This is a genomic window from Collinsella aerofaciens (genome assembly GCF_028209395.1).
GTDB classification, from domain to species: Bacteria; Actinomycetota; Coriobacteriia; order Coriobacteriales; family Coriobacteriaceae; genus Collinsella; species Collinsella aerofaciens_AZ.
The window spans coordinates 1-57,671 of record NZ_JAQLDQ010000006.1 but is presented as its reverse complement, the minus strand read 5'-3'; the positions used below and the strand labels follow the sequence as shown (position 1 = coordinate 57,671).

44 protein-coding genes (1 of these 44 running past the window's edge) are annotated in these 57,671 nt (G+C 60.7%); 33 read left to right on the top strand and 11 right to left on the bottom strand.

The window, feature by feature from the left end; all coding sequences use genetic code 11:
- Positions 1-218 carry the 3' end of a DUF362 domain-containing protein gene (locus tag PMW67_RS04255; protein WP_117769774.1) on the top strand. The gene continues 988 nt to the left of window position 1, outside the view, so only the last 218 of its 1,206 coding nucleotides appear in the window; the start codon falls outside the window, past its left edge; it ends in the stop codon at positions 216-218.
- 131 nt (positions 219-349) lie between these two features.
- On the opposite strand, the gene PMW67_RS04250 is transcribed toward PMW67_RS04255, so the two are convergent.
- On the bottom strand, positions 350-1,315 hold the full coding sequence (locus PMW67_RS04250) for an alpha/beta hydrolase (RefSeq protein ID WP_271738831.1): 966 nt from the start codon (positions 1,313-1,315) through the stop codon (positions 350-352).
- Positions 1,316-1,501: 186 nt separating this feature from the next.
- On the opposite strand from PMW67_RS04250, the gene trhA reads away from it, so the two are divergent.
- The 8 genes from trhA (at position 1,502) to PMW67_RS04210 (ending at position 10,731) form a co-directional block, all read left to right on the top strand.
- Entirely contained in the window at positions 1,502-2,185 is a 684-nt protein-coding gene (gene trhA, locus PMW67_RS04245; RefSeq protein WP_197032173.1) for a PAQR family membrane homeostasis protein TrhA, read from the top strand.
- A 110-nt stretch (positions 2,186-2,295) separates the two neighbouring features.
- A complete protein-coding gene (locus tag PMW67_RS04240; protein WP_117778705.1) occupies positions 2,296-3,669 on the top strand; it encodes a hemolysin family protein in 1,374 nt (457 codons plus the stop codon).
- Positions 3,670-3,693: 24 nt separating this feature from the next.
- Positions 3,694-4,527: a cyanophycin synthetase family protein gene (locus PMW67_RS04235; protein WP_233502634.1), complete on the top strand. Its 834-nt coding sequence runs from the start codon at positions 3,694-3,696 to the stop codon at positions 4,525-4,527.
- 136 nt (positions 4,528-4,663) lie between these two features.
- The gene (locus PMW67_RS04230; protein WP_035136593.1) at positions 4,664-5,053 is read left to right on the top strand and encodes a YtxH domain-containing protein; all 390 of its coding nucleotides are present in this window, start codon (positions 4,664-4,666) and stop codon (positions 5,051-5,053) included.
- Positions 5,053-5,808, top strand: a complete 756-nt coding sequence (locus PMW67_RS04225) for a PRC-barrel domain-containing protein (protein WP_055252569.1) — start codon at positions 5,053-5,055, stop codon at positions 5,806-5,808. Before PMW67_RS04230 ends, PMW67_RS04225 begins: the two co-directional genes overlap by 1 nt.
- A 72-nt stretch (positions 5,809-5,880) precedes the next feature.
- Positions 5,881-7,287, top strand: a complete 1,407-nt coding sequence (locus PMW67_RS04220) for a polysaccharide deacetylase family protein (RefSeq protein ID WP_233502635.1) — start codon at positions 5,881-5,883, stop codon at positions 7,285-7,287.
- Between the two features lie 328 nt (positions 7,288-7,615).
- Positions 7,616-9,460, top strand: coding sequence for a magnesium transporter (locus PMW67_RS04215; RefSeq protein ID WP_117564512.1), 1,845 nt, complete (start codon positions 7,616-7,618; stop codon positions 9,458-9,460).
- A gap of 74 nt (positions 9,461-9,534) precedes the next feature.
- A complete protein-coding gene (locus tag PMW67_RS04210) occupies positions 9,535-10,731 on the top strand; it encodes an Nramp family divalent metal transporter (protein WP_006235731.1) in 1,197 nt (398 codons plus the stop codon).
- Positions 10,732-11,273: 542 nt separating this feature from the next.
- Here PMW67_RS04210 and PMW67_RS04205 read toward each other — a convergent pair.
- Positions 11,274-13,490: an acyltransferase family protein gene (locus tag PMW67_RS04205; protein WP_055252160.1), complete on the bottom strand. Its 2,217-nt coding sequence runs from the start codon at positions 13,488-13,490 to the stop codon at positions 11,274-11,276.
- A gap of 187 nt (positions 13,491-13,677) precedes the next feature.
- Between PMW67_RS04205 and PMW67_RS04200 the strand changes: the two genes are divergently transcribed.
- The 16 genes from PMW67_RS04200 (at position 13,678) to PMW67_RS04125 (ending at position 33,033) form a co-directional block, all read left to right on the top strand.
- Complete coding sequence (locus PMW67_RS04200; RefSeq protein WP_070097149.1) at positions 13,678-14,673, top strand: ribokinase; 996 nt, start codon at positions 13,678-13,680, stop codon at positions 14,671-14,673.
- Positions 14,674-14,677: 4 nt separating this feature from the next.
- The gene (locus PMW67_RS04195; protein ID WP_117564514.1) at positions 14,678-15,652 is read left to right on the top strand and encodes a nucleoside hydrolase; all 975 of its coding nucleotides are present in this window, start codon (positions 14,678-14,680) and stop codon (positions 15,650-15,652) included.
- 227 nt (positions 15,653-15,879) lie between these two features.
- The gene (locus PMW67_RS04190; protein ID WP_055252157.1) at positions 15,880-16,890 is read left to right on the top strand and encodes a LacI family DNA-binding transcriptional regulator; all 1,011 of its coding nucleotides are present in this window, start codon (positions 15,880-15,882) and stop codon (positions 16,888-16,890) included.
- A gap of 257 nt (positions 16,891-17,147) precedes the next feature.
- Positions 17,148-18,548, top strand: a complete 1,401-nt coding sequence (locus PMW67_RS04185) for an L-fucose/L-arabinose isomerase family protein (RefSeq protein ID WP_271738830.1) — start codon at positions 17,148-17,150, stop codon at positions 18,546-18,548.
- A gap of 2 nt (positions 18,549-18,550) precedes the next feature.
- The gene (locus tag PMW67_RS04180) at positions 18,551-19,387 is read left to right on the top strand and encodes a transketolase (protein ID WP_197736868.1); all 837 of its coding nucleotides are present in this window, start codon (positions 18,551-18,553) and stop codon (positions 19,385-19,387) included.
- Entirely contained in the window at positions 19,380-20,321 is a 942-nt protein-coding gene (locus tag PMW67_RS04175; RefSeq protein WP_117769781.1) for a transketolase family protein, read from the top strand. Before PMW67_RS04180 ends, PMW67_RS04175 begins: the two co-directional genes overlap by 8 nt.
- Positions 20,322-20,463: 142 nt before the next feature.
- Positions 20,464-21,954 carry an FGGY family carbohydrate kinase gene (locus tag PMW67_RS04170; RefSeq protein WP_117839927.1) on the top strand — a complete coding sequence of 497 codons (1,491 nt, stop codon included), beginning with the start codon at positions 20,464-20,466 and terminating at the stop codon, positions 21,952-21,954.
- Positions 21,955-22,089: 135 nt separating this feature from the next.
- Positions 22,090-22,578 carry an S-ribosylhomocysteine lyase gene (locus PMW67_RS04165; RefSeq protein ID WP_117770240.1) on the top strand — a complete coding sequence of 163 codons (489 nt, stop codon included), beginning with the start codon at positions 22,090-22,092 and terminating at the stop codon, positions 22,576-22,578.
- Between the two features lie 200 nt (positions 22,579-22,778).
- On the top strand, positions 22,779-23,618 hold the full coding sequence (locus PMW67_RS04160; RefSeq protein WP_117646431.1) for a PRD domain-containing protein: 840 nt from the start codon (positions 22,779-22,781) through the stop codon (positions 23,616-23,618).
- A gap of 68 nt (positions 23,619-23,686) precedes the next feature.
- Positions 23,687-25,057: a PTS transporter subunit EIIC gene (locus tag PMW67_RS04155; RefSeq protein WP_158550168.1), complete on the top strand. Its 1,371-nt coding sequence runs from the start codon at positions 23,687-23,689 to the stop codon at positions 25,055-25,057.
- A 105-nt stretch (positions 25,058-25,162) separates the two neighbouring features.
- The gene (locus PMW67_RS04150) at positions 25,163-26,143 is read left to right on the top strand and encodes an alpha/beta hydrolase (protein ID WP_117778711.1); all 981 of its coding nucleotides are present in this window, start codon (positions 25,163-25,165) and stop codon (positions 26,141-26,143) included.
- Between the two features lie 123 nt (positions 26,144-26,266).
- Complete coding sequence (locus PMW67_RS04145) at positions 26,267-26,911, top strand: DUF4867 family protein (RefSeq protein ID WP_118934712.1); 645 nt, start codon at positions 26,267-26,269, stop codon at positions 26,909-26,911.
- A gap of 343 nt (positions 26,912-27,254) precedes the next feature.
- Positions 27,255-28,685, top strand: coding sequence for a 6-phospho-beta-glucosidase (locus PMW67_RS04140; protein WP_271738829.1), 1,431 nt, complete (start codon positions 27,255-27,257; stop codon positions 28,683-28,685).
- Between the two features lie 432 nt (positions 28,686-29,117).
- Positions 29,118-30,917, top strand: a complete 1,800-nt coding sequence (locus PMW67_RS04135; protein ID WP_271738828.1) for a histidine kinase N-terminal 7TM domain-containing protein — start codon at positions 29,118-29,120, stop codon at positions 30,915-30,917.
- On the top strand, positions 30,914-32,413 hold the full coding sequence (locus PMW67_RS04130; RefSeq protein WP_271738827.1) for a sensor histidine kinase: 1,500 nt from the start codon (positions 30,914-30,916) through the stop codon (positions 32,411-32,413). The genes PMW67_RS04135 and PMW67_RS04130 overlap by 4 nt, the downstream gene beginning before the upstream one ends.
- Positions 32,410-33,033, top strand: coding sequence for a response regulator transcription factor (locus PMW67_RS04125; RefSeq protein ID WP_271738826.1), 624 nt, complete (start codon positions 32,410-32,412; stop codon positions 33,031-33,033). The genes PMW67_RS04130 and PMW67_RS04125 overlap by 4 nt, the downstream gene beginning before the upstream one ends.
- A 193-nt stretch (positions 33,034-33,226) precedes the next feature.
- Here PMW67_RS04125 and PMW67_RS04120 read toward each other — a convergent pair whose 3' ends face one another.
- The 6 genes from PMW67_RS04120 to PMW67_RS04095 all read right to left on the bottom strand — a co-directional run bounded on the left by PMW67_RS04120 (position 33,227) and on the right by PMW67_RS04095 (position 40,983).
- Positions 33,227-34,069 carry a hypothetical protein gene (locus PMW67_RS04120; RefSeq protein ID WP_271738825.1) on the bottom strand — a complete coding sequence of 281 codons (843 nt, stop codon included), beginning with the start codon at positions 34,067-34,069 and terminating at the stop codon, positions 33,227-33,229.
- Positions 34,070-34,149: 80 nt separating this feature from the next.
- Positions 34,150-35,385 carry an SPFH domain-containing protein gene (locus PMW67_RS04115; protein WP_271738824.1) on the bottom strand — a complete coding sequence of 412 codons (1,236 nt, stop codon included), beginning with the start codon at positions 35,383-35,385 and terminating at the stop codon, positions 34,150-34,152.
- Between the two features lie 48 nt (positions 35,386-35,433).
- Positions 35,434-36,756: a hypothetical protein gene (locus PMW67_RS04110; protein ID WP_271738823.1), complete on the bottom strand. Its 1,323-nt coding sequence runs from the start codon at positions 36,754-36,756 to the stop codon at positions 35,434-35,436.
- Positions 36,757-36,780: 24 nt separating this feature from the next.
- A complete protein-coding gene (locus PMW67_RS04105) occupies positions 36,781-37,518 on the bottom strand; it encodes a DUF4428 domain-containing protein (protein WP_271738822.1) in 738 nt (245 codons plus the stop codon).
- A 348-nt stretch (positions 37,519-37,866) separates the two neighbouring features.
- Positions 37,867-39,378, bottom strand: a complete 1,512-nt coding sequence (locus PMW67_RS04100; RefSeq protein WP_271738821.1) for a nucleoside hydrolase-like domain-containing protein — start codon at positions 39,376-39,378, stop codon at positions 37,867-37,869.
- 267 nt (positions 39,379-39,645) lie between these two features.
- The gene (locus PMW67_RS04095) at positions 39,646-40,983 is read right to left on the bottom strand and encodes a prolyl oligopeptidase family serine peptidase (RefSeq protein ID WP_117637193.1); all 1,338 of its coding nucleotides are present in this window, start codon (positions 40,981-40,983) and stop codon (positions 39,646-39,648) included.
- Between the two features lie 490 nt (positions 40,984-41,473).
- On the opposite strand from PMW67_RS04095, the gene PMW67_RS04090 reads away from it, so the two are divergent.
- Complete coding sequence (locus tag PMW67_RS04090; protein ID WP_271738820.1) at positions 41,474-42,901, top strand: PTS transporter subunit EIIC; 1,428 nt, start codon at positions 41,474-41,476, stop codon at positions 42,899-42,901.
- 208 nt (positions 42,902-43,109) lie between these two features.
- Entirely contained in the window at positions 43,110-44,423 is a 1,314-nt protein-coding gene (locus tag PMW67_RS04085; RefSeq protein ID WP_117839938.1) for a glycoside hydrolase family 140 protein, read from the top strand.
- Positions 44,424-44,612: 189 nt separating this feature from the next.
- Here PMW67_RS04085 and mgtA read toward each other — a convergent pair whose 3' ends face one another.
- Complete coding sequence (gene mgtA, locus PMW67_RS04080) at positions 44,613-47,381, bottom strand: magnesium-translocating P-type ATPase (protein ID WP_271738819.1); 2,769 nt, start codon at positions 47,379-47,381, stop codon at positions 44,613-44,615.
- A gap of 435 nt (positions 47,382-47,816) precedes the next feature.
- On the opposite strand from mgtA, the gene pyrE reads away from it, so the two are divergent.
- Positions 47,817-48,497, top strand: coding sequence for an orotate phosphoribosyltransferase (pyrE, locus tag PMW67_RS04075; RefSeq protein WP_117655467.1), 681 nt, complete (start codon positions 47,817-47,819; stop codon positions 48,495-48,497).
- Positions 48,498-48,865: 368 nt separating this feature from the next.
- A complete protein-coding gene (locus tag PMW67_RS04070) occupies positions 48,866-49,486 on the top strand; it encodes a helix-turn-helix domain-containing protein (RefSeq protein WP_055250846.1) in 621 nt (206 codons plus the stop codon).
- 143 nt (positions 49,487-49,629) lie between these two features.
- Here the strand turns inward: PMW67_RS04070 and PMW67_RS04065 are convergent, their stop codons facing one another.
- The gene (locus PMW67_RS04065; protein ID WP_117634523.1) at positions 49,630-50,484 is read right to left on the bottom strand and encodes a MurR/RpiR family transcriptional regulator; all 855 of its coding nucleotides are present in this window, start codon (positions 50,482-50,484) and stop codon (positions 49,630-49,632) included.
- Between the two features lie 166 nt (positions 50,485-50,650).
- A complete protein-coding gene (locus PMW67_RS04060; RefSeq protein WP_271738818.1) occupies positions 50,651-53,242 on the bottom strand; it encodes a hypothetical protein in 2,592 nt (863 codons plus the stop codon).
- Positions 53,243-53,356: 114 nt separating this feature from the next.
- On the opposite strand from PMW67_RS04060, the gene PMW67_RS04055 reads away from it, so the two are divergent.
- The 4 genes from PMW67_RS04055 to PMW67_RS04040 all read left to right on the top strand — a co-directional run bounded on the left by PMW67_RS04055 (position 53,357) and on the right by PMW67_RS04040 (position 57,435).
- A complete protein-coding gene (locus PMW67_RS04055) occupies positions 53,357-54,349 on the top strand; it encodes a helix-turn-helix domain-containing protein (protein WP_117797326.1) in 993 nt (330 codons plus the stop codon).
- 167 nt (positions 54,350-54,516) lie between these two features.
- A complete protein-coding gene (locus PMW67_RS04050) occupies positions 54,517-55,965 on the top strand; it encodes a glycoside hydrolase family 1 protein (protein ID WP_271738817.1) in 1,449 nt (482 codons plus the stop codon).
- A gap of 140 nt (positions 55,966-56,105) precedes the next feature.
- Positions 56,106-56,642 (top strand): PTS sugar transporter subunit IIA, encoded by a 537-nt coding sequence (locus PMW67_RS04045; RefSeq protein ID WP_271738816.1) that lies wholly within the window; start codon positions 56,106-56,108, stop codon positions 56,640-56,642.
- A 235-nt stretch (positions 56,643-56,877) separates the two neighbouring features.
- Complete coding sequence (locus tag PMW67_RS04040; protein WP_117634513.1) at positions 56,878-57,435, top strand: hypothetical protein; 558 nt, start codon at positions 56,878-56,880, stop codon at positions 57,433-57,435.
- Positions 57,436-57,671 lie beyond the last annotated feature (236 nt).

The window sequence follows — 57,671 nt, the reverse complement described above, 5'->3', positions numbered from 1 at the left end:
CCTGCGCCGACGCCGTCCTGGCGTCCGAGCCGCTGCCTAACACCGAGCTTACCGACAGCGCGGCCAAGATGGAGCATAATCACGAGCATCTGGAGGGCGAGCAGGCCAAGGATCCCTTCTGCATCACGCATCCCGACACCGACTGGCGCGCGTGCATCGCGCATGCCGAGAAGATTGGCCTGGGCACGAGCGAGTACGAGCTCATCGAGGTCAAATAGCGCCTAGCTATTGGACATATCAAGCGCTTTTGTAGCGCAACGTTAGTAAAAACCGCCCGTGAGCACAGCGCCCACGGGCGGCTTTTTGGAAGTGCTAGGGGCCAGATAGACCAGTAAACCGTACTATTTGCTTAAAAAATCTTGTCGAGGAACTCGTCGACCGTATTCCAGTAGAGCTCGGGGTCAACTTGCGCGCTCTTGGCGTGGGTGGCGCCATGGATGGTGAGCTTTTGCTTGACCTTGCTGGCGCACACGTCGTAGTTTTGGTCGAGCATGTCGTACGGCACAAAGGTGTCCTGGTCGCCGTGGATGAACAACATGGGAACCGTCGCGTGTTTGAGTTGCTCCACACTGCTCGCCTTATGAAAGTCGTAGCCCGCGCGCACGTTGCACACCAAGTTTGCTACATCGAGCAAGGGAAAACTGGGCAGGCCAAATACATCCTTGAGCTGCAGGGAAAACTCGTCCCAAACGCTTGTATAGCCGCAGTCCTCGATAATGCATTTCACATTTGCGGGCAGAGATTCCCCCGCTACGTTCATGGCAGTCGCCGCGCCCATCGACTCGCCAAAGACCAGGATGCGCGCCTTGGGATCGGCCGCAACAATCCGCCCGATCCACGCGACGACATCGAGTCGCTCGGGCCAGCCCATGCCGATGTAGTCACCGCCGGAACGCTCGTGGGCGCGGGCGGCGGGTGCGAGTACGTTCATGCCGCGGTCGTGGAATCGCTTGACGTATCGGGCCATACCGATGGGCTCGTTGGTATATCCATGCAGGCAGACGGCGTAGTCGTGCGTGCTCTCCGACGCAGCAAAATACCAGGCGGCAAGCTCGGTCCCGTCATCTGCGGTGAGGCCGCTGCTCTCGCGATTCTCTTTAAACCACGCCCGCGCCTCGGTTCCCTCGGCATCCGGCTGCTCACTTTCTTTGCCGTCCTTGCCGTCCTGCATCATCTTCATGGTGTATGGCGCGCGGGGATTCAGCGCGAAGTCAAACAGAAAGTTGCCGGCAAATCCGAGCAGCGCAATGACAACCACCAGCGCAACGACGCCGGCTATCTTGAGCTTTCGATGGGAACGTGCGTTTTGAGACATAAGAAGCTTTCCTATAAGATGTTAATACATCAACATTTAATGCAAGCGCATTATGGACGTTCACCGTTGATGCGTCAACAGGCAAAGAATGGGTAAACAAAGGGTCACGTATGGTGCAAATTTCGCACGCACCCAGACGCTTTGATATAGTGTTGAGAACTCTTTACGTTGGAGGATGTAACCGGCATGTCCGATTCGAGCGACAGTTCCAAGCCGCGACCCAAGGCCGCGGCCGTTCCGCACTACACGGTGGGCGAGGAGATTATGAACTCCGTCACCCATGGTGTCGGCTGCTTGCTGGGTATTGCGGGTCTGGTGCTCCTGATCGTATTCGCTGCACTGCGCGGCGGTGGCCCGGCCCACATGGCCGCGGCAATTGTCTATGGCGTCAGCATCATCCTCGAATACCTAGCCTCCACGCTCTACCATGCGATTCAACCCGCGCGCGCCAAGCGCGTGTTTCGCATCATCGACCACAGCTGCATCTACCTGCTCATAGCCGGCAGCTATACGCCGTTTTGCCTCATCACGCTCGCAAACGACGGCGGCGCTGCGCTGTTCTTCGCCGTATGGGCCATCGCCATTATCGGCATCGCCCTCGAGTGCTTTATGCGCGAGCGCCAGCCGCACTGGGTAAGCGGCCTGGTCTACCTGCTGATGGGCTGGCTCGTTGTCTTTAAGCTGCCCGAGCTCGTGTCGCTGCTCAACCCCGTGGCACTTGCCCTGCTCGCTGTCGGCGGCGTGTGCTATACCGTGGGCGTGCCGTTCTACATCGCCAAAAACGTGCGCTATCTGCATAGTGTGTTTCACCTGTGGGTGCTCGCCGGCAGCATCTTCCAGTTCATGGCGGTGATTCTCTTCGTAATCTAGCGACCGCGCCTGCGCGCCCGCGTCCTCGTTTGGGCGCCGGTGCAATTGCCGTATCCGTCATCAACGTTTTGACCTGACGTCCCGAATCTTGGAGGTTCGAGAAACTCCCGATGGACATAACCATCTCCCTTATCACTACCCTCGTTTTGACCCTCATCAACGGCTACTTCTCTATGTCCGAGATGGCGCTCACCACGGCCAAGCGCGCCGTGCTGGAGCATGAGGCCGAGGAAGGCGACAAGCGCGCCGAGCGTGCCATTAAGCTGGCCGCCGACTCCGACCAGCTGCTCGCCACCATCCAGGTCGCCATCACGCTCGTGGGCTTCGCCTCGTCCGCCGTCGCCTCGACGAGTCTGTCCGACCCGCTTGCCACGTGGCTCATGAGCTTTGGCATCGCGCCGCTCTCCGCCATCGCGCGCGGCCTGGCGCCGGTCATCATCACCGTCGCGGTCGCCTTCGTGTCCATCGTGATCGGCGAGCTCGTCCCCAAGCGCATCGGCCTGGCCAATGCCGAGGGCGTGTCCAAGCAGGTCGTGGGCCCGCTTTCCGTGTTCCAGAAGATCGCCCGTCCGCTCGTGTGGCTGACTGGCGCTTGCTCCGATGGCCTGGCCCGCATCTTGCGTATCAAGAGTGCCGACGACCGTCAGAACGTCTCGGAAGAAGAGATCAAGTACATGGTCTCGGAGCAGGACGACCTGCTCGACGAGGAAAAGCGCATGATCCACGAGATCTTTGACCTGGGCGACACCGTTGCCCGCGAGGTCATGGTGCCGCGCGTGGACACCACCATGTGCGAGGACGACGAGACGGTCGCCAGCGTGCTATCCACCATGCGCCAGACCGGCTTCAGCCGCATCCCCGTCTATCACGAGGACCCCGACAACGTCGCGGGCATCGCGCACATCAAGGACCTGATCCAGCCCGCGCTCGACGGCAAGGGCGACCAGCCCATCGCCGGCTTTTTGCGCGACGCCACCTTTGTGCCCGACACCAAGGACATCCTGCCGCTGCTGTCCGAGATGCAGACCTCGCACGACCAGATCGTGGTCGTCGTGGATGAGTACGGCGGCACGGCCGGCATCATCACCATCGAGGACATCGTCGAGGAGATCGTGGGCGAGATCGAGGACGAGTTCGACCCCGACAACAAGTACCTCACGCGCCTTTCGCGCCGCGAGTGGCTCGTTGATGGGCGTTTTTCGTGCGATGACGCGATTGAGCTTGGTTGGCCGCTTGAGGAAAGCGATGATTATGAGACCATCGCCGGCTGGATTTTGGAGCTTTGCGACTCGGTGCCCGACATCGGAGAGGTGTTTGAGGTCGCGGGGTACAAGTTTAAAGTGCAGTCGATGCGTGGCCAGCGCATCTCGCTCATTCGCGTGATCGCTCCGGCCGAAACCGATAAGAAGGATTCCGAGTCTTCGGTAGACGAGCCGACGACGTCGGGTGCGGGTTCCGCGAATCCGCACGACGGCGACGAGTAGGACAAGGAAGAGTAGGGGAGAGTTATGGCAGGCCTGTTCAACATCCTTAAGGTCACCGTCAGCGAGGACAAGATCTGCGCGCACGTGCTGGTGAACCCCGGCATGCCGCTCATGACCTCGGAGGATATCGAGGCCACGGCGCGCGTGTACTACCTGGTGCCGGCGATTGCCAAGCACCTGTGCCTGGGCGATTCCGGCCGCGAGTTCCAGGACTGCATGGGTCAGACCGAGCTCTGCCACCTGCTGGAGCACGTGACGGTCGAGCTCATGAACGAGACCGGTCTTGCCGGTAGCATCTCGTGCGGCCGCACGCGCGTAAGCGAGCATGACGAGCGTGTCTTTGAGGTCGAGCTTTCGTGCCCCGACGACGCACTGGCCATCGGTGCGCTGTCGTCGGCCACCTTTATGATGGACTGGGCGTACCTGCACGCCGACCAGCCTGCCCCCGACGTGGAAGGCACGGTCGCGGGCCTGCGCAACCTGGTGCTGGGCATGCGCGCCGAGGCCGAGGGCAAGGATCCTCACGAGGCCGTCGCCGCTGCGAACGGCGAAGATGCTGCCGAGGACGAGGGCGCTGACGAGGGCGATGTGCCGGTCGACGCCGAGCCCGTTGCCGATGCGACCGCCGAGCCCGTTCCCACCGAGCCCCAGGGCGTCCCCAACTTTGACGACGAGCCCCAGGTGGCGATTGATACCGAGGGCGCGGTTGCCGAGAACCACGAGGCCTCCGCTGCCGTCTTTGGCGGTGCGGCGACGGTTCCGGTAGGACCTGCGCATGAGGGCGGCCTGCCGCTCGTGGACGGCGCCGGCGAGGACCCGGGTGCCACGGTGGCCATGCCGGCTATGCCCCAGGAGTAGGCCTACGCGTTTATCACCATCACGTACCTGCGCCTTTGCCGTACGCAGATGAGCGGAGCGGCAAGCGATGCGCTGCGGGTATAATGGACAGCATTCAAACGGTGGGCACCGACGTGCCCGCAGGAGAGGAATGATCATGGGTAAGACTTTCAGCTTTGTCTCCGGCGCACTTTTTGGTGCCGCTGCCGGCGCTATTGTCGGCGTTGCTCTGGCCCCGCGCTCGGGCGCCGAGACCCGCGCCATGGCTGCCGATATCGCCAATGACGCCTGGGACAATATGCGCGACACCTACGAGCACAGCGCCGAGGAGGCCCGTGCTGCGGTGAATGACTTTGGCCCGATGGTCGACGCCAAGACCGACGACCTGCGCGCCAAGGTCGACCTGGCCCGCGAGCGCATGGACCAGCTGCGCGAGCAACTCAACGACGCCATTTCGGGCGGCAACGTGACGCCTGCCGCCGACGTCGTGGTCGAGAACGCCGTCGAGGCTGATACCGAGGCTGCGGAGCCCTCGACCGAGGCATAATGCGCGCCGGGGATTTTGTCGGCGCCAAGATCTATCGCAAGCCTACCGAGGACAAGCGCACCAAAAAGGACGGCACGCCGCGCAGCCCTAAAAAGCTCGGAAAGATTCACTTTCCGGTCTTTACCCCGGGCGGTACGCGCGTGGTCGGCTTTATGGTCCGCCAGTCCGATATCGCGGGCATGATCGAGCGTCCCGATCGATTCGTAGCGCTCGACGCCATTGGTGTCTACGAGGGCGCCATTGCGGTCGATGACGTCAAGGACACGTACGATGCCGCCGCCGCCAAGCGCCTCGACATCAACCTGGACGATTGCATCATCTGGGTCGGTATGGACGTGCGCACGGAATCGGGCGACGTCGTGGGCTATTGCTCGGACGTTGAGTTCAAGCCACGTTCGGGCATCGTGCAGGCATTCTATGTGACCGCCGGTGCTGCTTCGAGTGTTTTGGTTGGTGACACGCAGGTGCCGCCGACGATGCTACGCGGCTACGAGAACGGTGCGATGGTCGTCTCGGACGAGGTCAAGTCGCTTGGGTATTCGGGCGGTGCGGCCGCCAAGGCCGCCGAGGCCAGCGTCGTGGTGGGCGACAAGGTCAAAAAGGGCGCCAAGGTGCTCGACGACAAGGGATCGGTCGCCGTGGACAAAGGCAGTCGCGCACTGGGCAAGCAGCTCGGCAAGACGCGCGGCATGTTCAAGGCCTTTAAGGACGAATACCAAAAGGCGAGCGGAGGCTCGTCAAAAGCTACAAAATAGCGACGTACCAAATGATGGGAGGCAAGCCGGAGACCTGTTGCTCCGGCTTGCTGTGTTTATGGGGGAGGGCACATGCGCCAAAACGGATCCAACTTAAACGGGCGTTCGGGTGCGCGTCCGACGGCGCGCCGCGACCTGGGGCAGCTGCCCAGCGGTCAGCGCCGTCGCCGCCGTAAGCCCGGCGCGATGTACCTCAACCATAGCCGCGGGTTTAGCGACCGCAGCGCGCGCATCGGCAACGGGCGCTCGCCGCGCCGACCGTCCCGTCTGCCCTATGCGCTCATTGCCGTGGGCTGTGCGCTCGTGCTGTTTATCGCTGCCGTCGTGGGCTACGTCAACCGCAGCGTGGACGTGGAACTTAACGGGCAAAAGACCGCGGTGCGCGTGGGCTCTACGCTGCAGAATCTCATCGACGACCAGGAGTTGACCGATACCTACGACGCAGGCGACCTGCTGGCCGTCGATGACAGCGTGCTCAAGCGCCATGGCGGCGAAAAGCTGTCGGTTAAGGTGGACGGCAAGCGCATAAAACAGGGCAAATGGGATAGCCGCGAACTTGAGGGCGGCGAGAAGGTGACGGTCAAGGATGGCCGTAACACCTACGAGAAGCACGAGGTTCAGGCTACGGTTATCGAGCCCAAGCTCAAGGTCGAGGGCACGGGCGCTATCGAGTATGTGCAGACATGGGGTGTCCAGGGCCGCTCCGAGGTGTGGGTTGGTGAGCAGTCGGGCAAGACGCAGGACCGCGGCGAGGTTGTGCCCGCCACCGATTGCGTCGTTGCGTGCGCCAGCGTGGCGCCCAAGGGCAACAAAAAGTACGTGGCGCTGACGTTTGACGAGGGTCCGAGCGGCGCCACCAAACAGATCTTGCAGGTGCTCAAGGAAAAGGGCGTTACCGCGACGTTCTTCCTTTCGGGCGATGCGGCCGAGGCCTCGCCTGCCACGGCCAAGGCGATTGTCGATGCCGGGTGCGAGATCGGATCCAACAGCTACAGCGACGATTCGCTCAAGGGTCAGGACCGTGAGACGGTACGCGAACAGATCACGAAAGGCACCGATGCGATTAAGTCGGCGACCGGCGTGAAGACGATGCTGCTGCGTGCTCCCTACGCTGCCTTTGACGAGCAAAACTGGATTGATGCGATGGACCTGGTCTCCGCCGTGGTCTCGTGGAATATTGACTCGGGCGACTGGCTGCTCAACGGTGCCGACGAGCAGGTCTCAACGGTGCTCGATTCGGTGACGCCGGGCAATATCGTGCTGCTCACCGATAGAGACGAATGCGCCGAGCAGACGCTCGAGGCGCTGCCGCAGATTATCGACGGTCTTGTCGCCGACGGATACAAGATCGTGACGCTCAGCGACCTGGTCAAGACGGACACATCGCTCAGCAAAAAGCTCACCTCGCTGACGAAGGTCACCATGCCCAAGGACGCCGTGTTCCCCCAACTTGCCGAGGACGATGACACCACAGAGTAGTCATTGGGTAGTCGTTTAAGAACGTCCCCAAGGGCTATGTCACGGATACGTCAGCGTTTGGTATGCCTGCAATGTGCAGCGCATAAATTCGATGCCGCAGGGCGATGCTGATGCTATAGTTACTGCGGTTAATGAGGGTCAAGAGAAAGGTTACAGGTGAAATCCAAACCTCGACCATACAGTCGATGACCCCATGCAGGTGCTTTTTGCGCATGCACGGGGTGTAAGCGTCGAGCGGCGTGCCGCCCGCGCATGCGTATACATATCCAGAAGCCCCCGGACGCCGCACGCGCGGCCGCGTCCGGAGGAATAATGATGGGGAGCACCATTGAATTATCTGAGTGAGATGCTCAAATTGCCGGTCTTGGACGTCGACGGCGAAAAGCTCGGCGTGGTCAACGATTTTGGCATTGCTACCGGCGAAGTTTTTCCGCACGTGACGTCGCTCGCGTTCCGCGGCCCCGGCAAGACGCCGTTTATGATCAGCTGGCGCAAATGGGTCGACCGTATCGACGAGACGGGCGTGTATCTCAACACGTCTGCCACCAATATTCGCTTCTCGTACCTGCAGCCGACCGAGCTCCTGCTGGCGCGCGACGTGCTCAATAAGCAGATCGTCGACACGCAGGGCATGAAGGTCGTGCGCGTCAACGACATCAAGTTTTCCATGTCGGGCGAAAACCAGCTGCGCCTGTTGGGTGCCGAGGTCGGTGCCCGCGGTCTGCTGCGCGCGATCAGCCCCGCACTCGAGCACGTCGTCGAGGGCTTTATGAAGCACCTGGGCAAGCCGCTCAGCGAGGACATCATCGCTTGGTCCTACATGGACCTGCTCGACCGCTCGACTAAAAACATCCAACTCTCGGTGTCGCACAAGACGCTCGGCGAGCTGCACCCTGCCGACATCGCCGACATTATCGAGCAGCTCGACCCGCGCCTACGTGCGCAGGTGTTTGCGCAGCTCGATACCGCCCAGGCAGCCGAAGCTATCTCGGAGTTCGATGACGACGAGCTTATGACCGAGATGCTCGAGGGCCTGTCCGACACGGACGCATCGTCGATGCTGGCCATGATGGACCCGGACGACGCTGCCGACCTGATCGACGAGCTTGATTACGAGAAGGCCGAGAAGCTCCTGCGCCTGATGGGCGTCAAGGAGGAGAAGGCGATTCGTAACCTGCTGGGGTATGAGGACAACACCGCCGGCCGCATCATGACCTCGGAGTTTGTCTCCCTGCCCGCCACGGCAACGGTCGGTGACGCCATCGAGGCGATTCGCGAGCTCGACGAGGACTTCGAGAGCGTCTACTACGTCTATACCGAGGATCCGAGCGGCATGCTGACCGGTGTGCTTTCGCTGCGCACGCTGATCGTAGCCGACCGCGACGCCACGCTGGGTCAGCTGGCCTATCGCGACCTGGTCTACGTGTCGCCCGACGAGGACCAGGAAGACGTGACGGACGAGATGACCAAGTACGACCTGGTCGCTATCCCCGTCTGCGACGAGAACCGTCATATCCTGGGTATCGTAACCTTCGACGACGCCATGGACGTTATCGCCGAGGAGCATCAGGAGGACCTGCAGATCGCCGGTGTCGGCTCGGGCGACAGCGCGTCGGACGACTCGACGAACGTGCTCAGCTGGTTCGTGCATCGCCAGTACTGGGTTGTTGTATGGGGCATCGCGTCGTGCATCATGGCGACCGTGCTGGGAACGGCGCTCGGCTCCGCGCATCTGGTGGTGTTCCCCATGTGCGCCATGCCGCTCGTGCTGCTGGCGGCCTCGCGCATGGTGTCGTTCGTCAAGAACTACTTCCTGGAGTATGACGGTCACGACGACGAGCCCAAGCCGTATCTGGGGTTCTTCTTCCAGAGCACGGGCATGGGCCTGATTCTGTCGCTCGTGACCTACCTGTGCGCCCAGCTGGTGCGCACCGCTGCGTTCCTCGATGCGCCCATGTTTGAGGAGCAGCTCTTTACCGGGTGCTTTAATATCGCTGCCATTATTTGCCTGGTTGGCAACATGAGCGCCGTGATTTACCTGATGGTGCTGTTCTGGCGTGACGAGCATGACCTCAACACGTCGGGCACCGCCATGAACGTCATTGCCGTCATGATTTCGTGTGTGGCGTATTGCATCGCCGCGGTGCTGCTCGCCATATCAGTCATGGGTTAGGTGGTCGCGTGCAAAATACCAAGCAAAAGTCGGGCACCAAGCAAAAGTTGACCATCGCGGCCATCTTTGGCGCTATGGGTCCCGGTCTGCTGGCGGCGCTTTCGGGCAATGACGCCGGCGGCATTGCAACGTATTCCAGCGCGGGCGCCAGCTATGGCTACAAGATGCTGTGGATGCTTCCTGTCATGACTGTGCTGCTCATCGTGACGCAGGAGACCGCGGCGCGCTGCGGCTGCGTCACGGGCAAGGGCCTGGCATCGCTCATTCGCGAGCGCTTTGGCGTGCGCAAGAGTGTACTTGCTATGGCGGCGCTGTTGATCGCCAACACGGCTGTGACCATTTCGGAGTTTGCGGGTATTGCGAGCGGCCTTGCCCTCTTTGGCGTGCCGGCGAGCATCTCGGTGCCGTTGGTGGCGCTGCTGGTGTGGATGCTTACCATGTCGGGGAGTTTCCAGCGCATCGAGAAGATTCTGCTGCTGGTGAGCTGCGTGTTCGTGACCTACATCGTCGCCGCGTTTATGGCTGGCCCCAACTGGGGTGAGGTCGCGGTCGACCTGGTCGTGCCTAACATTCAAAATGACCCCAGCTACGTGTCGCTCGTGGTCGCAACGATCGGTACCACCATCGCGCCGTGGATGATTTTCTTGGCGCAGAACAACGTGGTCGATAAGAACGCGGGCGAGGACGACATCGTGCTGCAGCGTATTGATACCGTGAGCGGCTCGCTTGCCGCCGATGTTATTGCCGGCTTTATTATCATCACGACCGGCACGGTGTTGTTCCCGGCGGGTATTCAGATTAGCGATGCTGCCGATGCTGCCCGCGCGCTGGAGCCTATTGCGGGTCAGTGGTCTACGGTACTGTTTGCCTCGGGCCTGGTCGCGGCGAGTTTCTTGGCTGCCTGCGTGCTGCCGGGCGTTACGTCGAGCGCTATCTGCGAGGCATTTGGCTGGGAGCGCGGTGCCGACCGCAGCTGGGACGAGGCCCCGGTCTATCGCGGCATCATTACGGCCATCATCGGTATCTCTGCCGTGCTGGTGCTTATGCCCGGCGTCGATCTGTTCCAGATTATGATGACCTCGCAGGTCATCAATGGCGTGCTACTGCCCGTGGTTCTGGTGTTCCAGGTGGTTATCGCCGCCGACCGTCACATTATGGGCGCCAACCGCAACGGCCGCGTATGGAACGTGCTCACGTGGGCGACTATCGGCGTGATTACGGTGCTCACGGTCGTCATGTTTGTCCTGCAGGCGATGGGCTACAGCGCTTAACGCCCACTTTTGCTTCCGAACAGGCCGCAGCGATGGACTGCGGCCTGTTTTTTGCCCGCTATAGGGCATTAGTTATATGGCAGTGGACAAAAAATGCCAAATATGAGTACTGTTGCTAAGTGAATAGCATTTACATCCAAGAAGATAATGGACATAGCCGATAGTATGTTCATTAAAATTGGCTCCAATATGTCTTAAACCAGTCAGGTTGGCTGCTTTAGGGGGTTGTAGGGGTCGCTCGGACGTCATTTTGGGTGGTTTTGCCTGCTACTAAAATGGTAACAGTACTCATATTTGCCCCTTTTTGTCCACGACCCCTTGGAGCCGGCTCGAAAAGAGTGATTTTGGGTTGTTTGCTGCGGGTGTGGGCTTGGAAACAACGTTCGGGGTGGCGAGGCGCCCAGAATTTGGTCGCAAGGAGGGCGTTCCTCGGCTGTGTCAGGAGTGTCCCTGGGTGCCGGCACATAAGGAACGTCCCTAACTGTCGGAGGGGGTGCCTGCCGTGGCGCACCCCTCCGGATGTGGGAAGTTTGCGCTGCAGGTTACTTGTCGGTGCCCAGCTTGTGCGGCTTGAGAGCGAGCGCATTGACGAGCGCGTCGGTGGCAGACTTGACGGCCGCCGGCTGCAGATCGTTGACGTGATCCTCGGGATGCACGGGCAGGTCCTTCTTGACTGCATCGTGGATCAAGTTGAGGTACTCAGTCACGCCAGTGGTCGACAGGTGCGTGCCATCGCCATCGAACAGGTCGTTGCGATTGGCACTGTATCCGTACCAGTCGATAACGCGCACGTTCTTGTAGCGCGTAGCAGCGTTGGCGATGGCCTGGTTGGTAGAGCCAACCCACGGCTGCGGGCTGCGCGTGTTCACAAACACCACAATACGCTTATCTCCTGCATCGGTCATGATGGCGTCGATCTGGTCGTCGGTTACCAAGCCGTTGGTGCCCAGTGCAAAGACCACGATCTTGCCGGCAAGGTTCTGTTGGAGATAGCCCTCAAATGTCGCGCGGCCCGCATCAAACTGGCGGCCCTTTTCGGCATCGATATGGCTGTGCGGGAACACGCCGTCAAAGGAATCAACGGCGCGCAGCGACACGGAGTCACCGATCATCAACAGGTCGTAGGAGCCATCGGGGAAGCCGTCGTTGTCCTTGTCGGTGTCGTCGGCCGCCTGTTGGTCTGTGGGCGCGGTGTTTTTGGCTTCCTTGTTGAGGACTTCGGCGCCCTCACCGCTCAGTGCGGAGGTCTCCGGCACAAAGATCAGGCCGCCCAGTGCAACGACCAACACGACAGCGCAGGCTGCGCAGACAGGGACGTGCGCGCGCACCCAGTTGGCGGGCGCGGTGGTGCCGTCGCGGAACTCGGATACGGTGCGCCCAAAGGCGCCCTTTCTAAACGGCGTCTCGATAAAGCGATATGAACATTCGGCTACGGCGACCACCAACAACACCTGCAAAATGTACTGCCACCACGGCGTATCGTTGATGTTGGCGACCGGGTTCATGAGCAACAGTAGCGGATAGTGCCACAGGTAGATGCTGTACGAGCGCTTGCCAACCCACACGAGCGGCTCGGCGGACAGTGCGCGGGCAACCATTCCCTGGGGCTGCACGCAGGCCGCGATGACCATGAGCGTGAGGATGGAGCATAGCAGCGTGCCGCCGCGATACTGGAACGCGGTGTAGCCGTTGGTGAGCGCGACCATGGCGGCAAGGCCAACCAGACCCACGACGCCCAACACATCGATGGATGCGGGCGAGGACCAAAAGCGCACGAGGGCGCTCGGCTGTGCCGGGACGGTCTCGGCTGCGTTGTCGGCCTTCTCGCCAGGCTTGCCCTCGGCGTTCTTGCCGTGCTTGGCGGCGCCAGCCAGGCGATTGAGCCCCAAACGATGAGCGAGACGCACCGGCGCCAGGTCGCGATCGGGGATAAAGGCCATCCAGGCGCCCAGCAGCAGCGAGAAGACGCGGGTGTCGGTGCCGTAGTACACGCGGCTGGGGTCGGCGGCAGGGTTGTAGAGCACCATCATGGCAAGGGCGGATACCGCTGCGAGTCCCAGGACCATACGGCGCGTGTTGGGTTTGCTCACATGCATGGACACCATGGCAAACAGCAGCGGTGGCCAAACCAGGTAGAATTGTTCCTCGATGGCGAGCGACCAAAAGTGCGTAAGCGGCGAGGGGTCGCCCAGGGCGTTGAAGTACGAAACGTCCTGCATAATCTGCCACCAGTTGTTAAAGAACAGCAGCGACGGCAGAATGTCGGGACGCATCTTGGTGAGCATCACGTGGTTGAAGACGGTGCACAGCGCACAGGTTACAACCACAACGGTCACCACGGCGGGGACCAGGCGACGGATGCGGCGGATCCAGAAGCTCTTGAGGTCGATGCGGCCGGTCTTAGCGACTTCGTTGAGTAGCAGGCGTGTGATCAGATAGCCCGAAAGCACAAAGAAGATCGTGACGCCAAGCAGGCCGCCCTGAGCCCACGTGAGGTTGAGGTGATAGAGCACCACCGCGACGACGGCAAGCGTGCGCAGGCCGTCGAGCGCAGGGATGTAGCGGGACTTGGGGCGAGCAGGCGTCTGCTCCGCGGCGGGAGTGTTGGCGCGGCCAGCGTTGTTGGCAGAAGCGCGATGGGGGCTCGCGGTGCGTCGCGGCTCGTTGGCACGGCGCTCGCCCTTCACGCGTTCGTGCGGCGCCGGCTCGTTGCCCGTGCGGCGTCGACCGCGCGAGCCCGATTGCGAGAATTGTTCCATAAAACATCATCCAATGACGAGAATAATCAGCACGTATTCATTGTAGCTGCCTGCCCCTGTGAATGCTTGCTGCTGGCGCAAGCTCAAGCGCGCGTCCACATCAAAGTGGACTAAAGTTATAGGGGGTGCGAGAGTGCACAATCGTTGGTCGATGGTGGGCGCAAAGCCCGAAGACGAGGAGGTTTCCATGGCGGATCACAGCATCGTTGCGGTGTTCGGCAGCATGAACATGGACCTTTCGGTGGCGTGCGAGCGCATGCCGCGCGCGGGCGAGACGGTCGATGGCAGCGGTTTTATCACCAACGCCGGCGGTAAGGGAGCCAATCAGGCCGTTGCCGCTGCGCGCATGGGTGCGCGCACGTGCATGATCGGCGCTGTTGGGCGCGATACCTTTGGCGATGCGCTTGTGGCAGGGCTCCAAGATGCCGGCGTGGGCGTTGAGTCCGTGACACGTCTCGACGACGTGGAGACCGGTACTGCGACTATCATTCGCTGTGAGAGCGACAACCGCATCGTGCTGTCGCCGGGCGCCAACCATGCGCTTGCGGGCGAGGACGTTGCCCGCGCACTGAGGCGCTTGGTGGCCGACGAGCTCGACGGCGATGCCAGCGAGATTGCCCCGGCTGCTGGCGGCGTCTTTATCGCCCAGGGCGAATGTGACCTTGCGGCGACGGCCGGGGCGCTTGCTTGCGCTCACGAGCTGGGGTTCTATACGATCTTTAACCCGGCGCCCGCCTGCGACCTGCCGGCAGGAGCGTGGCCAGCGGTCGACCTGGTCTGCCCCAACGAGACCGAGTGCCAGGTACTGACGGGCATTCTGCCCACGGATGATGCGAGTTGCGTCGCCGCGCTCAATGCGCTGCTCGACAAGGGCGCCGGGGCTGCGGTCATCACGTTGGGCGGCGCCGGCTCGGTTACGCTCGGCGATGGCGGTGAGCCGCTGCGCATGCCGGCGCTTTCGAGCGCGGTGGTCGATACGACGGCCGCGGGCGATACGTTTATCGGCGCGTTGGCGGCGGCTCGTCTGGAGGGCCTGCCGCTCTTTGAGTGCATGGCGGCGGGTGCTCGCGCCTCGGCGGTGACGGTGTCGCGCCTGGGCGCTCAGCAATCAATTCCCACGCGTGCGGAAGTCGAGCACAAGTTTGGTTTAGACGGTTTGGATGTAGACGGAGAAGCGGAGTAGAACAATGGCAACCAAGAAGCTGATCCTTGATCTGGATATGGGTGTGGATGATGCGATGGCGCTTGCCTACGCCATCGCGAGCCCCGAGGTGGAGCTCGTCGGCATCACCACGTGCTTTGGCAACGTGCGCGTCGAGCAGTCGGCGCACAACTGCTTGGCGGTGCTCGACCTGTTGGGTCGTCCCGAGGTGCCGGTGTACCTGGGCGCCGATCGTCCCATGAAGGCGACCGAACCCTACACGCCGCCGGCGTCCACCACGCTTATCCACGGCAAGAACGGCATCGGCGGCGCAAGCGTGCCCGCCTCGCCGTACGAGCCGGTGGGCGCGACGTCGGCCGACGGCAATGCGGCGGTCGATTACCTGATTGATGCCGCGCGTACCTATGGTCCCGATCTGGTCTACGTTGCGACCGGCCCGCTCACCAATCTGGCGCTTGCCCTGGAGCGCGATGCGGCGGCGATGATGTCTATCGGCCGCGTGGTCGTGATGGGCGGCGCCCTTACCGTGCCCGGCAACGTGAGCGCGGGCGCCGAGGCCAACATGGCGGGCGACCCCGAGGCTGCCGACGCTGTGTTGCGCTCGGGCCGCAAGCTCACCATGGTGGGCCTGGATGTGACGCACCGCGTGGTGCTCACACGTCGCGACGTTGCCGGCTGGACGGGCTCGGGCACTATGGCTGGCTGCGCGTTTGCGAGCATGGTCGAGCACTATATCGGTTCGTACGAAATGAACGCGCCCTACCTGGGCGGCTGCGCGCTGCACGATCCGCTGGCGGTTGCCGTGGCGATTGATCCCACGCTCGTGGGTGCGCTCGGCTGTAACCTGCGTGTCGACCTGCTGGGCGAGTATCGCGGCCGCACCATCTGCGACGAGCACCGTCTGTCCGATCCAGATAAGAGCGCGCTCGTGGCGCTCACCGTGGACGCCCCACGCTTCCTGTCCGAGTTCAAGGCGCGTATGGCCCGCGTCCTGGGCTAAATGTTTTTCACGCCCCGCCCCAAGTAGTCAATTTGGGACGGGGCTTTTTTAGCTACCGAGCAAATGTGCCCGTTGGGGGAATAGTCGCGTCGCTTCGCTTGACAACAGGCTAAACTAGCTATTAAACATTTACTATTCTGTTTAGATTGAATTTGCGGTCGTTTAGTTGTCGAGTCACGGGGCGGTCAGGCCACGATGCTCGACCGCGACCGCTACTAGGGGGAACAATGGCCAAAGCAAGTGTTCGCGAAATCAGCCGCATCACCGGTTTTTCGCCTGCGACCGTGTCCAACGCGCTTAACCGCAAGCGCAGCGTGAGCGAGGAGACCGCCAAGGTCATCCTGGAGTGCGCGCAGTCGCTCGGCTATCAGCAGTCGACGCAGCTCGAGAGCATCCAGTTTGTGCTCGCGCGCAAGACGGGCGCCATCCTGGACGAGAGCACCTTCCACCCCGCGGTCATCGAGGGCGTGGAGCGCCAGGCGCGTCGCCACGGCATGAGCACGAGCTTTGTCTCGCTCGACTTTAGCGACCTGGACGCCGTGCGCCCGCAGGTCGAGGGCCTGATCGCCGACCCGTCGGCCGCCATCGTGCTGATGGGTACCGAGCTGGGTGAGGAAGACTATGCCTTGTTCGCCAACGCTGCCGCCCACTTGATCGTGCTCGATGGCTGGAGCGATCGTCAGTACTTCGATGCCGTAGTCATTGCCAACACCGACTCGGTGCTGCGCGCCGTGGACTACCTTATCGAGAAGGGTCACAAGCAAATCGGCTATCTGGCAGGCGACCTTCGCATCCGCAACTTTAAGGATCGCGAGCGCGGCTATCGCCAAGCGCTTGAGGATGCGGACCTTGAGGCCAACCCGACATGGCGCGTCACATTGGGCACCACGCTCGAAGGTGCTTATCGCGACATGGGCGCATGGCTCGACAGCGTCTCGCGCGACGACCTGCCGACGGCTTTCTTTGCCGAAAACGACGTGCTCGCCGTAGGCGCCATGCGCGCGCTGAACGAGCACGGCATACGTGTCCCCGAGGATGTCTCAATCATCGGCTTTGACGATCTGTCTTTGGGCGCCTTCTCCAATCCGCCGCTCACCACGGTGCACGTTCCCAAGCACGAGGTGGGCGAGATCGCGGTGCGCCGCCTGGTGGGCAACATCCGCAATCCCAAGAGCTATACCTGCAAGACGGCCGTGTCGACCTATTTTGTCGAGCGCCAAAGCGTGCGTGAGATCTAGGCAAAGGCAACGCTGGGCCGTAGGGAGGCAAAGCTCGCTAAGGCAGCCATACATAACGCTACTAAGAGAGGGTCCTTTGGGCCCTCTTTTTGATGCCCTTGTATGTTCAGTTTGTTTACATACCGTTTAGGCTGATTTCTCTACCGTCTACGGGTATTTCGCGTTAAACTTCTAAACAGTAGAGTAAAACATTTAGTAAACAGAACAAAACGAAACATGCGTCTGTTTACTGAACATGTGATTAGGGGAGGACGTACATGGACAAGATCAAGCTCGGCTTTGTGCCCACGCGCCGCAGTATCTTTAGCGCGCCGGACGCAATCAAGTATCGCGGCCTGACGGCTGATCGCCTGCGCGAGATCGGCGTCGACATCGTGGATATCGACGACATCAATGAAGAGGGCCTGCTGTTCGACGACAGCCATATCGCGCCTATCGTCGAGAAGTTCCGCGCCGAGGGCGTCGACGGCATCATGCTCTGCCACGCCAACTTTGGTACCGAGTATGTCTGCGCCCGCCTTGCCCGCGAGCTCGGCTTGCCCGTGCTGCTGTGGGGTCCGCGCGACGAGCGCCCCGAGCCCGACGGCACCCGTCTGCGCGATAGCCAGTGCGGCCTGTTCGCCACCGGCAAGGTCCTGCGTCGCTTCCAGGTTCCCTTCACCTACATGACCAACTGCCGTCTGACCGATCCCGAGTTCGAGCGCGGTGTCTGGGACTTTTTGGCCGTGTGCAACGTGGTCAAGACTTTCAAGCACACTCGCATCCTGCAGATGGCCACCCGTCCGTTCGATTTCTGGTCGACCATGTGCAACGAGGGCGAGCTGCTCGAGAAGTTCAACATCCAGCTTTCGCCCATCCCCATGACCGAGCTTGTCCAGGCCGTGCGCGACGCCCAGGCTGACGAGCAGGCCATGGCAACCATGCTCGCCCACATTGGTGACAGCTTTGAGATCTGCATCCCCGAAGACAAGGTTCCTGCGGTCGCAGGACTCGCCATTGCCATGAAGCGCCTGGTCGAGAAGTACGGCTGCAACGCCGGCGCCATCCAGTGCTGGAACGCCCTGCAGGACGAGTTGGGCATTATGCCCTGCGCCGCCAACGCAATCCTCAACGAGATGGGCATCCCCATCGTCTGCGAGACCGACATCCATGGCGCTATCACCGCGCTGATGGTCGAGGCCGCCGACCTGGGCCGTCACCGCGGCATGTTCGCCGACTGGACCGTGCGTCATCCCGATAACGAGAACGGCGAGCTGCTGCAGCACTGCGGCCCCTGGCCCTGCAGCTGCGCGGCCGTCAAGCCCAAGCTCACCTATCCGCTGGCCTTCGATCACCCCGGCGCGCTGACGGCCGAGGCCAAGCACGGCGACCTCACCCTTGCCCGCTTTGACGGCGACAACGGCGAGTACTCGCTGCTGCTGGGCAACGCCCGCGGCATCGACGGCCCGGCCGGCATGGGCACCTACCTGTGGGTCGAGGTCGACAACCTCAAGCGCCTCGAGGCCAAGATCGTCGAGGGCCCCTACATCCACCACTGCGTCGCCATTCACGCCAACGTGGTGCCGGTGCTCTACGAGGCGTGCAAGTACATCGGCATTGTCCCCGACCTGTACGACCCCATCGAAGAAGACGTCAAAGCTTACCTGCGAGGAGAGTAGAAATGGCAACTATCGAAGAGCTTGAGTCCCTGCGTTGGGACCTTCGACGCGATTGCGTCGATATCATCATGGCTGGCGCTGGCGGGCACATCGGCGGCGACATGTCGGTCATCGATGCGCTGATGACCCTCTATGCCAACCACCTCAACATTTCTCCCGAGACCGTCGACGATCCCAACCGCGATCGCTTCGTACTCTCCAAGGGCCACGCCATGGAGGCCTACTACGCGGTGCTCTGCCACGAGGGCTATCTGGACCTCGACGACGTCAAGGCCCGCTTCTCTAAGTTCGGCAGCCCCTACATCGGCCACCCCAACAACAAGCTCAAGGGCATCGAGATGAACTCGGGCTCGCTGGGTCATGGCCTGCCCGTGGCCGTCGGGATGGCGCTTGCCGGCAAGATGGATGGCCGCGACTACCGCGTCTACACCATCATGGGCGACGGCGAGCTTGCCGAGGGCTCGGTCTGGGAGGGCGCCATGAGCGGCGGCAACTACCAGCTCGATAACCTGTGCGCGCTCGTGGACCGCAACCGCCTGCAGATCAGCGGCAGCACCGAGGACGTCATGAAGCAGGATTCGCAGGAGGAGCGCTGGGCCGCCTTCGGTTGGAACGTGCTGTCCATTCCGGGCAACGACGTCCAGGCCATCGACGCCGCGCTGACGCTGGCCGCCGAGACCAAGGGTAAGCCCACGGTCATCATCCTCAACACAGTGAAGGGCTACGGCTCGCCGGTTATGGAGGACAAGGCCGCCTGGCATCATCACCTGCCCAACGATGAGGAATATGCCCAGATCATCGCCGATTTCGCTGCCCATAAGGAGGCCATCAATGGCTAACAAGATCGCCAACCGCAAGGCTATCTGCGACACGCTGCTCGAGGCCGCCGCAACCGATAAAGACATCGTCGTCCTGTGCTCCGACTCCCGCGGCTCTGCATCGCTCACGCCGTTCTTTGACCAGTATCCCCAGCAGTCCGTTGAGGTCGGCATTGCCGAGCAGGACCTGGTGAGCATCGCCGCCGGCATGGCCTCGTGCGGCAAGAAGGCCTGGGCCGCCTCGCCGGCGTCCTTTGTGACCACGCGCTCGTATGAGCAGTGCAAGGTCGACGTTTCGTACTCCAACACCAACGTTAAGCTCATCGGCATCTCGGGCGGCGTGTCCTACGGCGCCTTAGGCATGAGCCATCACTCCGCGCAGGATATCGCCGCCATGAGCGCGATTCCCAACATGCGCGTGTATCTGCCGAGCGATCGCTTCCAGACCGCCGAGCTCGTGCGTGCCCTGGTCGCCGACAACAAGCCGGCCTACATCCGCGTGGGCCGCAACCCGGTGGAGGACGTGTACACTGAGGACGAGTGCCCGTTCCAGATGGATCGCGCCACCTGGGTGCGCCGCGGCACCGATGTGACGATCGTCGCTACCGGTGAGATGGTCCGCCACGCCGTGGACGCCGCCGATCTGCTGGCCGAGCAGGGCATCTCGGCGACGGTGCTCGATATGTACTGCGTCAAACCGCTCGATGCCGAGGCCGTGATCGAGGCCGCCGGTGCCACGCGCGCCGTCGTGACCGTCGAGGAGCACAGTCCCTTCGGCGGCCTGGGTTCCATGGTCGCGCAGGTCGTGGGTGAGCACTGCCCGCGTCCGGTCAAGTGCCTCTCCCTGCCCGATGCGCCGGTCATCACCGGCACGAGCCCCGAGGTCTTCGCGCACTACGGCCTGACGGGCGAGGGAATCGCCAAGACGGTCGCCGAGGTCCTTCCCGCAGAGTAATTGGTGCATCGGGGACAGGTTTGCACCAATCCTTTTAGGTTGAATTCTGAGCAGGCCGGCTGCGCTCTCATGAGCCGGTCGGCCACTCGCTCCTTGTCCGTCGGGTTTTAGTTTTGAATCGACGGGGGAGACAGGAGAGTACATGAGCAAATACATCATCGGAATCGATCAGTCCACACAGGGTACTAAGGCGCTGCTGGTGGACGAGGGCGGCCATCTGATCCATCGCGCCGACCGCTCACATCGCCAGATTGTCAACGAGGCCGGCTGGGTGAGCCACGACCCGGCCGAGATCGCCGCCAACGTGCTGGCTGTGGCACGCACCGTGGTGGAGGAGACCGGGGTCGATCCGGCAGACATCGCCGGCGTTGGCATTTCCAACCAGCGCGAGACCACCGTTGCCTGGAGCCGCACGACGGGCGAGCCGCTGTGCGATGCCGTGGTGTGGCAGTGCGCCCGCGCCCGCGAGCTGTGCGACGAGCTGGCTGCGCGCGAAGGCGTGGCCGAGCTGGTGCGTGACACGACGGGTCTGGTGCTCTCGCCCTACTATCCGGCGGGCAAGATGGCCTGGATCCTCGCGAACGTTCCCGCGGCTGCCGAGGCCGCGGCGGCGGGTGAGCTGTGCCTGGGCACCATCGATGCCTGGGTGGTCTGGACGCTCACGGGCGGCGCGGAGTTCCGCTGCGACTGGTCCAATGCCAGCCGCACGCAGCTTTTTGACCTGCGCCGTGGCTGCTGGAGCGAGCCGGTGTGCGAGGCCTTTGGTGTCAATCCGGCGTGCCTGCCGCAGGTGACCGATTCCGATGGCCTGTTCGGTACAACGGACCTGGGCGGCTTTTTGCCGGCGCCCGTGCCCATCCACGGCGTGCTCGGCGACAGCCATGCCGCCTTGTTTGCCCAGGGCTGCCATAGCCGCGGCATGGCCAAGGCGACCTATGGCACCGGCAGCTCGGTCATGATGAACGTCGGCGACGAGTTTGTCGCCAGCTCGCACGGGCTTTCGAGCTCGCTTGCGTGGCGTATGGACGGTGTGACCGAGTATGTTCTCGAGGGCAACGTGAGCTACGCCGGCGCCGTCAAGACGTGGCTGCGCGACGACCTGGAGCTCATCAACAATCCCGAGGAAGTCACCGACCTGTGCTACGCCGCCAATCCGGCGAGCCGCGTCTACTTTGTGCCGGCGTTCACTGGCCTGGGCGCGCCGCACTGGGCGAGCGATGCCGAGGGCTGCGTCTTTGGCATGACGCGCACCACGGGCCGTGCGGAGTTCGTAAAGGCCGCCGACGAGTCGATCGCCTATCAGATCTTCGACGTGATCGATGCGATGGTCGAGGATTCGGGCGCGGCACTGGCCGAGCTTCGTGTTGACGGCGGTCCCACGCGCGACGCGTACCTGATGCAGTTTGAGAGCGACCTGGTCGGCTCGCCCATCCGCATTGCGAGCAACGACGAGATGAGCGGTCTGGGTGCGGCTTGGGCCTGCGGCATTGCGCTGGGCATGTACACGCGCGATGTCGTTGACGTCTACGGCGCCCGCGGCATCGTGGAGCCTGCCATGCCTGCCGACGAGCGAGCCAAAAAGATCGCCGGCTGGCGTCACGCCGTCGACGCGACCATCGCCTACACTGCCTAGGCGGCTGCGCGGCGCCCGCAGGCTATTCCCGGGTAGCTCATTTGGGACGGGGCTTTTTTGACTGGTATGATTGGTGCGATCATTCGAACCAGCTAAAAGAGCCCCGTCCTAAATTGACTACCGAGAGGAACTGCCATGGAGCGTATCGCGAGTTTTTCCGTTGACCATCTGCTGCTCGAGCCCGGCGTGTATGTGAGCCGCATCGACCGCGATCCGGCGACCGGCGCCGCCGTCACCACCTTTGATCTGCGCCTGACCACGCCCAACAAGGAGCCGGTCATGAACACGGCCGAGTGCCACACCATCGAGCACCTGGGCGCGACGTTCCTTCGCAACCATGCCGAGTGGTCGAGCCGCATTGTCTACTTTGGTCCCATGGGCTGCCGCACGGGCTTTTACCTCGTCGTGTTTGGCGAGGTGACGAGCGAGGAGATCCTGCCGCTCGTGCGTGAGCTGTTCGAGTTTGTCGCCGGCTTTGAGGGCGATGTCCCCGGTGCCGCTCCCGAGGAGTGCGGTAACTATCTGGACCAGAACCTCCCCATGGCAAACTGGCTCGCGCGTCGCTATCTCGACCGCGACCTGGCCGATATCGATGAGAAGCACCTGCATTATCAGCAGGCATAGGGCCGCCCTCTGCCTCCAAACCGTTCACACGGAGATATCGACCGTTTAACTGTTTAGAAGTGTTTATTCGAGGTCATTAGCACTAGCTCGCTTAAACTAGTCCTCAGAGTGATATTCAGGCAAGGCTCCTGAAGCAGCATCTGTCGACATTGATTGTCGGATTCTGCTTCGGGAGCCTTGTTCTGTTTAGGGGGGGACACATGGAAATTGTTAAACGAATTAATACCAGCGCTGTCCTCTGCGTCGATGGAAATGGCAGACAGTTGGTTGCATTCGGCCGTGGTCTGGGGTTTAAGAATGTCGGAGACGAGGTCCCTCTTTCGGAGATTCAACGAACGTTTTATAACGTTAGCTCTCGCTACATCGCTCTCGTTGACGAGGTCCCCGACGAGCTTCTCGAGCTTACCTCGGATGTTATTGATATGTCGACAGGTTTGCTGTCTTATGAGGTGAGCCCTAATTTGCCGTTTATCCTTGCGGACCATATCGCGTATGCGGTTAAGCGCAAAGAGCAAAATATCGTTGTCCGCATGCCTTTATCGTTTGATGTCCGCCAACAATATCCCGTCGAATTTAGAATCGGCGAGTATGCACTTAAGATAATCAGGAAACGTCTTAACGTTAGGCTTCCAGCTCATGAGGCAGTTGGAATTGCCATGGCGTTTATCAATAACATGGCCGATTCGGACTCATGCGAAGTAGTTAAAGAGTTTAGCGCGGATATCTACGATCGTGTTCTGGAGGAGTCAACCGTTGCTGTTGAAAATCGGCTTGGCATTCAAGTTGATCGGGAAGGTTTCGATTACGCAAGGTTCGCAACCCATCTTCAGTACTTATTCAATAGGTTGAACTCTGGCGAAAGCATCGTGAGCGACAACCGCAAGATGTACCTCTCGCTCAAAAAAGAATATCCGGTGGCATCAATGTGCGCCGATGATATTGCTTCTGTTCTCAGCCGACTGACGGGGCGGGAACTTATAGACGAAGAAAGACTCTACCTCATGATGCACATCAATCGAATTGCATCGAAAACAAGGTAATTAGTTGGCAAAGGCGCGCGCTTTGCTGATGGTTACATATAAAACTCAACATGGGAGAAATGGTATTTATGGCAGATACAACCAAGCTCGCTGCCGAGATTCTCGAGATGGTGGGCGGCGCAGACAACGTTACATTTGTAGCTCACTGCATGACTCGTTTAAGGTTCAACCTTAAGGACGAAAGCATCGTAGACGATGCAAAAGTCAAGGCGATTGATGGCGTGATCGACATTCGCCATTCCGCGGGGCAATATCAGGTGATTGTGGGACCTAAGGTCGATAAGGTCTATGAAGTCGTTGCCAAGGAAACCGGGATTGATGCCGGAGATTCCGAGGCAAGCGAAGGAGAGACTAAGGGCTTTCTGGGAAAGCTAATGAAGCTCATCAGCGGCATCATGATGCCCGTTCTTCCTGCCTTGATCGCATGCGGAATGATAAACGCCGTCCTTAGTATTCTGACGACGGCGGGTGCTGTTTCCGCCGAGAGCGGAATATACACTCTGCTGTACGGCATGGGAAATGCCTGCATGTATTTTCTGCCCGTTCTTGTCGGATCATCTGCTGCTCAGTTCTTTGGAACCGATCGATATATCGGTGCGGTACTCGGTGCAATCCTGATTTATCCGACTTTCGTTGCTGCGGCCGGAGCGGGCGATGCGCTGGATTTGCTCGGCATGAAGTTCACAATGGTGAGCTATTCCTCCACGGTGTTTCCTGCTATCGTGGCGGCTTGGTTCGCATCCGTTCTTAATAAGTGGCTGCGGGCGGTTCTTCCCGATGTTGTGGCATTTGCGCTCGTCCCGTTCCTGACGGTTGCTGTTGCCGCCCCCGTCTCGCTCCTTGTGATCGGCCCCGTTATTCAGCAGGCGAGCTCTTTGCTTGCGACTGCAGTGCTGGCGGTCTATCAGTTCAGCCCCGTCCTTTGCGGCGTTATTCTCGGGCCGATATTCGGTCTCGTTATGATCCCCCTTGGACTCCATTGGGCCCTGATCGTGCTTTCCATCAACAATATTATGACCGTCGGCTCCGATCCTATCCTTGGACTTCTCTGCTGCAGCATGGGTGTTGTCGGCGCTTGTTTGGCGTTTGCCCTCCGCTCGAAGGACCCGAGTGAAAAGAGTCTTGGGTTCAGCTGTGCCATTACGGGCTTTTTCGGGATTACGGAACCGGCGCTGTACGGCATCATCTTGGAGCACAAGAAGATCATTATCGCTTCCATGGTCGCCGGAGCAATCAGTGCTGTTATCCCGGCGATTTTCAACACCTGTACGTTCGTTATGACGTCGAGCGGCATTTTTAGCTTCCCCGGTTATATGGATCCTTCTGGTGATATGAGCAGCCTCATCGGCGCAATTCTTTGCAATGTCGTCGGTTTAATTCTTAACTTCGTTCTCGTTTACATCCTGTATCGCCCTGATGAAGAGGCAGTAGTGGAGTAGACAATTATTTGGGATGTAAGCTGCCGAAAACCCCGCGGCAGATTGCATGTGGTGGGCTTGCCGTTGATTCACGCGAGCCCACCCTCATTTTTGGAGTGACTAGCTATGACAATTACAGCCGATATGACGTTTGGCGAAATCGCGCTCCTTCCTGAGTTCGCTGGCTTTGGCGAGCACCTTATGCTTTGCCGGCCTTCAACTTGGGAGCGCATGTGGAATAAACCCATCGTGTCTCATATGAATTCTGATGCTAATCCATATGAAACTACTCGCGTTTTGCGTGGATTGAATCGGATTGTCGAGCTCGTGGATGACGGGAGGCAAGTTGCCTACGATATATGGGATGAAGCCGACTGCATCCGTGATCCGACTCGACGCAACACGAAACTGTTCTTCTTTCCCGGGAGACCCGGGGCTCCCTTTATCATTGCGGTTTCGGGCGGAGGTTATCAGAGCGTTTGTCATCAAATGGAAGGCTTTCCCGTTGCCCCCGAGCTCAACGATGCGGGCTATAACGTGTTCGTGCTGTCATACAGGGTGAGGGTCGAGCCTTTGATGCCGCGTCCAATCGACGATTTAAATCGAGCTGTCCGTTTTGTCTTCGAGAATTCAGCGAAATTTAATGTCGCAAAAAGTTATGCAGTTATCGGCTTTTCTGCTGGTGCGCATTTAACTGCCGAGTGGGGGACGGACAACAAGGGATTTGCGTCCTACGGATGCGAGGCACCCAAAGCCTTGGTCCTGTGTTATGCACCGATTGATCTTCGTGGCTTTGAGAACGCATCAGACAATAGATTTCTTGATTCGGTGTGCGGCGGGGCTGGTCGCGACTCGCTCGATGATTTCTGTATTAATCAGCATGTGTGGGAGCAGTATCCTCCGACATATCTTTGGCAATGCGCTGACGATGATATTGTATCGCCCGACAATTATGAAAAGATGGTCGATGCTCTGGATGCAGCTGGAGTACACCATGAGGGAGTCATGTATTCAGAAGGGGGGCACGCATTGATGAAGCCCCATGCGCCGGAGACCGACTACTGGTGTATGAGCGTTATTGAGTTTCTTAAAGATTATCTCGACTAGGAAGCTGCATGTCGCTTTTTGAGCGGGTGATTTCGTCATGCAATGTTTTCGGTATTGATCGTGGTCGTGGATGAATGATGTTCTAGAATGTTCATACTGTCACATAAACGAACAGGAGCGAACATGCATATCTACTCTGTATCAGATCCCGAGTTCAAATCCTATGGTCGCGTGTGGGACGACGTGCCGTCCAACCTGACCGCCCCGCTTGTCGAGGCGCTTGCGGCTACTCCCATTCCCGAGGGCACCAAGTACGTGGCCTCCGCACCCGAGCTCGAGCAGGTTGAGGGTGTCGACACGCTCGGCCTGCTCATGTACGGCGGCCGTCCGTTCCAGCCGGGCTGGTGCAACGGCCACAACACGCGCCTCAACTGTCTGGAGTATCACCGTGCCAGTGAGTTTAATTTGGGTGCGCGCGACTTTATTCTGCTGCTGGCCAAGCGCGAGCAAATTGTCGACGGCAAGCTCGACACCGCTCAGGTCAAGGCCTTTCGCGCGCCCGCCGGCACGCTCGTCGAGGTTTACGCCACCACGCTTCACTACACGCCCTGCATGGTCGACGACGGCGGCTTTCAGGTGATGGTGGCGCTGCCGGCGGGCACCAACGGCCCGCGCCCCGAGGCTGCAGCCGACATGCCTGCCGCCGGTGACAGCTACTGCTACTGGAAGGCCGACAAGTGGGTCCTCTGCCACGCCGACAGCCCCAAGGCGGCCGAGGGCGGCTACGTGGGCCTCGTCGGCAAGAACCTCGACATCGCCTGTGACTAGCATCTTCCGTCTCGATTTGTAACATCTAGCGGGCTAAATCGTCTCTACCTGTTACAGATTTAGACAAACTGCGGGGGCTGCCCGAAAATCTCGATCTGTAACACCAAGCCCGGTTTTGGCTGCCTACCTGTTACAGATCGAGACAAACCGCCCCAAACCACCACAAAGGTGCCTGTCCCCTTTGTGGTGGTTTGGGGCGGCGGTATCAGAAAGTGTCAGGCAGGGGCGGCTGCCGGGCCGCCGTGTGCGAAAAGAAGTGTCGACCTGCGTCGTTGCCGTTGAGTAGCGCGCTGCTTACGGGGATACTGAAACCACGACAAACAGCGTGTGAAAGGATCGATGCATGGCTTTCCGTAAAGACTTCCTGTGGGGCGGCGCAACGGCTGCCAACCAGTGCGAGGGCGCTTACGACGTGGATGGCCGCGGCCTGGCCAACGTGGACGTGGCGCCGCACGGCCCTGAGCGCTATGCGGTGGTCTCCGGCCAGCGCAAGATGCTCGACTTCGAGGACGGCTATTACTACCCCGCGCAGACCGGCATCGATTTCTATCACCACTACAAGGAGGACATCGCCCTCTTTGCCGAGATGGGCTTTAAGACCTTCCGCATGAGCCTGGCCTGGACCCGCATCTTCCCCAACGGCGACGAGACTGAGCCCAACGAGGCCGGCCTGGCCTTCTACGAGGACGTGTTCCGCGAGTGTCAGGCGCACGGCATTGAGCCGCTCGTGACCATCACGCACTTCGACTGCCCGATTCACCTCATCAAGGAGTACGGCGGCTGGCGCAACCGCAAGCTCATCGACTTCTACAAGAACCTCGCGACCACGATCTTCACCCGCTACAAGGGCCTGGTAAAGTACTGGCTTACCTTCAACGAGATCAATATGATCCTGCACCTGCCGTTTATGGGTGCCGGTCTGGTCTTTGAGGAGGGCGAGAACAAGGAGGCCGTCGAGTACCTGGCCGCCCACAACGAGCTCGTCGCCAGCGCTTGGGCAACCAAGATCGCTCACGAGATCGACCCTGAGGTCAAGATCGGTTGCATGCTTGCCGCAGGTAGCTACTACCCCTACAGCTGCCGTCCGGGCGATGTGCGCCAGGCGCAGATTGACAACCAGAGCAACTATTTCTTCGTCGACGTTCAGAGCCGCGGCTACTACCCGGCCTATGCCGTCAAGAAGCTCGAGCGTCTGGGCATCGATGTGGGCATGACGGATGAGGACCGCGAGATCCTGGCCGCCAACACCGTCGACTTCATCAGCTTTAGCTATTACAGCACCCGTTGCTCCGCCGGTGCCGATAACCCCGATGTCGAGCGCACCCAGGGCAACGCCTTCGCCGGCGCCAAGAACCCCTACCTGCAGGAGAGCCAGTGGGGCTGGGCCATCGATCCGCTGGGCTTCCGCATCACCCTCAACGACCTGTACGACCGTTATCAGAAGCCGCTGTTTGTGGTCGAGAACGGTCTGGGCGCCAAGGATGTTGTCGAGGAGGATGGCTCCATCAACGACGACTACCGTATCGACTACCTGCGCCAGCATATCGCCGCGATGCGCGATGCGGTGACCGAGGACGGCGTTGACCTGCTGGGCTACACCACCTGGGGCCCAATCGACCTGGTGTCTGCCGGCACGGGCGAGATGTCCAAGCGCTACGGCTTTATCTATGTCGACCGCGATGATGCGGGCAACGGCACCCTCAAGCGTTCCAAAAAGAAGAGCTTCGACTGGTACAAGCATGTCATTGAAACGAATGGTGAGGATCTGTCCTAAGGAAGCCGAGACACTCAACTTCAGAGTTTCCTAACCAAAACGCCCGGCGAGCAGTTAATGCCCGCCGGGCGTTTTGTTAAAAGAAGTGAAAGCACTCATTGGGGACGTACTTAAATGAGTGCCCGCAGAATGAGAGTGGATAATCTCCCGTTTTTAGCCTGTTTGTGGGCTCAAAGTGGGAGATTATCCACTCTCGCCATTTGGGCGTCCAAAAATCCTCGCTCGTTTTGTCTTAGTCATTGGGGACGTTCTTAAACGACTAGTCGCTGGGGACACCCTTTGCCGTCGGCGGATTTTGGGACATGTGGCCCGCTTTTTGGGCCCGCCTGTCGGTACACTAAAAGCACTATGGGTACCCGCGAGCGACATATCGGCCACGCGACCGCCCGATCCGCGCCCGTGGCGGATCTTAGGGGCGGCAGGCTCTTCGCCATGCCGCGATTCCTTGTTGGCATATCGCATGGCGTGTATCGCCACCGCGTCTTTGTTATCGCCGGCGCCATTACCGCGCTGTTCCTTATGCTTTTGGCAGTCTTGCCGGCACTGTTCGCCTCCGACCCCAAGCTTTCCAACACCGTGCCCGCCTATAGCGAGGTGTCCGAAGAGGTCGTGGATGCGCTCGTCCACTCGAGCTCTCTCCCGCTGCTTGTCGCCGCAATTGCATTTTCAATCTGGGGTGTGTTGGCGTACCTACGCTGCTTGGACTACGTCTTGCGCCGCCGCCTTGTTGCCATCGCCGCCATTTGTGCCCTGTGGATGATCGAGGTCATCCTCAAATATAAGTCGTTCACGCCGTTCTATGCCACCGTGCTGTGGTACCTGTACTACGTGCCCATGACGCTCATTCCGCTGATCTACCAGCTGTGCGGTCTGCGCCTCGCGGGTTTGGAACAGCATCGTATGGGGCGTCGGTACCGCACCGTTTTGTGGGTCATGGCTGTCCTGCTTATCGGCTTTGTGCTTACTAACGATGTTCATCAGCAGGTCTTCCATTTCGATCGATCGAGTGGAACCTGGAGCAACGATTACACATATGGTTGGGGCTACGGTACCGTTCTGGTATGGACAGCCTTTAACTTCGTTGCCTTTTTTATCTTGGTAGGACGGTCCTCGTCTTTTCGTATTCAGCGTTTCTCGGGCACGGCCGCGCTTGTCCTATTGGGCGGCGCGTTCTTTGCCATTTCATATGCGCTGCGTGTGCCCTGGGCATGGAGGCTTAATTTTTCACTTGTCTACTGCGTCCTGTGCGTGGTGGCGATGGAAATCTGTCTCGATTGCGGTGTCATTCCGTCGTATCACGACATCGCCGGCATCTTCGACACCTTGCCGCTCGACCTCAAAGTTCTAACGCGCGAACTGCAGGAAGTCTATGCCACGCCAGTGTCAAAGCCAATGCCGGTAGGCGTGCGCGAGGAGTTGCGGACCCAGGAGCACGGCCGCGCCCACGCCTTTGCCGTGGCGTCCGATCCCGATGTGATGTACCGTGCCTTTCCACTGCTGGGCGGATCAGCCCTGCTTGCCCAAGACGTGTCGGAACTCAACGAGCTCAATCGCGAACTGGCGCAGCGTCGCATGGAGCTGCAGCGCCAAAACGAACTGCTCACGGCCGACTACGACCTTAAGACGCATTTGGCAGATCAAGAGGCCGAGACCCTGCTGGTCCAAGACGTGGACCAGGCGCTTGCCCGCGCACTCGAAGAGATGTACGACCTGCTGAGCTCGCTGCCGCCGTTGACCGACGAGGCGTCTTCGCACGAGCGTTACCGCATGCTGCAGCGCGCCAAGATGCTCGTCGCCTATTGCAAGCGCAAGGGGTCGCTCACGCTGGCGCAGCACGGGGAGAGCGGCTTTGACCGCGACCGCATTCAACTCATTGCCAACGAGCTCGCAAGCGACCTGCGCACCATCGATATCGATTGCGCCTCGATTATCGCCATACGGCGCCCGATGCACGCTAGTACGGTAAGCGCCCTGTACGACTGCGTGTATGACTTTGCGTTTTTTGCCTACACCGCCGACCATCCGGCGCTTATGTATCACTTGGGCGACCATGACCGATGCAGTGTCGAGCTGCGCGCCACGCTTTTTTCCAACGATGATGCAGATCTTTCGCAGACGCCCGCTGCGCAAGAGCTCGAAAGCGCTCTGCAAGGGCGCAACGTGGCATATCGCCTTGAGGGCGAGCCCGGCCAGCTGCGCATGATCGTCTTGATGCCGAGGGCGGGTGAGTGACGATGCAGATTTCGCTCATCCTTCCCCAAATCGTTGCGCTCGATGTTGTCTTTGCCCTGGCTGCGTGTCTGCAGACGATCCACGTCCCGCTCATCGCGTCGCGCCGCTCGCCCTATGACCGTAAGGTGATTTGCGCCTACGAGGCGAGCCTTGTGCTTCACCTGATGATTTCAGCGCTCATCTTATTCGCGTCGTCTGGCTCGTATCTGGTGGCGCCGCTTGACGTTTGCGCCAGGGCAACGGGCGGAGCGTTGTGGCTCAATGCCGCGATCTTTGCCTATGGCGTGGTACTTATGGTGCACTATCGTCGCCCCGTCATGCTGGTCGAGCTGCTGCTTGTTGTCGCCGTTACACCACCGGTGGTTTTTGCCATGGGCTCGGCGTGGACCGTTGTCCTTATCGCAGAGGGAGCGTTCTTCCTGTTCCGTTCCATCGCGGCGCTCTTGATGGACGTCCGTAACCGCCAGGAGGATATCACCATGTTCTCGACGATCGAGACCATCAACGTGATTCCCGTGGGCATCCTGTATCTAGACCCGAGGGGCCGTCCGCTGCTCATGAACCGCTGCATGCGCAAAAACCTGGTGGAGCTTCATATGCCCACCGACCTGGGCGACATGAGCAGCACATGGAACGACCTGCGCAAACTCAGCATGCAAATGCCCGAAAGCAGTAGGAACCGTGTGCGGATTAACTTGGACCGTTTTGGTGAGCCTCGCGCGGTGATCGAGATTTCTCCCGTCGAGATTCGCCTATTTGTGCACGACGAGGTTATGGTTTCGGGCCGCCTCTTTGAGCGCATTATCGGGCTGGATGTGACGGAGTATGCGCATGCCCACGACCGCCTGGCGCAAGCCAATCACCTGCTTGAGCTTGCGGGCAAAGAACTCCAGGCCCAGATCGAAGAAGTCAAAAAAGTTGCCGACAATGCGGCCTACCTGCGCATGCGTGCCCGCGTGCACGACGTGATCGGGCAGCGCCTGTCCATCCTCCATCGCTATTTGGAGGAGGGGCGCCTGGACGACGAGTCGCTCGAGCAGATTGACCCATTGCTGCGCTCGATCGCCGCCGACCTGCGCAGTGGTGGTGCCAGTGAGCCTGCAGAGCAGCTGGGTGATATCGCCCACGCTTTTGGCCTGGTGAGCGTGCAGATCGATGTTGAGGGTGTGCTGCCTGAGGACGCGCGTGTCGCCGCCGCATTTTTGCAGATTATCCGCGAGGCCTCGACCAATGCCACCAAGCATGCGCAGGCGCATCGGGTCCATGTGCGCCTGTGGCAGGAGGGGACGGATGCTGACGGCATCGCGCACATGACGATTTCTAACGACGGGTCCCCGGCCCCCGTATCGTATCGCGAGGGAACGGGTATCCCAGGTATGAGGCATGTCGCGCAAGATCTGGGTGGCAGACTAGAGGTCCATACCGCCCAGCCCTTTACGCTTGCGGTGTCCATCCCGTTGAGCTCCAACGCCACGGTCCAAAGGAGAATTTCATGATCCGCGTCCTTATAGTCGAAGACCAGGCCATCCTGCGCGAGAGCCTGGCGCGCTCCGTTGGCGACCAGCCCGATATGACCGTCGTCGCCGCGCTCGCCGATGCCTCCGAGGCCTTGGGTGTCGCGCTCAAGGAGCGCCCGGACATGATACTGATGGACGTGTGCACCGAGCATGATTCCAACGGCATCGTGGCGGCGGCGCGCATCAAGGAGCAGCTGCCCGAGTGTCGCATCATTATCATGACCGGCATGCCCGAGATCACCTTTGTCGATCAGGCCCGCGAGGCGGGCGTCGATAGCTTTGTGTACAAGAACGTCGGTATCGACGAGCTGTTCGCCGTGATGCGCTCCACGCTGGCGGGCTATTGCACGTTTCCCAAGCCGCCCGAAAGCATTTTTTCGGGCACGGCAGCCCTCGACGATGTCGAGCTGTCGATTTTGCGCCTTGCCTGCGAGGGCAAGAGCCGTCGCGAGATTGCGGCCGAGCTGTTTATGAGTGAGGGCACCATCAAGCGCCGCATTTCGGAGATCCTGAGCAAGACCGGCTACGACAACATCATGCGTCTTGCCGTGCATGCGGTGACCGAAGGCAGCATCGTTCCCAACATGGAACGCCCGTAATCGACGCGCTCATCCGTGTTCTGGCGCCGTAAAGATAGACCGCCTGCCGTTTCGCATCTAAAAACGGCGGGCGGCCTGCTTGTATGGGCAGTGCTGTCGGCATAAAGCAGCGGGGCCGCAGGATTATCTCCTGCGGCCCCGCTTGACATGTGCGCGGATGTGTCCGCCAATCCGCGGCTGATGTTACGTGCCGTTACGCGATGGTTGCGGTGTAAGAGGCGACGTCCTCGTAGGAATCGGTCAGGTAGGCGTCGATGCCGATGGTCGTATTGACCAGGTCGTCAAGGCTATCGAGCGTGCCGTTCGAGAACGTGAATTCCTCAGTGGCGTTGGTGCCGGGCATCAGGTGAGCCGAGAACCAAGGTTCCTTCATGGTGCCGTTGACGTTGGTCTTGCCGGAAGGAGCGTAGAAGGTCAGGTCCTTGTCGCTCTTGTTGGTGATGTTGACGACAAAACCGATGTCGCCCCACTCGTCCTTGAACTTCTCGGTGATGGTGATGGTGCACAGGTCGTCATCGGCAACGGTGACGGCGGGGGAGATTTCAATCTTCTGGACGTCGTCGTCTTCGACGGCCTCGTCGATCTCTTTTTCCTTCTCGGCCGCCTCGCGATCCTTCTTCACCGTGCCGGACAGATCCTTGTCGGACTTGGTAAAGACAAGATTGCCGTCATCCTCTTCGAGGATGAGCTTGCCGTCCTTGAGCTTCATGTCATGCGACTCGTCTTCGGCGGTGATGGTTACGGTGGTGGCGTCCTTTGCCTCCCATTTAAGGTCGACGACTTCAAGGAACAGGTCGAGGGCACCTGTACCGTCCTCATCGAGAATCAGGACGCAGTGGACACCCCAATCCTCGAGCATCTTCATGTACTCATCGGTCAGCTCTTCGCCCTCCATGGTTCCACCCGAGAGTTCCCAGCTGCCGACGAAGTTGGCCTTGGGGTCTTTGCCGCCGCCGCTGCAGCCCGTCAGGGCAAAGGCGAGCGCAAGGACGCATGTCAGAAATGCGAGTACGGATTTTTTGAACGTTGTCTTCATGGTGTCCTCCTTTATCGAACGAAACCCATAGAAGCAAATGCGGGGGTGGCGGATCCCCCGCCAATTACCAGATAGAGGGGCTAGGGCCTGGGCGTTCCGCAGTTGCTGCAGAACTTGCCGCCGTTTTCGCTACCGCAGTTGGGGCAGAACCACTTTGCCGGTGCCGGGTCGGGTGCGGGACTGCCGCACTCGGAGCAGAACTTGCCGGTGTTGGTGGCGCCGCAGCTGCAGGTCCATGTGCCGGTCGCAGGTGCGGCGGCAGGAGCCGGGGCGGGTGCCGGAGCCGGCTGCGGGGCGGCCTGCTGCTGTGCCTGGCCGGCGGCGAACAGCTGGCTGGCGTTCATGCCGCCCATGCCGCCTGCCATGCCCATGCCCATAAAGCCGGCCATCGCGCCGTTGGGGTTGGCAGCCGCCGCGCGCATCGCGTCGCTCTGGGCGCTGGCGATGTTGGCGGCCGCCATAGTGGGATCGCGCATGACGGCGGCCTTCTGCAGGTCCTTGATCATCTGCTCGTCCTCTTGCGAGGCAGCGATGGAGTTGACGCCAAAGCTCACAATCTCGACGCCGCGCAGGTCGCGCCAGTCGGCGGAGAGAACCTCGTTGAGCGCGCGGGCGAGCTCGGTGGTGTGGCCGGGGATGGCGCTGTAGCGAATGCCCATCTCCGAGATCTTGGCAAAGGCGGGCTGCAGGGCGGTGAGCAGCTCGGACTTAAGCTGGCTGTCGATCTTGTCGCGCGTGTAGCTGTCGGTTACGTTGCCGCACACGTTGGTGTAGAACAGCAGCGGGTTGGTGATGCGGTACGAATACTCGCCGTTGCAACGCACGGAGATGTCGACGTCCAGGCCAATGTTGTTGTCGACCACGCGGAAGGGCACGGGCGAGGCGGTGCCGTACTTGTTGCCGATGATCTCCTTGGTGTTGATGAAGTAGACGCGCTGGTCCTTGCCCGCGTCGCCGCCAAAGGTAAAGCGGCTGCCGATGTTGGCAAACGTCTCCTTGATGGAGTCGCCCAGGTTGCCACTGAAGACGCTCGGCTCGCTGCCGGTATCGAAGACAAACTCGCCGGGCTCCAGCGCAACCTCGATGATCTTGCCGTTTTGCACCACGAGCATGCCCTGGCCGTCGTTAACGGCGATGACGGAGCCGTTGGAGATAACGTTGTCCTCGCCGCGCGTGTTGGAGCTGCGACCGCCGGTGCGTTTGCTGCCCTTGCAGGCCAAGACGTCAGCAGGCATCGATTCGCAATAGATAAATTCCTTCCACTGGTCGGCCATGACGCCGCCGGCAGCACCCAATCCAGCTTTCAAGAGTCCCATGGTGATCTTCCTTTCTCGTCAAAGGCCGGGTGGTATTGGTCAGAATGGCTAATCGTCCTTGTTGTCTTTCATGACAACGGTGGTCTCGGTGTGGCTGAAGGTGTCATGCTTCTCGGTCAGGTCGAGCTCGCCACAATACTCATCGGCATGGGTTGCTTCGTTGGCCGTCTTGAGCTGGCCTACCAGCAGCACGTCTCCGATAATCACGATGATCAGTGGCGCGATGATGTTGATGAGGATGCCCTCGATATCAAAGGTGAGGTAATCCGGATTGAAGGCGTTCTCGCCCATAAAGAGAATCTGGGAGAGGACAAATCCGATTACAAAGAACAGCACTGAGGCGATGGCGAGCTTGGGCTTGGAGCAGGGAAGCTCGCCGACCATGCGGCCGGTTTGGCCGTTCATGGCAAACAGGTAACTCTTGCCGTTCCACGAGGTGGAAAGCATCCACACGGGGAACAGGGCATAATCGCTTTCTTCCCAGGTGTAGTCGAGCTGCTTGCTTTCGACCGTGGCGTCGTCATATTCGTCGACGACGGTCTCGCGCAGGGCCGAGATCGTGCTCTCCTCCATGCGGCGTTCGGCGCGCGCCTTGCAGGTTTCGCAATCCTCGTCATAGCGGTTGGCGATGTAGCCGGGCATATAGGCGACCGAGAACGGGCGCAGTGCGTCGTAGTCAAACGGCTCGATGGCGTCCATATGGCCGTCGGGCATCTTGGACGATCCGTCGACGGGCACGCGCTTAAACGAGATATTGCCCTTGCGATAGGCATCGTAGTGGTCGGTGGTCGTGACGGTGCGGTCGGATTCCTCGGTCACGGTCTCGTTGGTCGCGTCAAAGTACACTTCGCCGTCCACGCGGGCGCCGTAGAGCCAAAACGGCACGTAGACACCTTGGACCTCGTCGATGTGGTTGCCGGTGACAAAGCTCTTGGGCAGCAAGATCTTGCCCTTGTAGTGTTCCTTGAGTGCGGCCGTGACGTCGTCGCGCCCGAGCTTAAACGGAATCACCAGGTCGGGCGAGAAGTCGCCAGAGAGCTGGCCAGGCGCCACGGCGGAGTTGCCGCAGTACGGGCAGGTGGTGACGGCGACGGTGCCGTCGGACACGAGCTCGGCGCCGCACGACGAGCAGATGTAGCCGGCGTTTTGGGCGAGCTCCTGCACGGCATCGTCGGCAGCAGGTTTGGGAGCTGCGGCTGCGGCATCGGCTTTGGCATCTGCCTTGTCCTGGCGCTCGCGATAGAGGGCCTCGACTTCTTCGACTTCAAAGCGTGAGTCACAGTAGTCGCAGACAAGCTTTTGCTCGGCGCTGGCAAAATGCAGGGGACCACCGCAGGCAGGGCACTGATAGTTAACGCTCTCGAAGGCCATGATCGGTCCTTTCCGTGCCGGAGGCTATGCGCCGATGGCGCCGCCGCAGTATTCGCAGCGCCCACTGGCATCGGGAATGGTGGTGGCTCCGCAGAAGGGGCAGGTCACCGCGGTCTTGGGGGCCTTGGCGGCCGCGACGCTGTTGCGCGTCTCCTGGCGCAGCTGCACCAGCGCGTCGCGGACCTCGGTTGCCTGGCGCTTGGCCTCGCGGTATTCGATGGAGCCGCGCTGATCGATGGTGGAGTCGTTCACGCGCAGGTTGATCTCGGTAAAGTACGGCGTGTTGACGTGGATGGTCAGATTAAAGTCGTAATCCAGGTCGTAGCGCGGCGGGTTGTAGCTCTCGCGCTCGCCGTCCTTGGTCTCGCGATAGATTTCGGTGCGATGCTCGTCGATATCCATATCGCAGCCGAGTACCTGCGAGAACTCGATGATGTCGGGATTGGCATCGCGCCAGCGGCTCTGCGAGGTAATGATCAGCAGGCCCGCGTCCTCGTCGAGCATGATGTTGGTGCGCCCGGCAGAAAGCGTGCGCGTGGGGTTGAACGACGCCAGGCGCTCGGCATTGGCCTCGCGGTAGGCGAGCTGCTCGCGGATATCGTCCGCGGTGCTGGAGCGATAGCCGTGAAAGTAGGGGGAGAGCTTGCCGGCGCACTCTTTGCACAGGTAGCCTTCATTGATTTTTGTCTTACCTAGAAGTCCCAGCTCGGTACCGCAAATCGCGCGCTCTTTCTTCTCGAACATCTTGTCAAAGAAGCCCATGGCTGCCTCCCATCAACTGGTAGCGTGTGTCACTTTTGATGATGGGGGAGTGCGCGATCTTTCACGATACCCAGACGGCTCAACGAGTCTCCACAACTGGGACACATGGCCCATTTTTCCTACTCATTGGGGACGTACTTAAATGAGTGAAACTACTCATTTAAGTACGTCCCCAATGAGTGCTCGCAGAACGAGAGTGGATAATCTCCCATTTTTGGCCTGCTTGTGGGCTCAAAGTGAGAGATTATCCACTCTCGTCATTTGGACGTCCAAAAATCCTTGCTCGTTTGGCGCCTGGGGACACTCTTTGTCGAATGCGGCGGCTGCCGAATGTGGGCGCCGTTCTTGCTATGCCACGGTCACGGCGATCTGGGCGTAGCGGGTGCAGGGGCGCTCGGCGCGCGTCTGCACGGTAAGCGTGAGTACGAAGCGGTCGCCGGGCCGCGCGTCGGCGGGCACGATGAAAGCGGTGTCTACCGTGCATTCTTGCCACAGCGACAGATCCTGGACGCCTGCATAGCTCGACGGGTCCACGGCGACATCCCAATGTACATCGAAGCCCTTGCTGTCGGGGTCGACGATGGTCGCTGTAAGGTCGACGCGCTCGCCGGCTGTGGCGCTGCGGTCGGCCGTGACCTCGACAACATGTGCCGGATGCGAGCAGGTGGCCGGATCATGGGCGCACCATTGCGCGCGGGCGGCAAAGTCTTCCTGATAGGCACGCAGATAGGGATTGAGATTGTCGTCTGCGGGCGTGCCGATGGGGGCAAAACCGGCGGGCGCGTTCGCATCGGGATGCCCATCAAAAAACATGCGTCCCAGCAGCGTATCGAAGCCGCGGTCGTCGATGCCGCGCAGGCCAAACGGCAGCAGTGGAATATAGGTCATGCTGTCGCCTTCGGCCATAAAGTCGCCGCGCTCAAACTGCACCGCGGGCATGCCTTCCAGGCCCCAATCCAGGCGGGCATGCTTGCCAAACTGAAAGCGCTCGGGTTCGTTTTCGTAGACCTTACCATCGCCATAGAGCATATAGCGTGCCATGAGGGGGCCGTTGCCCTGCGTGAGATTCTGCTCGGGCCAGGGAGCCTTAAACAGCGGCAGCGTATCGGGCTGAGCTGTTTTGGCGTCGAAATAGTTGCCATACATATAGGGCGTACGCCAAAAGATGAGCTCGGGAAAGAGCTCGCGCCCATGGTCGAGCCACGAGTTGTCCTGTCCCACGCCATCGGCAACGCCCATCACGCGCACCTTCTGATAGACCTGCTGCTGCACGGCGGGCCACTCGGGCGTGGCGCGATAGCGCTCGGCAATACTCATGAGGGCGCGAACGATCGTATTCATACCACCCCAGCTGAGCAACCATAACGTACGCGGATCATCATCCAGAATCGCCTGCGCAATTACGCGAGACCCCTCAGTTTCCTCAGTCACATCACCCTCAAAGGCAACATTTCCCACAAACGTACGCTCGATCATCTGGGCAGGCGTGGGAAACGGCGGTTCACCGGCGGCGTCCGCATTTGCCTGCAACTGCGGCCAAGCCTGGGCATATTCATTACTCCAGAGACTCTCAATCCAATGCTCGGGAAACGGCCGATACTCACGAAGCTCGCCGGCTAGCGGATCGGGCTCATGAGGCACAACAGCCCACTCATAAGAGCGCCGCCCTTTGGTCCGCCAATGCGAATTCACCTCGCCGAGCGTATGAACCCCATCCCCAAGAAAGTGATACTGCGAAGCCGTATACACCACAGCCTGAACATCAAGCAAGTTGAGATACAGAGCCAAATGAACAAGCGAGTTCATATCGTCGACTTCCATATCGGTAGTAACAATCACCCGAGTCAACTTCTGGGACATAGGAACAGCTCCAATCAAAATCAATTCAGCCAGTTACGCGCAAGGCAAGACGGGACCCACGCCCCCATCGCCCGCGACCCGGCGGCCCGCCGGAAGCGGCCGACCAGCGTTTCGAACAACGTTAACTTAGGGGGGCTCTGACCTTTAGTTTTGTAAACATTCCGCAGCGCGAGCCCCGCTTATCCGATGCTCCGAAGGAGCAGGATAAGCGGGGCTCATGCGCGAGGACGTTTACAAAACTAAAGGTCAGAGCCCCCGATGGGATGGTTACCTCGAAACCCTGGCCGACCACTCCCAGCAGCCCACCGGCTCGCCGTCGATGAGTACGTTGCCCCCGTCGAAGTCTTGATAACACAGGTCGTTGAATTGGTGGATCCACACGCCGTGGTTGAACGTCTTCTTGGCCGAGCCGTCGGCCTCGCGATACACGCCGGTCAGGTCCTCGACATGGCTAAAGTAGGTGAGGTGCACGTTGGCGCCGGCATCGCGCAGGCGCGCCGTGAGCGGCAGCACGGTCTGTTGCGGTGACACGAGCTCGTCGCCCTTGGAGTGCGTAAACCACAGCGGCGTCTTGGCGAGCGCGGCCACGTCCTCGTCCGTGGCGTTGTACCACGGGGCGCAGCAGGGAAGGCCCGCGGCGAAGAAATCGGGGTAGTCGGCGCACAGGCGTAGGGTCATAAAGCCGCCGTTGGAAAGACCGGCGACCACGATGCGGTCGGTGTCGATGCGGTCGGCATGCTCGGCGACAAACTCATCGATAAGTGCCTTGAGCACGGGGGAGTAGATGCTCTGGTTGGAGTGACCAAGCTGCTCGACGCCGTTGTCCATCCAAAACGTGGGCGACTGCGGTACGAGCACCCAGGCAAAGCCGCCAAAGTAGCGCTGGATCTGCGCCTGGCTGATGGCCGTCACGCGGTTGCCGATATAGGCGCGCGTGGCGCCTTCGCCCTGCGTGGCGCCCTTGCCCTCGCCGGCGCCGTGCAGATACACCACGAGCGGTGCCTTTTGGGGCACGGCCGTGGCCTCGGGCGCAAAGGGGTTGAAGCATGCCGAGTCCTCGGCCTTAAAGCTGGGCTCAAAGAAGCCGTATTCGAGCGCGATACCGTCGACGGCGGTCTTTTGCGTGTCGTTGCTCCAGCCTTTGAGCGCAGGGCAGATATCGCCACGGCAGGTGTCGAAGACCAGGCCGCAGGTGGGATCGTCGCCGTCGTTGCCGGGAAGAGCCGCGAGCTGCGTGATGTGCAACTGGTCATCGAGCATGCGCGAGCCCATGACGCCGCCTTCGATCTTTTTGGTCAGGCGCTGCTCGGCGACCTCGAGCGCCACATGGGTGCCCACGGCGAGCTTACGTCCGTTCTCGTCGCACGGATATGCGGCGAGAATGTCGATGTAACCCACGGAGGGCGCGGCATGGTCGGCGCCGCGTTCCTTGCGCATCAGAACATCGCCCGAGCGCTCGTGACGCTCTACATATATATGGAAGGTGTTCGCGTCGATGTCGTTGGCGCGCACGGTGCAGGGCAGGTCGAGTACGACCTTGCTGATCCAGGGGCCAAAGTCGCCCAAGGTGGTGACGGTTGCGTAGGTACACAATTTGAGTTCCATGAGCTGCCTCCCTTGTGCCGCCAACACGAAACATTAGCGGCAATACAATATAAACATGTTTAGTTTAATCCAGAATTGCAGAACAAGCAGATAAACTCGGTAAACGGCAAAACTGAACACGTCGTGAACTACTAAACGTATGTTTACTAGCTTCTAGCAGGGATTCTGTTGATGAGTTAACAGATCAGTGAGGTGTTCATCAAAATAAAATCTCACGTAAATGGCTATATATCAATAGAGGGTCAAAGAGACCATCTCCCGCCATTCAAATACGTTCACCCCCGATTTCCTACCGTTCACCGGACTGTAGACGGCAAAATTGCCATAAATTCGGCGCTCCGTGTAAACTAAAGCCCGTAAACGTTCAGTAAACACCTTGTTTACAAAAGCGTATCCAAGGGTCCGGCAACCGTAAGGGGTTATAGTCGCCGGGCCAAAGGCGTGCCTAAGCCCAAGGGGGCTGGCACACGAAGATATGGGGAGGGGTCCCATGGCAGTAGATAACAAGCAGATTGCCACCGATGTCCTCGAGCTCGTGGGCGGTGCGGAGAATGTTTCCGTTGCCACCAACTGCATGACGCGCCTGCGTCTGACGCTCAAGGATAACAGCAAGGCCGACGTGGAGAAGATTAAGAAGGTCAAGGGTGTTCTGGGTTGCCAGTTTGCCGGCAGCCAGCTCCAGGTCATCATCGGCCAGAACGTGCCCAAGGTACTCGCCGAGTTCGTCGCCATTTCCGGCGTCAAGCAGGGTGAGGCCGTTGACGAGAACCTCGATGCTCCCAAGGAGAAGTTCGAGCTCAAGAACCTGCCTAACATCATCCTCGACTATCTGTCCGGCTCCATGACCCAGCTCATCCCGCTGCTCATGGCTGGCGGTCTGTTCCGCACCATCGCGGCCGTCCTCGGCCCCACCATGCTCGGTGTGCTCTCGGCCGACGACCCGACCTATACGTTCCTCTACACCACGCTGTACGAGGCAACGTTTACCTTTATCCCCATCTACCTGGGCTATGCCGCCGCTAAGAAGCTCGGCGCCTCTCCGGTTCTGGGCATGCTCCTCGGCGGCGCTCTCATGGCCCCGTCCGTCGTGAGTGTCGCGACTCAGGAGGGTGGCGGCATCATCTCCGTCTACGGCATCCAGATCGCCGCTGCCAACTATCAGCAGTCCGTCCTGCCGATTATCCTTTCGGTGCCTGTCCTCTACTTCGTCGAGAAGTTCTTTAAGAAGGTCATGCCCGACGTGCTCTCCACGGTCTTCACGCCGTTCTGCACCATGATCGTTACCATCCCCATCGCCTTCATCGTCCTCGCCCCCATCGGCAACGAGATCGGTACGCTGATCGCTAACGCGCTCTTCGGCCTTGCTGACCTTGGCGGCATCGGTATCCTGATCGTCATGGCCGTCCTCGGCGCCTTCTGGCAGCTCTTCGTGGTCTGCGGCATGCACATGCCCGTCATCCTGCTCGCTCAGGTTCAGATCATCGCTGCCGGCTACGATCCCTTCGTCTTCGTTTCCACCAACTGCGCTATGGCCGCTGTCTGGGGCTGCGCCTTCGGTGCCTTCCTCAAGATGAAGAACCCCGACGAGAAGTCCCTTGCCATCGGCTACGTCATCTCCGCTATCGCCGGCGGCGTCACCGAGCCCGCGCTCTTCGGTATCCTCATGCGCTTCCGTCGTACCATGTTCGGCATGTTCATCGGCGGTGCCATCGGCGCTGTGCTCTCCGGCCTCATGGGCGTCACCTACTACCTCGCAGGCGGTGCTTCCAACTTCCTGGTCTTCACCAACTACCTGCAGGGTGGCCAGATGAACACCGTCTGGGCTATCGTTGGTATGGCAATCTCCTTTGTCATCGCCGCTGCCGTCGTCTTTGTCTCCGGCTTCTCCAAGGAGGAGCTCGCCGAGATGGAGGCCTAAGGCCAAGCCATTCGGTCACATATGACCTCACCTACACGACAGGGCCCCGTCAGGCGTAAGCCCGGCGGGGCCCTTCTTGCAAGGTAGACTGATGGGGCGGGTGAGCTTCGCCCGCGAGGGTTTGCCAAGCGGCGGAGGCTTTCGCGCGGGGTTATCGCGAAAGCCCCCGGCGGTTCGCAAATCCTTTATCAAACGAAAGGACACGCAGATGAGTTTGGGAAAGCTGACCGTCAACGGTCGTGAGGACGGGTTTCTCTGCGACGGCAAGCCGTTCTTTTGGTTTGCCGACACGTGCTGGAGCGCATTCACGAGTATCACCGAGGCGGACTGGGACTACTATCTGACCCGCCGCGCCGAGCAGGGCATGAACGTGCTGCAGGTCAATACCCTGCCGCAGTGGGACCGCTGCCTGCCCGACCTGGGCATCTGGCCCTACGCGAGCGAGGACGGCGTGCACTTTGACTGGAGCGCGCCCAACCAGGAATACTGGGACCGCGCCCGCCGCATGTGCCAGGCGGCCGTGGAGCACGGCATTCGCCCGGCGCTCGTGCTTATGTGGTGCAACTACGTGCCCGGTACCTGGGGTGCCAAGATCGCCGAGCGTTGCGGCGCCGAGGTTATGCCGCGTGAGGAGGTCCGTGCCCACGTTGCCCGCGTCGTCGAGAACCTGGGCGAGTTCGACCCCGTCTACGTAGTGACGGGCGATACCGACTTTGCCGGTGACGAGGCGATCGTCTATTACGAGGACGCGCTCGACGAGGTCGTCAAGCGCGCGCCCGAGGCACTGCGCACCATGCATATCAACCGCGGCAATCGTACCATTCCGGCGCAGTATCTGGGCCGTCTGGACTTTTACATGTTCCAGCCCGGCCACAACTACGAGGGCCAGCCCGAGGCATGGCGTCTGCCGCAGGACTTTATCGCCAACTATCCCAAAAAGCCGATGGTCAACTCCGAGCCTTGCTACGAGCAGATGGGTGCGTCGCGCAACGTCTACTGGCGTTTTACCGCGCAGGATTGCCGCGCGAGCGTATGGTCGTCGATTCTTGCCGGCGCCAGTGCCGGCGTGACCTATGGCGCGCACGGCGTTTGGAACTGGCAGACATCGCGCAGCCAGGGTTCGGTCCTGGGCGAGGGCTTTGACATGCCCTTCCGCTGGCAAGAGTGCCTGCAGTTTGCGGGTGTGTGGGACTTTGGCGCGATCGAGCATGTGCTTGCCAGCCTAGGCGCTACTGCCGGTGACGATGCGCTTGCCGTGGTTCCGGCGCAGGAGCTGCTCGATGACGCGCGCGAGGCCATCCGTGTGGCGCGCGTTGGCGATCGCGTCGTCACGTACCTGCCGCGCACCACGGCGCTCAAGTTTAAGCTCGACGGCGCGCGTGGCTGGACGGCGACGGTCCTCGACATGGAGGACAAGCGCATCGCAAAACTGCCCGTCCGTGACAACGGTGACGGCACCGTGCGCGTGGCGCAGCATCCCTTTGAGCACGACGCTCTGGTGATCCTGACACCCGAGCGCTAACGGCTCTTCTCCAACATTTACAACCCAGTCCCTTTCATAAGGCTGCGACGGAATGGTTCCTGCATGACGGCTTTAAGCTGTCAAGGGGAGCCATTCCGCCGCACTCATTGGGGACGTACTTAAATGAGTGGTTTAACTTGAGACGGGACTTTTTGACCGCCTGATGGGTCGAGCGTCACAACTCGTGCGTTACAGCAGCTCGCCGTGGCGGGCGATGTAGCGGCGCTTGGCCAGTTGGGTGAGCGCGATGTAGGCGGCGACAATGCCGATGAGCAGCGCGAAGAAGATTGGCGGCAGCGGCATGAGACCCAGCGCATCGGCGATGGGGCTTGCCGGCAGCCAGGTGACGAGCACCAGGCCCAGCACGGTGAGGAGGCACAGCGCGGGCGCGGCGTGGTCGCGCGGGCGTGGCAGGCGCGGGGAGCGCAGCATGTGGACCACGAGCGTCTGCGACCACATGGACTCGACAAACCAACCGCTCTGGAAGAGCGCCGTAAAGGCCGCCATGCCTGCGACGTCGCCTATAGCGGCAAGCTCTGCCCAGCTTGCGCCCACGGCGGCGGGGCACACCACAAAGAAGAGCGCGGCGAAAGTCGCGATATCAAACAGTGAGCTCACGGGGCCCAGCTCGAGCATAAAGCCCTTGATGGACGCGGCGTCCCAAGCACGCGGACGGGCAGTCCAGGCGTCGTCGACGGTGTCCCACGGCAGCGCGATGCACACGATCTCGTAGACCAGCGACAGCAGCACCAACTGCAGAGCGCTCATGGGCAAGAATGGCAAGAACAGGCTCGCGACGGTCACGGATAGCACGTTGCCAAAGTTGGAGCTCACCGTGGTCTTGAGGTACTTGAGCAGGTTGCCGTAGGTGCGGCGGCCTTCGATGATGCCGCGCTCGAGCACGCCCAGGTCTTTCTGGAGCAAGATGATATCGGCGGATTCCTTGGCGATGTCGACGGCCGAATCGACCGAGATGCCGCAGTCGCTCGCACGCATGGCGGCGGCGTCGTTGATGCCGTCGCCCATAAAGCCCACGGTGTGGTCGAGCAGCTCACGCATGACGCGCACCAGACGCGCCTTCTGCAGCGGCGAGAGCTTGGCGAAGAGGTGGGTGTTCTCGGCGCGTTCGGCAAGCTCGGCGTCGTCGAGCGCATCGATCTCGGAGCCGAGCAAGACGTTGCTCGCGTCGATGCCGATCTGCTCGCAAACGGTGGCGGCGACACGGTCGTTGTCGCCGGTCAGAACCTTGACCGCCACGCCCTTGGCTTCGAGGGTAGCGACGGCGCCCGCGGCACTTGCTTTGGGCGGATCGAGGAAGGCCAAAAAGCCCATCAGCACCATGTCGCACTCGTCAGCGATGCCAAACTCGCCCACGCAGCGCGGATTGGTCTTCTGCGCCACGGCAATCACGCGCAGGCCCTCGGCGTTGAGCCCGGCGACCTGCTTGCGAATCTGGGCGAGCTTGTCTTCGGTGAGCGGCTGGGCGGCGCCATCGACCTCGATAAAGGAGCAGATCTCGAGCATTTCCTCGGCAGCTCCCTTGGTAACCATCTGGGTTTTGCCCTGGGCGTCGGCGACAACGACGCTCAGGCGACGGCGCGAGAAATCGAAGGGCACCTCGTCGATCTTGGTATAGCGGTCGCGCAGGCTCTGGCCCAGCATGGAGCCGGGTGCTGTGGCCGAGGGCGTCACGTCGGCGCGGTCGATGACGGCCAGGTCGATAAGGTTCTTGAGGCCGGTCTGGAAGAAGCTGTTCAAAAACGCATGGCGCAGTACGCGCACGTCCTCGTTGCCGTCGGTGTTGAGGTAGCGCTCGAGCACGATGCGGTCTTCGGTGAGGCTGCCGGTCTTGTCGCAGCACAGGACGTCCATCGCGCCGAGGTTTTGGATCGCCGGCAGTTCCTTGACGATAACCTGGCGACGGGCGAGGTCCTTGGCGCCCTGCGACAGGCTCGTGGTCACGATGACGGGAAGCATCTGCGGCGTGATGCCCACGGCCACGCTCGTGGCGAATAGCAGCGCGTCGATGACGTTGCCCTTGGTGGCGGCGTTGATGGCAAAGACGGCCGGCGCCATAACGAGCATGAGGCGTACGAGCAGCATGGAGACGCTCGAGACGCCGCGGTCAAACGCGCTCTTCTCGCCGTGCCCGTTGAGCATCTTGGCGATGCCGCCCAGGTAGGTGTCCGAGCCGGTGGCAACGACAAGCGCCATTGCAGTGCCGTTTTGCACGGAGGTGCCGGTAAAGACGATGTTCTTGCAGGCGGAGAGTGGCAGCGCGGAGCCGTTGGCACCCTCGACGACCGCGGCGGAAGCGGTCTTCTCGACGGCGTTGCTCTCGCCGGTGAGTGCGGACTCGATCGCAAACAGATCGCGCGCGGTGATGATACGGGCGTCGGCCGGCACCATGTCGCCGGCAGAGAGGCGGATTACATCGCCGGGGACGAGCTCGTCGAAGGGGATCTCGACGCGCTCGCCGTCGCGCAGGGCACAGCAGGTGCTGGAGACCAGGTCCTTAAGGGCCTCGGCCGCATTGCCGCTGCGGGCTTCCTGGATAAACTTCATGCCGCCCGATACCAGCAGCATGATGCCGATGACGATGACCGTGGAGGGGTCACGCTGCAGCTCGGGCACGGCGAGCACGTCGATGTAGAGCGAGACCAGTGCGAGGGCGGCGAGGATGCCGGCGAAGGGATCGACGAACGCGTCGGCGATGCGGCGGGCGAGCGTCTTGGTCGGCGCTTCGATGGTGTTGGGGCCGACGGCGCTCAGGCGCTCGGCGGCGTGCTCGGCGGTGAGGCCGTCGGCTGTGGCGTCGAGCAGCACGAGGGCATCCTCGGCGCTATGGGTGGCGGCGAATATGGTGTTCTTGGACATGCCGGTATGAGCGGCGGGGCGCGCCGTGCGGCGGCGCTTGGAGATGGCTTCGAGTACCGTGGCGGTTTTGAGCATCAGCATAGGGTCCTCCTTGTTGAAGGGAGTTAGCGTACGTGTCGTATGTGCTTCAAAAAACCTAGATGTCGCTCACGTCATGCTTTCGAACCACCACAAAGGGACAGGCACCTTTGTGGTGGTTTTGACGATCGGCTGTTGGCGCTTATGCGTGCGCGGAATCCTCGCGGCGTGCCGAGGGCGACATGCAGGTTTTTCGACTATGACTGCCTTCCATGGCACACCTCCTTAAGGCCGGGCGCGGCGCGCTTTGGGTATCTCGTACCCGTTACAATCCGCCCGTATTCTTGATGAGGGGGTTTGCCGTGTCAACCCCAATGTTTGGAAAACCATTGCCCCTGACAAAGCCTTTACAGAATGCCGAGGCCCCAAAGCGCGCCCGCAACGCGCCCTGCCTGCGCTAAACTGGAAGGCACGTACGCGATTACGAGAGGAGCCCGCATGGAGGCTTACAAGCAAGAGTTCATCAAGTTCATGGTTGAGTCCGACGTTCTTAAATTCGGCAGCTTTACGCTCAAGAGCGGCCGTCAGTCCCCGTTCTTTATGAACGCCGGCGCCTATGTGACGGGCTACCAGCTCAAGAAGCTGGGCGAGTATTACGCCCAGGCCATCCACGATAACTTTGGCGACGACTTTGACGTGCTGTTTGGACCGGCCTACAAGGGTATTCCGCTGGCCGTCGTGACCGCAATTGCCTACCACGAGCTGTACGGCAAGGAGGTCAAGTACTGCTGCGATCGCAAGGAGGCCAAGGACCACGGCGCCGACAAGGGCAACCTGCTGGGCTACGAGCCCCAGGACGGCGACCGCGTGGTCATGGTCGAGGACGTCACCACCAGCGGTAAGTCCATCGACGAGACTTATCCCAAGGTCAAGGCTGCTGCCGATGTCGAGATCAAGGGCCTCATCGTGTCCCTCAACCGCATGGAGGTCGGTAAGGGTGGCGTGACCACCGCTCAGAAGGAGATCGAGGCTAAGTACGGTTTCCCCGTCGCGAGCATCGTCTCCATGGCCGAGGTCGTCGAGACCCTCTACAACCACGAGATCGACGGCAAGGTTGTCATCGATGACGAGCTCAAGACCGCCATCGACGCCTACTACGAGCAGTACGGAGCTCGTTAGTTACGGCGTTTTACCAAACGACGTAACTGCTCGACGCTGCAAACCCGCCAGAGCGGCAATCTGCCTTTCAACTTCGGCGGCATGACCAGAAGGTCAATGCCGCCTCGTTTCAAGGCACCTTGCTCGCTCTGGCGGGTTTTCGCTGTCGCTACCAAAACATCGGCGTTGCCGTGGTAGTCATTGGGGACAGACATAAATGAGTAGTCATTGGGGACGTTCTTAAATGACTACTCAGGATGAGCGTCCAAAAATCCGCGCTCGTTCGATTGGCGCATGTCTACGCAGCGTAGGTTGTCGAGCCTGGCCTTCAAATGGATACTGACTGTCGAACCGGTTCACTCCATTTCTTCAATTTGATTGGACAGCCCATGAACCAGACACGGCAAACCAATGCCTCCCATACTTTTTTGGCAGCGCATGCCATCAAGCAGCTGCGCGAAGAGCGCGGCCTCACCCAGCGCGCCCTGGCGGAAAGCCTTGGCGTGACCGATAAAGCCGTCAGCAAGTGGGAATCCGGCCGCGGCCTTCCCGACATTTCCCTCGTTGAGCCTTTGGCCCAGAGACTCGGCATAAGCGTGGCTGAGCTTTTGGCTGGTGACATTCGGGCCAACGCCAACCGTGCAGGCAATATGCTCAAAGGCGTCTTTTACGTTTGCCCTATCTGCGGAAACGTTGTGCACGCGCTCGGAGAAGGCAGCTTTAGCTGCTGTGGCTCCACGATGTTTCCCCAGGAGGCCGAAGAGCCGGACGCGGACCACGCCTTTTCCATCGAGCGCATCGAGGACGATTGGTACGTCACGCTCGATCATCCCATGACCAAGGATCACTACATTAGCTTTGTGGCATATGCGACTATGGACGGCATCTGCTTTAAGAAGCTCTATCCAGAGCAATCGGTGCAGCCGCGCTTCCATATTACCGGGCGCGGCAGGATATATCTTTACTGCAACCAACACGGACTCTTTACGTCGCTGACGCCTCGCAAATAACGGCTGTCTATCCGCCCTCCTCATGCGTTCCCAGGGGACCCAAAATGAGCGTGGATAATCTCCCGGTTTTGGCCTGTGTGCGGGCTCAAAGTGGGAGATTATCCACGCTCGTTATCTGAGTGTCCAAAAATCCACGCTCGTCGCTACTTGAGTCCGGGCAGGCGGGTGTAGGGGAACGAGCGCTCTAGGAACTCGGAGCAGCGGGCGTAATCTTTGGCAAAGTAGCTGCTATAGAGCGAATCGAGTACGTATTGCACGGCGATATGGCTGGCGAACTGCGTGATGCGGTGCGTCATGCTCTCGTGGTCGCTTACCGTGAGATAGGCGGCAAAGCCGGGGTGAATGCGGGCACAGTACGGCGTGCCGATGACGATGACCGGGACATGTCGACTGCTAAGGATCGGCAAGATCTCCTTGAGGTTGGGGGCAAGGCCGCTGTAGGAGATGACGATTGCCACATGGTCGGGACCCGAGGCGAGCGCCGTGCGCACCTGCGCCTCGACGCTGTCGTGGCACGTCGCGCTTTTGCCGGCGGAAAGCAGGCGATCGCGGAACATTCCCGCTGGATACAGGTTATGCGAGCCCGTGTAGATGTCCACGGTGCCGGCGCGCATGATGAGCTTGGCGGCGTGGTCGAGCTGTGCAGGGTCGAGCAGCTCCTGCGTTTCGGCCAAGGTGGTCTGGTAGAGCCCCTCCATGCGCTCCATCACCTGCGCAGGGGCGGAGGTGGCATCGAAGGGAAAGTTGATGTCCACGTCGCGCCGGTTGCCCGCCTCGGTCGCCTGGCGGATGAGCTCGACCTTGAGGTCTTTGAATCCCTCGAGGCCGAGCTTTTTGCAAAAGCGGTGCACGCTCGCGACCGAAACGTTGGCGCACGCGGCAAATTCCTTAATGGAAAGCCCGCGCACATCCTCGCCCATGGCGAGGGCCGTTCGCCCAAGTTGTTGCTCGGTGGGGGTGAGGCTTTTGCCCTGCGTGATCTTTCGCCTGATATCCATATGGCTCCTATGCGTTTGCGTCGCGATAAACCAATCATAGCGATAAATAAAACGTTCGGCTTGGCTGGGAGTTTTGGTCCGCCGGTCTATGAACGACGGACCGCTCGACGCTGTGCGGGCTCAACATAGGGGCGCTGTCCTTGTTGGGCCGTTTGCGCCCGGGGCGTTACCCGAGCACGCGTACGGGCCCCAAGAGACCGCTGGGCTCGGAGGGCTCGGTCATGCCGAACACGTCGGGGACGGCGTGGTCGAGGGTGTTGATGATATCGATCGTGAGCGCGTGCTCACCGGCTAAAAGTGCGGCGGCCTCAAAGCGGTAAGGCGGACAGATGCGGGTGCCGAGGGATTTGCCGTCGAGGGTGACGGTTACGGTCTCAAAGACCTCCCCAAGGTCGATGACAGCGCGGCTGGCCGCTTCGCCCAGGACAAAGGAGGCCCGGTAGCGGAACGTGCCGGCCTTGCCGGGGAACTCGGCCGAGGAAAGGTCGTGCAGGTCTGCAAGCTCAACAGACTCGCCAAAGGCATCGGTACCAGGGGCAGAGAAGGCAACCGCCCAGGGCCCGTCGACGCATGTGGCTTCGTCTCCAGCAGTTGCCGCGCCGGCGGAACCTGTAGCCCCAAGGACCACGATGCAGCTCTCGTAGGGAGCCAGCTCGAGCGTGCCGTCAAAGGCGGCGGGATCGGTGCCGTTGAGCAGGTCGAGGCGCGCGCCTGCAACGGGTATGCCGTCGGCAAGCGCAATCTGAGTGGAGATACCCTGCTTGGGATGCTCGTTGACGAGCATCAGATAGGTCTCGCCCGCCCGCTCGTAGCGCAGTGCGCGCAGCCAGGGCTGGGACTCGGCACAAACCACGGTCTGCATACCGGCGTCGGCAAGCGTGCCTGCGAGCTCGGCGGTCGCCAGGAGCTTGATGCCGGCGACCGCGGCTGCATCCAGGGAGGCAAAGCCCTCGCGGGCTGCAATATCACCGTCGTAGCGCTTGCTCGGCAACTCATCCAGCGCGTACACGGCAACACCTGCGGCTGCGGCGCGCGCGGCAAAGTCGAGCACGGCTCCGCCGACAAACTCGGCTCCGGGCATCACCAGGCAGCGGTATGCCTGGCCGTTCACGCCAAAGCCGCTACCGTCTGCGGCAATTTCAACGGCATAGCGCCCTGCGTCCTCAAATGCCTCTGCCGGCACGATGTCAAAGTCGACCTGCGCGCGCATAAGCTCGGAGGCGGCATGCTGCATAAAGTTCGCCTCGCCTGCCCACTCGGCGTCCGCATGGTAGAGAAGCGCCACCGGGGTCGTTGCGCGCCCGCCGCTCAGCAGGCTCGCCGTACGGTTCATGTAGCTCATGAGCTGCCCAAAGTGTGCAAACTGGGGGTTTTGGCCATGCGCATAGAAATGCGGCGGGCAGTCCCAGTCGGGGAAGGCGGCCATGCTAAAGGCATGCGGCACAAACCAATTGACGCCGCGCACCAAAAAATGATCGGCGATCCACTTCATCTCGCGTAGGCCTTCGTGCCATCCAAATGCGCCAAAGACCTCGGCCATGCAACGCCCCTGCTTTTTGGGGTCGAGGTGTGCTGCCGAGGAGCCCAGCTTGGGCAGCACGTAGTTATAGAACTCGAGGTCCCACACGCCGCGTCCGTAGCTGTGAAGGCCGCGGTCCATGCCGGGTACCAGCTGGTTGATCACGATGTCGACGCCCGCCATGTCCTGACCGCCCACGGCGCGGAAGTAGTGCCCGGCGCCCACGCCCAGGCGCGCGTGACAGTCCTTGTCCTCGATAACGTGGCCGATGTACTGCACGCCGCGCGCGCGGCACCAGTCTCCGAGCTGGTCGCAGAAGCACTCCTTATAGAGGGTGCTCGCGATGTCCATATAGACGTGGCGTACGTGCGCGCCGGCCGGCTCGCGGTCCCACAGGTGCGGGAGCTCGGCCAGGTAGCGCTCGCCCAGTGCCGCGCGTAGGCGACGCTCAAGCTCGGCCGACCAGGGTAGGGGCGCGGTGGCCTTGCCGATGAGCGTGTCCGAGATGCCATCGGGGCCCGTGGTGCCCTTCTCGTTGGCAAATCCGGGCTCATCGGAGAAAAAGCCCAGGATCGTCTTGCCAAACTCATCGCCCAGATGCTCAAAATGCGGCTCGTAGACAGCATCGATGAGCTGCGCCACCGAGGCGCGGTCGACCATATTGATGTAGTCCTCGTTGTAGGAGGTCTTGCCGCTCGTGAACATCACGCATGCCTGTGTGAGGCCCGCAGGTGCATCGAAGACCAGGCGGCTGGGGTTGCCGTCTACATCGTCGATTACTCGGTAAGCGACGTCGACGGGGCTGCCGTCCTGCATAAATGTCACGCCGTGGAAGCGCTCCGTTTTGTCGAGCATGTTGGCGAGCGCGATGCTTGCGGCGGACGTGGGGCCCACGATGTCGAACGTGCGGTGCGTGAGCACGATCTTGCGGAGCTCGGGCACGGCTTCCTTGACGACGCCGTTGGCAAAGCCCGTGGGGAAGTGCGCGTCGTCCAAGATCCAGAGCTTAAGGCCCAGCTGCTTGCACTCGTCAATGACAAAGCGCAAGTCGCGCCACCAGCCCTCGCCGCAAAAATCGGGGTGTGGGCGGCTTTCGAGACAGACCTCGTGGATGTCGGCGCCGGCGATCTTTTCCAGATACTCGGCAATGGTCTTATGGCTCTCGCCCTTCATCCACAAAAACGGAAGCACGTGGTTGTCGTATGTGCCCTCGAGCACCTGCTGATAGTACGCGGTCATGGATCCTCCTTGGCTCGATCGATCTGCTGCATAGCACAGATTATGGACGCGTCGGCGCGTTCTGCTAATATCTGAATCACGACGAACTATGACCAAATCAACGATTGGCAAGCCATGGAGATCGACGAGCTCGAGCGTAGGCTCAGCGAACTGAGCACCAGTGAGATCGCTTATAAAGACGGCATGGCATTTGATTGGTCGATTATGACCGAGCATGTCGAAATCGACGGATGCCCAGTGCGCAAGATTGGGCAGCCAGGGTTTGCCTATGCCCAGCCCGGCATGCCGCGTGGCCTGACGATAAGGAAAAACTCGCGCTTTAATGCAGTTCCCGAGCACGTGCATGATTACGTGGAGCTGAGCTATGTGTATCGCGGACGCTGCCCGCAGACGGTGGCGGGGGAGAGGCTCGAGCTGGGCCGCAACGAGGTGCTTTTGCTCGACGCCCTCTGCCCGCATGCCGTGGCGGCGCTTGGTGAGGACGACATCATGCTAAGCATGACCGTTTCACGCTCTTTTTTGCGCCGGAGTCTCGAGTCGAGCCTCTCGCGCGAGAGCGCGGTCTCGCGGTTTTTGTTCAACGCGCTCAACAGCGAGACGGACCATCGGGGCCATGTCCGTTTTCATTGCGGCGAGAGCCGTCGGATTCGGCGCTACATGCAGGAGATGCTCTGCGAGCTGTACGACCCGAGCCCCAACGGTCCCGAGATCGTCTTGCGTCTGTTTCAGCTGTTTTTGGCCGAGCTCATGGATTGCTACGAGCGCGAGCTGGTGCGCGGCGCGGCGGACGGCGCGGCGGGGCCCACTGCCCTGGTGACGGGAATGCTCGGCTATATCGATCGCGAATTCGCCGCGTGCTCCCTCGAGGGGATGGCGGCGGAGTTTGGCTTGAGCCCTAATTATGCGACGGCGCTCCTCAAGCGGCATGTGGGCAAGACCTTTAGGCAGCTTGTGCAGGAGCGACGCCTGGTACGTGCGGCCGAGCTTCTGTGCGGCGGCGCCACGGCCGGGGCGGCTGCGCATGCGGTGGGCTATGAAAACATGAGCTTCTTCTACCGTAAGTTTCACGACAAGTATGGCTGCACCCCCGCGGCATACCGCCGGTAAGCGCGGAGCGGATCGTCTTCGCTCCTTCGGTGTCAAGAAGTTTCAGCTGCAGCGCTGTTGCAGCGCGCGTCTGCGAAAAGAAGTGTCGGGTTTGGCACCCCTGCCCCTGTCTGTCGCGTGCGTGGGCGATACTCGGCCTATCGACCCGCAATGCAAAGGAGATGCTCATGGCAAACATCAAGTTCCCCGAGGGTTTCTATTGGGGTGGCGCCACGGCCGCCAATCAGTTTGAGGGCGCTTGGAACGTGGACGGCCGCGGTCCTTCGGTCGACGACCATTTCTTGGGCGGCAGCTACAAGGAGCCGCGTCAGATCACGATCGACATCGACCCCGACCGCTTCTACCCCAATCATGACGGCATCGATTTCTACCATCACTACGAGGAGGACATCGCGCTGTTCGCCGAGATGGGCTTCAACATGTTCCGCATGTCCATCTCTTGGAGCCGCATCTTCCCCAACGGCGACGACGCCGAGCCCAACGAGGCCGGCCTCGCCTTTTACGACCGCGTCTTCGACTGCCTGCGCGCTCACAATATCGAGCCGCTCGTGACCCTGTCGCACTACGAGATGCCCTATCACCTGGTCGAGAAATACAACGGCTGGGCGAGCCGCGAGCTCATCGGCTTCTTTGAGAAGTACTGCCAGACCGTCTTCGACCGCTATCAGGACAAGGTCAAGTTCTGGCTCACCTTCAACGAGATCAACTGCGGCACCCAGGACATGGGCAACCTCTTTGGGACCAGCATGATCCAGGGCTTTGAGGGCCCGGCTTCGGCGGTCCACACCACGCCGCAGGCCCGTATGCAGGCCCTGCATCACCAGTTTGTCGCCAGCGGCCGCGTCGTGCGCTATGCCCACGAGCACTATCCGCAGTTTAAGATGGGCAACATGGACTGCTTCATCCTCTCCTATGCCGCCACGTGCGATCCGGCCGACGTGTTCGCCACGCAGCAGGAGATGAATACCATGAACTGGTACTGCTCCGACGTGCAGGTGCGCGGCAAGTATCCGTTCTATGCCAAGCGCTTCTGGGCCGAGAACGATGTCGAGCTTGTGATGGAGGACGGTGACCTGCAGGATATCGCCGACGGCAAGGTCGATTTCTACACCTTTAGCTACTACATGTCCGGCACCGTGGGCACCCACAAGGATCACGAGATGACCGAGGGCAACATGACCTTTGGCGGCAAGAATCCCTATCTGGAGTCCACCGACTGGGGCTGGCAGATCGATCCGCTGGGTCTGCGCATCGCCCTCAACGAGATTTACGCCCGCTACGAGATTCCGCTGATGGTGGTCGAGAATGGCATGGGCGCCTACGATGAGGTCGAGGAGGACGGCTCCATCCACGACCCGTATCGTATCGCCTACTTGCAGAGCCACGTCAAGGCCATGGGCGAGGCCATTGCCGACGGCGTCGACCTGATCGCCTACACCTGGTGGGGCCCCATCGACCTGGTTTCCGCCGGCACCGGCGAGATGCGCAAGCGCTACGGCTTTATCCACGTCGATAAGTACGACGACGGCACCGGTACCTACGAGCGACGCCGCAAGGACAGCTTCTACGCCTACCAGAAGATCATCAAGTCCAACGGTGCCGAGGGCCTGGATTAATCGACAATATGAGTGCCACCGGGGAAAAGCGTTGGGATGGGCTCGCGATTCGAGTCCCCACCTTAGCATTTGAACCATTTGGCACTATAATCACCATAGGCATGCGCATAACGTTGCGCTTAATCAAGAGGAGAAAACGTATGGGTCTGTTTGATATGTTCAAGAAGAAGGCTGAGCCCGCGGCTGTCGCTGCTCCGGCCTCCATCTCTGCTTCTGCCGGCGCCGACGTGCTGTGCTCGCCCGTCAAGGGCAAGGTCATCAAGATGGCCGACGTGCCCGATCCCGTCTTTGGCGGCGAGGTTCTGGGCAAGGGCTGCGCTGTGTGGCCCGAGGACGATCTGGTCTACGCTCCCTGCGACGGCAAGGTGACCGTCACCATGGGTCACGCCGTGGGTCTGCAGTCCGATAGCGGCATCGAGGTTCTGGTGCACGTTGGCGTCGATACCGTCAACATGAACGGCGACGGCTTCGAGGGCTTCGTCAAGGCCGACGACGTCGTCAAGGCTGGCCAGCCCATGCTCAAGATCGACCGCGCCAAGATCGCCGCTGCCGGCTACAAGGACTGCGTCGTCGTGGCTGTGTCCAACACCGCCGAGTTCGCCGACGTCGAGCTCGCCGTCGAGGCTGACTCTGCTGTCGCCGCCGGCGATGCCATCGTCAAGGTCGTCCGCAAGTAAACTGCGGCAACATAAGGATGTGCAAGGGTGGTCGGGTTATCCGGCCGCCCTTTTTTATTACAATGCGGCGGAACGTTTTATTGCGCGTTGGGCGGACCGGTAAACCGTTCGGACGTTAAATCGAGCCGATTGCGCCTTTGCTTTGCCGGGGGTGTTCGTTATCGGCTAGTATGGCCTTATTGTTACGACGTGCACCGCGTCGGGAAGCGCGGTGCCGCTTGTTGGGAGGAATGTCATGAAGAAGAAGCTGCTGCTTGCGCCCCTGATGGCTGTTCTGGTCGCGTGCGTGGTTGTGCTTTCCGGCTGCGGAGGTCCTTCGGTTGAGGAGCTCATTACCGAGGATCTTACGACGCAGTTTGACGAGGTCAAGAACGGTGGCGACGACTTCCTCGCCGGCCTGGAAGAGGCCTCGGGCGACGAGTTTGAGCAGCTGGGCATCGATCCCAAGGAGTACGCCAAGAGCTATCTCGAGGGCTTTGACTACAAGATCGGCGACGTGACGGTCGACGAGGACAAGGGTACCGCAACTGCCGAGGTCACCATTACCTGCAAGTCCATGAACCAGATCGTTGAGGATTTTGCCACCCAGTACCAGGAGAAGGTCGCCGCGCTCGATTCGATGCCTTCCGATGACGAGCTGTACAAGATGGCCGGTCAGGTTATGGTCGATGTGACCAAGGCTGCTAAGACCAAGGACACCAAGGTCACCTTCAAGTATTCCTGCAATGACGACGGCGAGTGGTCTGCCGACGATTCCGCAACCAACGAGATGATGAATGCGATGATGAGCTAGGGGAGTTACGCGGTAGTTCGTTACGGCGTTTTACCAAACGCCGTAACTGCCCGACGCTGCGCGGGCACCAGAGCGACAACTTGTCATTCAAAGAGGACGGCATGACCAGAAGGTCAATGCCGTCCTCTTTTCATGCCAATTTGTTCGCTCTGGTGCCCGCTCGCTCATATGACCCAATCCACTGTCAAGGGCCACAATGGCCCCGCCGACCGCTTGCAATCGGTCGGCGGGGCCTG

Bases quoted from the DNA above. Each gene is read 5' to 3' on its own strand.
- PMW67_RS04250 (WP_271738831.1), bottom strand. From the start codon at position 1,315: ATGTCTCAAAACGCACGTTCCCATCGAAAGCTCAAGATAGCCGGCGTC.
- trhA (WP_197032173.1), top strand. From the start codon at position 1,502: ATGTCCGATTCGAGCGACAGTTCCAAGCCGCGACCCAAGGCCGCGGCC.
- PMW67_RS04240 (WP_117778705.1), top strand. From the start codon at position 2,296: ATGGACATAACCATCTCCCTTATCACTACCCTCGTTTTGACCCTCATC.
- PMW67_RS04235 (WP_233502634.1), top strand. From the start codon at position 3,694: ATGGCAGGCCTGTTCAACATCCTTAAGGTCACCGTCAGCGAGGACAAG.
- PMW67_RS04230 (WP_035136593.1), top strand. From the start codon at position 4,664: ATGGGTAAGACTTTCAGCTTTGTCTCCGGCGCACTTTTTGGTGCCGCT.
- PMW67_RS04225 (WP_055252569.1), top strand. From the start codon at position 5,053: ATGCGCGCCGGGGATTTTGTCGGCGCCAAGATCTATCGCAAGCCTACC.
- PMW67_RS04220 (WP_233502635.1), top strand. From the start codon at position 5,881: ATGCGCCAAAACGGATCCAACTTAAACGGGCGTTCGGGTGCGCGTCCG.
- PMW67_RS04210 (WP_006235731.1), top strand. From the start codon at position 9,535: ATGGGTCCCGGTCTGCTGGCGGCGCTTTCGGGCAATGACGCCGGCGGC.
- PMW67_RS04205 (WP_055252160.1), bottom strand. From the start codon at position 13,490: ATGGAACAATTCTCGCAATCGGGCTCGCGCGGTCGACGCCGCACGGGC.
- PMW67_RS04200 (WP_070097149.1), top strand. From the start codon at position 13,678: ATGGCGGATCACAGCATCGTTGCGGTGTTCGGCAGCATGAACATGGAC.
- PMW67_RS04195 (WP_117564514.1), top strand. From the start codon at position 14,678: ATGGCAACCAAGAAGCTGATCCTTGATCTGGATATGGGTGTGGATGAT.
- PMW67_RS04190 (WP_055252157.1), top strand. From the start codon at position 15,880: ATGGCCAAAGCAAGTGTTCGCGAAATCAGCCGCATCACCGGTTTTTCG.
- PMW67_RS04185 (WP_271738830.1), top strand. From the start codon at position 17,148: ATGGACAAGATCAAGCTCGGCTTTGTGCCCACGCGCCGCAGTATCTTT.
- PMW67_RS04180 (WP_197736868.1), top strand. From the start codon at position 18,551: ATGGCAACTATCGAAGAGCTTGAGTCCCTGCGTTGGGACCTTCGACGC.
- PMW67_RS04175 (WP_117769781.1), top strand. From the start codon at position 19,380: ATGGCTAACAAGATCGCCAACCGCAAGGCTATCTGCGACACGCTGCTC.
- PMW67_RS04170 (WP_117839927.1), top strand. From the start codon at position 20,464: ATGAGCAAATACATCATCGGAATCGATCAGTCCACACAGGGTACTAAG.
- PMW67_RS04165 (WP_117770240.1), top strand. From the start codon at position 22,090: ATGGAGCGTATCGCGAGTTTTTCCGTTGACCATCTGCTGCTCGAGCCC.
- PMW67_RS04160 (WP_117646431.1), top strand. From the start codon at position 22,779: ATGGAAATTGTTAAACGAATTAATACCAGCGCTGTCCTCTGCGTCGAT.
- PMW67_RS04155 (WP_158550168.1), top strand. From the start codon at position 23,687: ATGGCAGATACAACCAAGCTCGCTGCCGAGATTCTCGAGATGGTGGGC.
- PMW67_RS04150 (WP_117778711.1), top strand. From the start codon at position 25,163: ATGACAATTACAGCCGATATGACGTTTGGCGAAATCGCGCTCCTTCCT.
- PMW67_RS04145 (WP_118934712.1), top strand. From the start codon at position 26,267: ATGCATATCTACTCTGTATCAGATCCCGAGTTCAAATCCTATGGTCGC.
- PMW67_RS04140 (WP_271738829.1), top strand. From the start codon at position 27,255: ATGGCTTTCCGTAAAGACTTCCTGTGGGGCGGCGCAACGGCTGCCAAC.
- PMW67_RS04135 (WP_271738828.1), top strand. From the start codon at position 29,118: ATGCCGCGATTCCTTGTTGGCATATCGCATGGCGTGTATCGCCACCGC.
- PMW67_RS04125 (WP_271738826.1), top strand. From the start codon at position 32,410: ATGATCCGCGTCCTTATAGTCGAAGACCAGGCCATCCTGCGCGAGAGC.
- PMW67_RS04120 (WP_271738825.1), bottom strand. From the start codon at position 34,069: ATGAAGACAACGTTCAAAAAATCCGTACTCGCATTTCTGACATGCGTC.
- PMW67_RS04115 (WP_271738824.1), bottom strand. From the start codon at position 35,385: ATGGGACTCTTGAAAGCTGGATTGGGTGCTGCCGGCGGCGTCATGGCC.
- PMW67_RS04110 (WP_271738823.1), bottom strand. From the start codon at position 36,756: ATGGCCTTCGAGAGCGTTAACTATCAGTGCCCTGCCTGCGGTGGTCCC.
- PMW67_RS04105 (WP_271738822.1), bottom strand. From the start codon at position 37,518: ATGGGCTTCTTTGACAAGATGTTCGAGAAGAAAGAGCGCGCGATTTGC.
- PMW67_RS04100 (WP_271738821.1), bottom strand. From the start codon at position 39,378: ATGTCCCAGAAGTTGACTCGGGTGATTGTTACTACCGATATGGAAGTC.
- PMW67_RS04095 (WP_117637193.1), bottom strand. From the start codon at position 40,983: ATGGAACTCAAATTGTGTACCTACGCAACCGTCACCACCTTGGGCGAC.
- PMW67_RS04090 (WP_271738820.1), top strand. From the start codon at position 41,474: ATGGCAGTAGATAACAAGCAGATTGCCACCGATGTCCTCGAGCTCGTG.
- PMW67_RS04085 (WP_117839938.1), top strand. From the start codon at position 43,110: ATGAGTTTGGGAAAGCTGACCGTCAACGGTCGTGAGGACGGGTTTCTC.
- mgtA (WP_271738819.1), bottom strand. From the start codon at position 47,381: ATGCTGATGCTCAAAACCGCCACGGTACTCGAAGCCATCTCCAAGCGC.
- pyrE (WP_117655467.1), top strand. From the start codon at position 47,817: ATGGAGGCTTACAAGCAAGAGTTCATCAAGTTCATGGTTGAGTCCGAC.
- PMW67_RS04070 (WP_055250846.1), top strand. From the start codon at position 48,866: ATGAACCAGACACGGCAAACCAATGCCTCCCATACTTTTTTGGCAGCG.
- PMW67_RS04065 (WP_117634523.1), bottom strand. From the start codon at position 50,484: ATGGATATCAGGCGAAAGATCACGCAGGGCAAAAGCCTCACCCCCACC.
- PMW67_RS04060 (WP_271738818.1), bottom strand. From the start codon at position 53,242: ATGACCGCGTACTATCAGCAGGTGCTCGAGGGCACATACGACAACCAC.
- PMW67_RS04055 (WP_117797326.1), top strand. From the start codon at position 53,357: ATGGAGATCGACGAGCTCGAGCGTAGGCTCAGCGAACTGAGCACCAGT.
- PMW67_RS04050 (WP_271738817.1), top strand. From the start codon at position 54,517: ATGGCAAACATCAAGTTCCCCGAGGGTTTCTATTGGGGTGGCGCCACG.
- PMW67_RS04045 (WP_271738816.1), top strand. From the start codon at position 56,106: ATGGGTCTGTTTGATATGTTCAAGAAGAAGGCTGAGCCCGCGGCTGTC.
- PMW67_RS04040 (WP_117634513.1), top strand. From the start codon at position 56,878: ATGAAGAAGAAGCTGCTGCTTGCGCCCCTGATGGCTGTTCTGGTCGCG.